Origin of the sequence: Aeromonas sp. 62-46 (assembly GCF_001898585.1) — a bacterium.
Classification (GTDB): Bacteria; Pseudomonadota; Gammaproteobacteria; order Enterobacterales; family Aeromonadaceae; genus Aeromonas; species Aeromonas caviae.
The window spans coordinates 56,970-112,368 of sequence record NZ_MKUI01000014.1 but is presented as its reverse complement, the minus strand read 5'-3'; the positions used below and the strand labels follow the sequence as shown (position 1 = coordinate 112,368).

General features: G+C 61.6%; 54 protein-coding genes and 1 tRNA gene (1 of these 55 running past the window's edge). 23 read left to right on the top strand and 32 right to left on the bottom strand.

Translation table 11 applies throughout. From position 1 onward, the window contains the following. Nucleotides 1–20: 20 nt before the first annotated feature. The 3 genes from BGO64_RS04520 to hpt all read right to left on the bottom strand — a co-directional run bounded on the left by BGO64_RS04520 (nt 21) and on the right by hpt (nt 2,351). Nucleotides 21–794, bottom strand: a complete 774-nt coding sequence (locus BGO64_RS04520; RefSeq protein ID WP_010675577.1) for an ABC transporter permease — start codon at nt 792–794, stop codon at nt 21–23. Then, nucleotides 791–1,708: an ABC transporter ATP-binding protein gene (locus BGO64_RS04515; protein WP_045521939.1), complete on the bottom strand. Its 918-nt coding sequence runs from the start codon at nt 1,706–1,708 to the stop codon at nt 791–793. The genes BGO64_RS04520 and BGO64_RS04515 overlap by 4 nt, the downstream gene beginning before the upstream one ends. Nucleotides 1,709–1,820: 112 nt before the next feature. Then, nucleotides 1,821–2,351: a hypoxanthine phosphoribosyltransferase gene (hpt, locus tag BGO64_RS04510; protein ID WP_010675579.1), complete on the bottom strand. Its 531-nt coding sequence runs from the start codon at nt 2,349–2,351 to the stop codon at nt 1,821–1,823. A 201-nt stretch (nt 2,352–2,552) separates the two neighbouring features. On the opposite strand from hpt, the gene BGO64_RS04505 reads away from it, so the two are divergent. Further along, the gene (locus BGO64_RS04505) at nt 2,553–3,167 is read left to right on the top strand and encodes a TetR/AcrR family transcriptional regulator (protein ID WP_029314803.1); all 615 of its coding nucleotides are present in this window, start codon (nt 2,553–2,555) and stop codon (nt 3,165–3,167) included. A 73-nt stretch (nt 3,168–3,240) separates the two neighbouring features. Here the strand turns inward: BGO64_RS04505 and BGO64_RS04500 are convergent, their stop codons facing one another. Next, nucleotides 3,241–3,852 carry a flavin prenyltransferase UbiX gene (locus BGO64_RS04500; RefSeq protein ID WP_042016310.1) on the bottom strand — a complete coding sequence of 204 codons (612 nt, stop codon included), beginning with the start codon at nt 3,850–3,852 and terminating at the stop codon, nt 3,241–3,243. Continuing rightward, entirely contained in the window at nt 3,849–5,219 is a 1,371-nt protein-coding gene (mpl, locus tag BGO64_RS04495) for a UDP-N-acetylmuramate:L-alanyl-gamma-D-glutamyl-meso-diaminopimelate ligase (RefSeq protein WP_286700252.1), read from the bottom strand. Before mpl ends, BGO64_RS04500 begins: the two co-directional genes overlap by 4 nt. A 264-nt stretch (nt 5,220–5,483) precedes the next feature. Here mpl and ppa point away from each other — a divergent pair, with 264 nt between their 5' ends. Continuing rightward, nucleotides 5,484–6,014: an inorganic diphosphatase gene (gene ppa / locus BGO64_RS04490; protein WP_005335667.1), complete on the top strand. Its 531-nt coding sequence runs from the start codon at nt 5,484–5,486 to the stop codon at nt 6,012–6,014. A 25-nt stretch (nt 6,015–6,039) separates the two neighbouring features. Here the strand turns inward: ppa and BGO64_RS04485 are convergent, their stop codons facing one another. Next, nucleotides 6,040–6,390: a hypothetical protein gene (locus BGO64_RS04485; RefSeq protein WP_201935742.1), complete on the bottom strand. Its 351-nt coding sequence runs from the start codon at nt 6,388–6,390 to the stop codon at nt 6,040–6,042. A gap of 123 nt (nt 6,391–6,513) precedes the next feature. On the opposite strand from BGO64_RS04485, the gene BGO64_RS04480 reads away from it, so the two are divergent. From BGO64_RS04480 to BGO64_RS04435, 10 genes are all read left to right on the top strand, one after another. Further along, nucleotides 6,514–7,392, top strand: a complete 879-nt coding sequence (locus BGO64_RS04480) for a hypothetical protein (protein ID WP_010675584.1) — start codon at nt 6,514–6,516, stop codon at nt 7,390–7,392. A 205-nt stretch (nt 7,393–7,597) separates the two neighbouring features. Next, a complete protein-coding gene (locus tag BGO64_RS04475) occupies nt 7,598–8,140 on the top strand; it encodes a YtfJ family protein (protein ID WP_010675585.1) in 543 nt (180 codons plus the stop codon). Between the two features lie 43 nt (nt 8,141–8,183). After that, nucleotides 8,184–8,474, top strand: a complete 291-nt coding sequence (locus BGO64_RS04470) for a hypothetical protein (RefSeq protein ID WP_080768013.1) — start codon at nt 8,184–8,186, stop codon at nt 8,472–8,474. A gap of 36 nt (nt 8,475–8,510) precedes the next feature. Next, a complete protein-coding gene (locus BGO64_RS04465) occupies nt 8,511–9,131 on the top strand; it encodes a DUF2796 domain-containing protein (protein ID WP_286700251.1) in 621 nt (206 codons plus the stop codon). 4 nt (nt 9,132–9,135) lie between these two features. Beyond that, on the top strand, nt 9,136–9,822 hold the full coding sequence (locus tag BGO64_RS04460) for an ABC transporter ATP-binding protein (protein ID WP_039040841.1): 687 nt from the start codon (nt 9,136–9,138) through the stop codon (nt 9,820–9,822). A 58-nt stretch (nt 9,823–9,880) separates the two neighbouring features. Beyond that, entirely contained in the window at nt 9,881–11,128 is a 1,248-nt protein-coding gene (locus BGO64_RS04455) for an ABC transporter permease (protein ID WP_286700250.1), read from the top strand. A gap of 31 nt (nt 11,129–11,159) precedes the next feature. Then, nucleotides 11,160–11,636, top strand: a complete 477-nt coding sequence (locus tag BGO64_RS04450) for a DUF3299 domain-containing protein (protein WP_010675589.1) — start codon at nt 11,160–11,162, stop codon at nt 11,634–11,636. A 121-nt stretch (nt 11,637–11,757) separates the two neighbouring features. Then, entirely contained in the window at nt 11,758–12,606 is an 849-nt protein-coding gene (locus tag BGO64_RS04445; RefSeq protein WP_286700249.1) for a TIGR03899 family protein, read from the top strand. Nucleotides 12,607–12,842: 236 nt separating this feature from the next. Then, nucleotides 12,843–14,480, top strand: coding sequence for a methyl-accepting chemotaxis protein (locus BGO64_RS04440; RefSeq protein ID WP_286700248.1), 1,638 nt, complete (start codon nt 12,843–12,845; stop codon nt 14,478–14,480). Nucleotides 14,481–15,124: 644 nt separating this feature from the next. Further along, entirely contained in the window at nt 15,125–18,259 is a 3,135-nt protein-coding gene (locus tag BGO64_RS04435) for a P-loop NTPase (RefSeq protein ID WP_286700247.1), read from the top strand. A gap of 239 nt (nt 18,260–18,498) precedes the next feature. Here BGO64_RS04435 and cysC read toward each other — a convergent pair whose 3' ends face one another. The 5 genes from cysC to cysG all read right to left on the bottom strand — a co-directional run bounded on the left by cysC (nt 18,499) and on the right by cysG (nt 24,945). Next, the gene (cysC, locus tag BGO64_RS04430) at nt 18,499–19,092 is read right to left on the bottom strand and encodes an adenylyl-sulfate kinase (protein ID WP_286700246.1); all 594 of its coding nucleotides are present in this window, start codon (nt 19,090–19,092) and stop codon (nt 18,499–18,501) included. Between the two features lie 234 nt (nt 19,093–19,326). Next, nucleotides 19,327–21,051, bottom strand: a complete 1,725-nt coding sequence (locus tag BGO64_RS04425; RefSeq protein WP_286700245.1) for an SLC13 family permease — start codon at nt 21,049–21,051, stop codon at nt 19,327–19,329. Nucleotides 21,052–21,055: 4 nt separating this feature from the next. Next, nucleotides 21,056–22,483 (bottom strand): sulfate adenylyltransferase subunit CysN, encoded by a 1,428-nt coding sequence (gene cysN, locus BGO64_RS04420; RefSeq protein ID WP_042864966.1) that lies wholly within the window; start codon nt 22,481–22,483, stop codon nt 21,056–21,058. A 24-nt stretch (nt 22,484–22,507) separates the two neighbouring features. Continuing rightward, the gene (cysD, locus tag BGO64_RS04415; protein ID WP_045521955.1) at nt 22,508–23,416 is read right to left on the bottom strand and encodes a sulfate adenylyltransferase subunit CysD; all 909 of its coding nucleotides are present in this window, start codon (nt 23,414–23,416) and stop codon (nt 22,508–22,510) included. A gap of 104 nt (nt 23,417–23,520) precedes the next feature. Next, a complete protein-coding gene (gene cysG, locus BGO64_RS04410) occupies nt 23,521–24,945 on the bottom strand; it encodes a siroheme synthase CysG (RefSeq protein WP_048208364.1) in 1,425 nt (474 codons plus the stop codon). Between the two features lie 197 nt (nt 24,946–25,142). On the opposite strand from cysG, the gene BGO64_RS04405 reads away from it, so the two are divergent. Next, nucleotides 25,143–26,066, top strand: coding sequence for an SPFH domain-containing protein (locus tag BGO64_RS04405; protein ID WP_029314806.1), 924 nt, complete (start codon nt 25,143–25,145; stop codon nt 26,064–26,066). After that, on the top strand, nt 26,063–26,518 hold the full coding sequence (locus BGO64_RS04400; protein WP_128342507.1) for an NfeD family protein: 456 nt from the start codon (nt 26,063–26,065) through the stop codon (nt 26,516–26,518). Before BGO64_RS04405 ends, BGO64_RS04400 begins: the two co-directional genes overlap by 4 nt. 80 nt (nt 26,519–26,598) lie before the next feature. Here BGO64_RS04400 and BGO64_RS04395 read toward each other — a convergent pair whose 3' ends face one another. The 3 genes from BGO64_RS04395 to BGO64_RS04385 all read right to left on the bottom strand — a co-directional run bounded on the left by BGO64_RS04395 (nt 26,599) and on the right by BGO64_RS04385 (nt 29,466). Continuing rightward, the gene (locus tag BGO64_RS04395; RefSeq protein WP_010675602.1) at nt 26,599–26,844 is read right to left on the bottom strand and encodes a hypothetical protein; all 246 of its coding nucleotides are present in this window, start codon (nt 26,842–26,844) and stop codon (nt 26,599–26,601) included. 306 nt (nt 26,845–27,150) lie between these two features. After that, complete coding sequence (locus BGO64_RS04390; RefSeq protein ID WP_041213888.1) at nt 27,151–28,200, bottom strand: oxidoreductase; 1,050 nt, start codon at nt 28,198–28,200, stop codon at nt 27,151–27,153. A gap of 102 nt (nt 28,201–28,302) precedes the next feature. Then, a complete protein-coding gene (locus BGO64_RS04385; protein ID WP_029314807.1) occupies nt 28,303–29,466 on the bottom strand; it encodes a multidrug effflux MFS transporter in 1,164 nt (387 codons plus the stop codon). A 234-nt stretch (nt 29,467–29,700) separates the two neighbouring features. Here BGO64_RS04385 and rdgB point away from each other — a divergent pair, with 234 nt between their 5' ends. Together rdgB and hemW are read left to right on the top strand one after the other, a co-directional pair. Next, nucleotides 29,701–30,297 carry an RdgB/HAM1 family non-canonical purine NTP pyrophosphatase gene (gene rdgB, locus BGO64_RS04380; protein ID WP_010675605.1) on the top strand — a complete coding sequence of 199 codons (597 nt, stop codon included), beginning with the start codon at nt 29,701–29,703 and terminating at the stop codon, nt 30,295–30,297. A gap of 132 nt (nt 30,298–30,429) precedes the next feature. Next, a complete protein-coding gene (hemW, locus tag BGO64_RS04375) occupies nt 30,430–31,575 on the top strand; it encodes a radical SAM family heme chaperone HemW (protein ID WP_286700244.1) in 1,146 nt (381 codons plus the stop codon). Between the two features lie 116 nt (nt 31,576–31,691). Here hemW and BGO64_RS04370 read toward each other — a convergent pair whose 3' ends face one another. The 3 genes from BGO64_RS04370 to zntR form a co-directional block, all read right to left on the bottom strand. After that, nucleotides 31,692–31,910, bottom strand: a complete 219-nt coding sequence (locus BGO64_RS04370) for an alternative ribosome-rescue factor A (protein WP_039040829.1) — start codon at nt 31,908–31,910, stop codon at nt 31,692–31,694. 107 nt (nt 31,911–32,017) lie between these two features. Next, a complete protein-coding gene (locus BGO64_RS04365; RefSeq protein ID WP_286700243.1) occupies nt 32,018–32,554 on the bottom strand; it encodes a dihydrofolate reductase family protein in 537 nt (178 codons plus the stop codon). After that, the gene (gene zntR, locus BGO64_RS04360) at nt 32,544–32,981 is read right to left on the bottom strand and encodes a Zn(2+)-responsive transcriptional regulator (protein WP_041213891.1); all 438 of its coding nucleotides are present in this window, start codon (nt 32,979–32,981) and stop codon (nt 32,544–32,546) included. Before zntR ends, BGO64_RS04365 begins: the two co-directional genes overlap by 11 nt. 432 nt (nt 32,982–33,413) lie before the next feature. Here zntR and purH point away from each other — a divergent pair, with 432 nt between their 5' ends. From purH to BGO64_RS04330, 6 genes are all read left to right on the top strand, one after another. Beyond that, nucleotides 33,414–35,006, top strand: coding sequence for a bifunctional phosphoribosylaminoimidazolecarboxamide formyltransferase/IMP cyclohydrolase (gene purH / locus BGO64_RS04355; RefSeq protein ID WP_042016335.1), 1,593 nt, complete (start codon nt 33,414–33,416; stop codon nt 35,004–35,006). Between the two features lie 106 nt (nt 35,007–35,112). Further along, entirely contained in the window at nt 35,113–36,402 is a 1,290-nt protein-coding gene (gene purD, locus BGO64_RS04350; RefSeq protein WP_104452295.1) for a phosphoribosylamine--glycine ligase, read from the top strand. Between the two features lie 405 nt (nt 36,403–36,807). Beyond that, nucleotides 36,808–37,182, top strand: coding sequence for a cytochrome b562 (locus BGO64_RS04345; protein WP_045521970.1), 375 nt, complete (start codon nt 36,808–36,810; stop codon nt 37,180–37,182). Beyond that, nucleotides 37,163–37,717 (top strand): cytochrome b/b6 domain-containing protein, encoded by a 555-nt coding sequence (locus BGO64_RS04340; RefSeq protein ID WP_010675613.1) that lies wholly within the window; start codon nt 37,163–37,165, stop codon nt 37,715–37,717. Before BGO64_RS04345 ends, BGO64_RS04340 begins: the two co-directional genes overlap by 20 nt. 266 nt (nt 37,718–37,983) lie before the next feature. Continuing rightward, nucleotides 37,984–40,560, top strand: a complete 2,577-nt coding sequence (locus BGO64_RS04335) for an alpha amylase C-terminal domain-containing protein (protein ID WP_286700242.1) — start codon at nt 37,984–37,986, stop codon at nt 40,558–40,560. A 147-nt stretch (nt 40,561–40,707) separates the two neighbouring features. Further along, nucleotides 40,708–41,178 carry a tetratricopeptide repeat protein gene (locus BGO64_RS04330; protein WP_286700241.1) on the top strand — a complete coding sequence of 157 codons (471 nt, stop codon included), beginning with the start codon at nt 40,708–40,710 and terminating at the stop codon, nt 41,176–41,178. 47 nt (nt 41,179–41,225) lie between these two features. Here the strand turns inward: BGO64_RS04330 and BGO64_RS04325 are convergent. The 5 genes from BGO64_RS04325 to rpsU form a co-directional block, all read right to left on the bottom strand. Continuing rightward, nucleotides 41,226–41,302: transfer RNA gene (locus BGO64_RS04325), tRNA-Ile, on the bottom strand. Between the two features lie 194 nt (nt 41,303–41,496). Then, entirely contained in the window at nt 41,497–43,392 is a 1,896-nt protein-coding gene (rpoD, locus tag BGO64_RS04320) for an RNA polymerase sigma factor RpoD (RefSeq protein ID WP_263639565.1), read from the bottom strand. Between the two features lie 183 nt (nt 43,393–43,575). Continuing rightward, nucleotides 43,576–45,363 (bottom strand): DNA primase, encoded by a 1,788-nt coding sequence (dnaG, locus tag BGO64_RS04315; protein ID WP_286700240.1) that lies wholly within the window; start codon nt 45,361–45,363, stop codon nt 43,576–43,578. Between the two features lie 89 nt (nt 45,364–45,452). Beyond that, complete coding sequence (locus BGO64_RS04310; RefSeq protein WP_010675618.1) at nt 45,453–45,896, bottom strand: GatB/YqeY domain-containing protein; 444 nt, start codon at nt 45,894–45,896, stop codon at nt 45,453–45,455. Nucleotides 45,897–45,911: 15 nt separating this feature from the next. After that, nucleotides 45,912–46,127 (bottom strand): 30S ribosomal protein S21, encoded by a 216-nt coding sequence (gene rpsU / locus BGO64_RS04305; protein ID WP_005309452.1) that lies wholly within the window; start codon nt 46,125–46,127, stop codon nt 45,912–45,914. 179 nt (nt 46,128–46,306) lie between these two features. Here rpsU and tsaD point away from each other — a divergent pair, with 179 nt between their 5' ends. Continuing rightward, a complete protein-coding gene (gene tsaD / locus BGO64_RS04300) occupies nt 46,307–47,320 on the top strand; it encodes a tRNA (adenosine(37)-N6)-threonylcarbamoyltransferase complex transferase subunit TsaD (RefSeq protein ID WP_041213897.1) in 1,014 nt (337 codons plus the stop codon). 73 nt (nt 47,321–47,393) lie between these two features. Here the strand turns inward: tsaD and rpoS are convergent, their stop codons facing one another. The 10 genes from rpoS to eno form a co-directional block, all read right to left on the bottom strand. Further along, nucleotides 47,394–48,377: an RNA polymerase sigma factor RpoS gene (gene rpoS / locus BGO64_RS04295; protein WP_010675620.1), complete on the bottom strand. Its 984-nt coding sequence runs from the start codon at nt 48,375–48,377 to the stop codon at nt 47,394–47,396. A 46-nt stretch (nt 48,378–48,423) separates the two neighbouring features. After that, entirely contained in the window at nt 48,424–49,494 is a 1,071-nt protein-coding gene (locus BGO64_RS04290) for a LysM peptidoglycan-binding domain-containing protein (protein ID WP_010675621.1), read from the bottom strand. Between the two features lie 9 nt (nt 49,495–49,503). Further along, nucleotides 49,504–50,085 (bottom strand): YqaA family protein, encoded by a 582-nt coding sequence (locus tag BGO64_RS04285; protein WP_010675622.1) that lies wholly within the window; start codon nt 50,083–50,085, stop codon nt 49,504–49,506. After that, on the bottom strand, nt 50,082–50,699 hold the full coding sequence (locus BGO64_RS04280) for a protein-L-isoaspartate(D-aspartate) O-methyltransferase (protein ID WP_010675623.1): 618 nt from the start codon (nt 50,697–50,699) through the stop codon (nt 50,082–50,084). Before BGO64_RS04280 ends, BGO64_RS04285 begins: the two co-directional genes overlap by 4 nt. A gap of 4 nt (nt 50,700–50,703) precedes the next feature. Beyond that, a complete protein-coding gene (surE, locus tag BGO64_RS04275; protein ID WP_286700239.1) occupies nt 50,704–51,465 on the bottom strand; it encodes a 5'/3'-nucleotidase SurE in 762 nt (253 codons plus the stop codon). After that, complete coding sequence (gene truD, locus BGO64_RS04270) at nt 51,446–52,504, bottom strand: tRNA pseudouridine(13) synthase TruD (protein ID WP_286700238.1); 1,059 nt, start codon at nt 52,502–52,504, stop codon at nt 51,446–51,448. The genes surE and truD overlap by 20 nt, the downstream gene beginning before the upstream one ends. Beyond that, nucleotides 52,504–52,980 (bottom strand): 2-C-methyl-D-erythritol 2,4-cyclodiphosphate synthase, encoded by a 477-nt coding sequence (gene ispF, locus BGO64_RS04265; protein ID WP_010675626.1) that lies wholly within the window; start codon nt 52,978–52,980, stop codon nt 52,504–52,506. The genes truD and ispF overlap by 1 nt, the downstream gene beginning before the upstream one ends. A 58-nt stretch (nt 52,981–53,038) precedes the next feature. Further along, nucleotides 53,039–53,770: a 2-C-methyl-D-erythritol 4-phosphate cytidylyltransferase gene (gene ispD, locus BGO64_RS04260; protein ID WP_286700237.1), complete on the bottom strand. Its 732-nt coding sequence runs from the start codon at nt 53,768–53,770 to the stop codon at nt 53,039–53,041. Then, entirely contained in the window at nt 53,763–54,080 is a 318-nt protein-coding gene (gene ftsB, locus BGO64_RS04255) for a cell division protein FtsB (RefSeq protein ID WP_010675628.1), read from the bottom strand. Before ftsB ends, ispD begins: the two co-directional genes overlap by 8 nt. Before the next feature lie 177 nt (nt 54,081–54,257). Then, nucleotides 54,258–55,399, bottom strand: partial view of a phosphopyruvate hydratase gene (eno, locus tag BGO64_RS04250; RefSeq protein WP_043154803.1) — the 3' portion only. Its footprint extends 160 nt past the window's final position; the window shows 1,142 of its 1,302 coding nt (coding positions 161–1,302); its start codon lies off the right edge, out of view; the stop codon is at nt 54,258–54,260.

Genomic DNA, 55,399 nt, shown 5'->3' with positions numbered 1-55,399 from the left:
TTTGCTGGCGGGTGTGCGCCTCAGTGGCGCAGACCGGTGCCGCGGGAGATGAGCCACCAGGCCATCCCGTAGAGTACCAGGATGAAGCCGATGATGATGAGATAGGCGGTGCCGAGGGGCACGTCTGAGATCCCGAGGAAGCCGTAGCGGAACGCGTTCACCATGTAGATGATGGGGTTCACCTGGGAAACCCCCTGCCAGAACGGCGGCAGCAGGGTGATGGAGTAGAAGACACCCCCCAGATAGGTCAGGGGAGTCAGGATGAAGGTCGGGATGATGCTGATGTCATCGAACGACTTCGCGAACACCGCGTTGATGAGCCCCCCCAGGGAGAAGAGGATGGAGGTGAGCAGCACGGTCACGCAGACGCTGAACAGGTGATGGATCTGCAGCGGCACGAAGAACAGCGACACCAGGGTGACGATGAGGCCGACACAGAGGCCGCGCGCCACGCCACCGCCCACATACCCCGCGATGATGATGTAGTTGGGCACCGGCGCCACCAGCAGCTCCTCCACGTTGCGCTGGAACTTGGCGCTGTAGAAGGAGGAGGCGACGTTGGAGTAGGAGTTGGTGATGACCGACATCATGATGAGGCCGGGCACGATGAACTCCATGTAGCTGAAGCCACCCATGTCACCGATGCGCGAGCCGATGAGGTTGCCGAAGATGACGAAGTAGAGGCTCATGGTGATGGCGGGCGGCACCAGGGTCTGGATCCAGATCCGGGTGAAGCGGCTCACTTCCTTGGCCAGAATGCTCTTGAAGGCGATGTAATAGGTCATGGGGTTCATGCTTTGCGACCCTCCTCTACCAGATTGACGAACAGCTCTTCCAGCCGGTTCGCCTTGTTGCGCATGCTGAGCACCTTCACCCCCTGGGCGGAGAGCTGCTCGAACAGGCTGTTGAGGGACTGGCTCTTCTCCAGCTCCACTTCCAGGGTGTTCTCATCCTGCATCCGGCCGTTGAACTCGGGCAGGGCCGGTACGCTGGAGCCCGGTACCAGATCCAGCAGGAAGGTCTCGCGACCCAGCTTGCCGAGCAGGCTCTTCATGCTGGTGTTCTCGATGAGGCGGCCCTTGTCGATGATGCCGATGTTGCGGCACAGCATCTCGGCCTCTTCCAGGTAGTGGGTGGTCAGGATGATGGTTACCCCCTGCTCGTTGAGATCCTTGAGGAAACTCCACATGGAACGGCGGATCTCGATGTCCACCCCGGCGGTCGGCTCATCCAGGATCAGCAGCTTGGGCTCATGCATCAGGGCGCGGGCGATCATCAACCGGCGCTTCATGCCACCGGAGAGAGTGCGGGCCGCCATGTCGCGCTTGTCCCACAGATCGAGCTGACGCAGGTACTTCTCGGCGCGCACCTTGGCCTCGGCCCGCGGCACTCCATAGAAACCGGCCTGGTGAGTCACTATCTGGCTCACCTTCTCGAACTGGCTGAAGTTGAACTCCTGGGGCACCAGGCCGAGCTGGGACTTGGCCAGCTCCAGATCGGTATCGATGTCATGACCGAATACCTTCACCTTGCCGGCACTCTTGTTGACCAGTGAGCTGATCACGCCGATGGTGGTGGATTTGCCCGCCCCGTTGGGACCGAGCAGGGCGAAGAAATCCCCCTGTTTGACGGTGAGATCGATGCCCTTGAGGGCTTCGACGCCCCCCTGATAGGTCTTCTTCAGACCGCTGATTTCCAATGCGTTCATTGCAACCCCTGTGATGGATGAGCCCATCTCGAGACAGAAAAGGCGGCTGTGACGCCGCCTGAAGACAGTCGATGGCGGGCCGGCCAGCCTGCCTTGCTACTTCGGACCCGGCTTACTCTTGCGGTACCACCTTGCCAATGAAAGGCAGGTTACGGTACTTCTGGGCGTAGTCAATGCCACAGCCCACCACGAACTCGTCCGGGATGGAGAAGCCAAGCCAGTCCACCGGCACCTGAACCTCGCGGCGGGACGGTTTGTCCAGCAGGGTGCAGATGGCCAGGGATTTCGGCTCGCGCAGGGAGAGGATCTCGCGCACCTTGTTGAGGGTGTAACCGGTGTCGATGATGTCCTCCACGATCACCACGTCCTTGCCTTTGATGTCGTCATCCAGATCCTTGAGGATGCGCACGTCACGGGTGCTGTGCATACCGGAGCCGTAGCTGGAGGCAGTCATAAAGTCCAGGGTGATGGGCAACTGGCACTGACGGCAGAGATCCGCCAGGAAGACGCAGGAGCCGCGCAGCAGGCCGATCATGACCACTTCCTCGGAGCCCTGGTAACGGGCGGTAATCTCTTCACCCAGCGTGGCGATCCGGGCTGCAACCTCGGCCTCGGGGATCATCACCTCGACAATGTGTTTCATCACATACTCCAATAATGACCAAAGGGTTATTGGCCGTTCATTAACGTCAAAACCGAGGATTCTACCACTCCAACCAGTGGGCGTCAGGCATACGTGATGCTTTTATCGGCTTATTTTAATTGATAGAGTTAGCAAGCCTTCGGGCATTATCGGTGACAATACTATAAACACCATAATCAATAACTATTAGATGAAAAAACTATGGAACCACGCGCAGAAATAAGACGTCGAACCCGGCTTTCGCCGGAGGCTCGCCGTGATCAATTGATGGAGTGTGCCGTCGAGGTATTTTCCCGTCGCGGCATCGGCCGTGCGGGGCATGCCGAGATAGCCGAACAGGCAAAGGTCTCGGTTGCGACCGTTTTTAACTATTTCAATACTCGTGAAGATCTGGTCGACGAAGTGCTGACAGAAATCGAAGCCTTCGTACAGCAGATCCTCGAACAGGCCTACAACGGTCAGGGCTCCGCCAGGGAGAGCATTCACCGCCACGTGAAGCTGTTCGTTGACGCCGCCTATGACAAGCCCGATCACGCCAGCATCTGGCTGGAGTGGAGCTCCTCGGTGCGGGAAGAAGTGTGGCCTCGCTACACCCGGCTGCTGGACAAGGCGCTGGAGCGCATTGCCCCCCACCTGCAACGGGCCATCGACAACGGCGAGATTCAGAGCGTGCTGTCGGCGCAGGATCTGGCCCGCTCCCTGACCGGTTTTGGCTATGTGATGATGCAGATGATCAATCAGCCGCAGCGTCCGAGCCGGGAAGAGGTGACTGATTTCCTGTTCAAGTACGTGACGGCCCCCATCCAGGCCAGCTGACTCGTGCAGATGTTGACAAAGCGGCGCCGGGCTTCACAGCCCGGCGCCGCTTTTTTGTCCGCTCCCCGCCGTATCAGTGGTTTGCATAACCCCAGCGACTGGTCAACTCATGCTCGACACCCAGGTGGTCGAGGATGCGGGCGACCATGAAGTCCACCAGATCCTCGATGCTTTTGGGTTCATGGTAGAACCCTGGCGCCGCCGGCATGATGGTCACGCCAAGACGGGCAAGCTTGAGCATGTTCTCCAGATGGATCGCCGAGAAGGGGCTCTCCCGGGGCACCAGAATCAGCTGGCCCCGCTCCTTGATCACCACGTCCGCCGCGCGCTCCAGCAGGTTGTCCGAGGTGCCGTTGGCAATGGCCGAGACGGTGCCCATGGAGCAGGGGCAGACCACCATCTGTTTGGGGGCCGCCGAGCCGGAGGCCACCGGCGAGAACCACTCCTCCTTGCCGCAGGCGACGATCTGACCCTCTTTGGCACCATATTGGCGACAGAGGTACGCCGACAGCTCCCTGGGGGAGCCCGGCCAATCCTGCTGCTGCTCGGTCTTGAGCACAACCCTGGCCGCCGAGGAGGCGAGCAGGAAGACCCGATAGTCCGCCTGCACCAGGCATTCCAGCAGGCGCAGGGCATAGGGAGCGCCGGAGGCGCCGGTCAGCGCCAGGGTGATGGCCTTGTTCATGATGCGCTCTGCAGCTCCTTGAGGCGGGCGATCAGCTTGTCGTGAATGCCGCCGAACCCGCCGTTGCTCATGATCAGAATATGATCCCCTGAGCGGCTCTCGGCCACCAGGGCGCCAATCAGGGCATCAAGGGCCTCGAATACCCGGGCAGGCCGTGTCATGTGGGCCGTCACCTCTCCCAGATCCCAGCCGATGTTGGGGGGCTGGAAGAAGAACACCTCGTCGGCACCGTCGAAGCAACCGGCCAGCTCCTCCTTGTGAACCCCGAGCTTCATGGTGTTGGAGCGGGGCTCCAGCACCGCCAGGATGCGGGCCTTGCCCACCTTGGCGCGCAGTCCACCCAGGGTGGTCTCGATGGCGGTGGGGTGGTGGGCGAAGTCGTCATAGACGCTGATGCCGGCCACTTCCCCTTTCAGCTCCATGCGCCGCTTGGGGGACTTGAACTGGCAGAGGGCGTTGATCCCGTGCTCCACCATGACACCGGCATGGCGGGCGGCGGCGATGGCCATCAGACCGTTGTTGACGTTGTGCTCGCCGATGCACTCCCAGTGCACCTCCCCCTGTTTCACGCCATCCAGCCACACCTCGAAGGCGGAGCCGTCATCGGCCAGCTTCACCGCCTTCCACTTGGCGTCGTCCTGACCCACCAGCTCCACCTCGCTCCAGCAGCCCATCTCGCGCACGGCGGTAAGGTTGTCATCGCCTTTGGGGAAGAGCACCCGGCCGTTGCTCGGCACGGTGCGCATCAGGTGGTGGAACTGGCGCTGGATGGCGGCGAGATCCGGGAAGATGTCGGCGTGGTCGAACTCCAGGTTGTTCATCACCAGGGTGCGCGGGTGATAGTGGACAAACTTGGATCGCTTGTCGAAGAAGGCGCAGTCATATTCGTCCGCTTCAATCACAAAGAAGGGAGCCGAGCCGAGACGGGCGGAAACCGGGAAGTTGCCCGGCACGCCGCCGATGAGGAAACCGGGTTCCAGCTTGGCATACTCCAGCACCCAGGCCAGCATGCTGGCGGTGGTGGTCTTGCCATGGGTGCCCGCGACGGCCAGCACCCAGCGATCTTTCAGCACGTGCTCCAGCAGCCACTGGGGGCCGGAGATATAGGGCAGATTGCGGTCCAGCACATATTCCACACAGGGGTTGCCACGGCTCATGGCATTGCCGATCACCACCAGATCCGGCGCCGGATCGAGCTGAGAGGGGTCGTAGCCTTCGGTCAGTTCGATGCCCTGTTGCTCGAGCTGGGTGCTCATGGGGGGATAGACGTTGGCGTCAGAGCCGGTCACCCGATAGCCAAGCTGTTTTGCCAACACCGCCAGACCACCCATGAAGGTGCCGCAGATCCCGAGAATGTGAATGTGCATACCGCTGCCTTTTCCAGTAAAGGGAGTGCGCATTCTAGGGTCTGTTGACCCGGTGGCACAAGCCGCGCCCATGGGGAGCGAAGGCATCGGCGCCCGCAGACGACAGAAATCGGGCAAGCGCGGGGAAAAGCTCCCCTCAATCGGGCAAGCGCGGGGAAAAGCTCCCCTCCGCCACGCCACCCGGCCCTTGAAATATGGTCATTTGACGGGACATCGCTATAATGTCGGCCTGCAAACTTGACTCCAACACTCAAAGGAAACGTCATGAGCCTGAACCTGGTACCGGCCGGCAAGAGCCTGCCTGACGACATCTACGTCATCATCGAAATCCCGCAGAACGCCGACCCGATCAAATACGAAGTCGACAAGGACAGCGGCGCCATCTTCGTTGACCGTTTCATGTCCACCCCGATGTTCTACCCGTGCAACTACGGTTACGTGAACGCCACCCTGTCCCTGGACGGGGATCCGGTCGACGTGCTGGTTCCGACTCCCTACCCGCTGCTGGCCGGCTCCGTCATCCGCTGCCGCCCGGTCGGCGTGCTGAAGATGACCGACGAATCTGGCGAAGACGCCAAGATCGTAGCCGTACCCCACTCCAAGCTGACCAAGCAGTACGATCACATCCAGGATGTGAACGATCTGCCCGAGCTGCTGAAAGCCCAGATCCAGCACTTCTTCGAGCGCTACAAAGAGCTGGAAGCAGGCAAGTGGGTCAAGGTGGAAGGTTGGGGCGACAAGGCCGCTGCCGAAGCCGAGATCAAGACCTCTGCCGAGCGTTACGCTGCAAAATAAGCGTATTCCTCGCAAAAAAGGCGCCTTATGGCGCCTTTTTTATTGGTCGTTGCGGGGACGCTCCGGGGGGATCCCCCTGGATATAGAGGTCGCGCCCGTTTTGCCGATAGGGGCGGTAATACTCATCACCGCAGCGATATTCCTGACCGGCACCTCCCACCAGATCGCAGTTGACCGGCAGCACCTCCAGCCACTTGATGGCCTGCTGGAAGCGCAGCCACTCCTGCCATTCATGCTCCCGGGCCAGCTGATCCCGCAGGGCGAAGGTATCCGCGCTGGACAATCCCTGATTGACGATGACCTGCCCCGCCAGCGCCGGCGTGGCCACCAATATCAGCAGAAACCGTGAAACAAGCTTCATGATGATTTCCCCCATGACTTATTTCCTGAATTAAATTTAAAGTCAGATCAGATAATTACCAATATATCTGTCACCAGACCAATCCAAATGCCGGTCACTCACCTAGTTGTTTATTATCAACCCAGGCGGAGGCGCACCATGAAACTGGCACAAGGCTTTCTGTGCAGTCTGCTCTTCGGCACCATGGCGCAGGCCAACGAGATCAACCTGAGCTGGCAGTGGCAATCTGCGGATGGTCAGCAAAAGCACCTGCAATTGACGGCGGATGAGCGCACCTTTTCAGCCAGCCGTCACGAGATGACACAGCTCGACACCGCCCTCAACTTCCCGCTGGAAACACTCTACTCCTACATCAGTCCGCGCCTCTACAACAGCATCAACCAGATCAACCAGCACAGCCCGGAGACGGCCACCAAGTTCCGCAACCTGGAACAGGCCTTTACCCTGCACGACAGCAGCCTCGAATCCGCCCAGTTCTGGCAGGCCTACCGGCAATATCAGGAGGACGCCTTCTACGAGATGCGGGTCCAGCCCTGCGTGCACCCGGCCAACCAGAAGCTGCCCTGTGTGCGCCCCAACTACTCCCAGCTGTTCTATCAGTTCAAGGGAGACCTCAAACCCCTGGCACAGCAGTTTTCGGCCAAGGATCTCGCCACCAGCGTCACCCTGCTGCAGGAGTGGCTGAGCGGCATCCCCACCCCGCCCGAGCAAATGGACCACTTCGCTCCGCCCTTGCAGGCCCTGCAGGACAACAAGGCCGACAGCGACGAGAAGGCGCTGCTCATGGCCAGTTTGCTGGCGGAGCTGGCGCCCCAGTACAGCCTCAGCATCATCTATCCGAACATCAGCATCGGCAGCGTCTCGCCGGCCTGGCTCGCCATCACGGCCGACAGCGGCCTTGAGGGAGACACCCTGGTGATCGGCAATCAGCGCCACGTGCTGCTCACCGGTTCTCCCCTGCTGGCCCAGCAGATGACGATGGCCCAGATTCCCTTGATCAGCGAACCGCTCTACTAGCCTCTTCTGACCATCACTTGCTTTTGATGGATGACATGCCATCCTTGCCGCCGTCATTGGGGGGATGGCGCCCATGTTGACAAGATCACCGTCGCACCCTGCATTATTTAACACTTTTTAAACAGATCCGATCAGTTTAGGATGTTCAGGGTCCCATTCCCTCGACCCAAAAATCGTTATAACATCACAAAGGAGTGTCATCCGGATGAAACATCTCGTGCTTACTCTGGCGCTGCTGCCAACCCTGGTCATGGCCCACAACATCAAGGAATCAACCCAGGTGCCGCTGGTCAACATCAGCGACAAGGGGGAGCTGGTGCTCAAGGAGAAGGAGATCAGCTATCAGCCCTGGCAGAGCAAGGTCCTGACCGGCAAGGTCTTCCTGATCCAGCACATCGCGGGTCGCTCCAGCGCCAAGGAGCTCAATGCCCCCATGATCGAGGCGATCAAGGCGGCCAAGCTACCCCACGACAAGTACCAGACCGTCACCATCATCAACAGCAATGACGCCATCTGGGGCACGTCCGGTTTCGTGAAGAGCAGTGCCGAGGACAGCAAGAAAGAGTTCCCCTGGTCCGCCATGGTGCTGGATGCCAAGGGGATGGCCCGCAACGCCTGGGCGCTCACCCCGGAAAGTTCGGCCATCATACTGCTGGATAAAGAGGGCAAGGTGCTGTTTGCCAAAGATGGCCAGCTCGATGCCGCCGAGATAACCAAGGTGATGGGGCTCATCCAGTCCCATCTCTGAATCAGAGAGAAGGGCGCTGATGGCGCCCTTTCCACAAGGGTCTATGGGTCGTTCCACACTGACAATCTGGGTGTTGCTGCTGGGCTGGTTGTGGATGCAACCGGCGCTGGCACAGCACCCTCTTGAAGCAGCCCTGCCCGATCACGGTCATGCCTGCACCCTCTGCGTCCTGCATCTGGATGGCAAGCTGGCACTGACGCCGACCCCCGTTCTCCCTCCCCTCTCCTCTGGCATCGACCGGTATATCGGCACTCCCCAACCGAGGGCGGCCACCGGCACCACGGGACATCGCCGTATCCGCGCCCCACCGCCCCTTCATTGTTTCTTTTTTTGAACCAATCTTTTCTCTATTTATTCAAAAGGATTAACGATGAAAGCAGTCACCCTGTTGCTGGCCGCTGCCGCCTTCGGCGCCCAGGCCAATCACGACGAACACGAAAGCCACAGCCACGGTGCCCATGAGCACGGTCACGGCCACCTCAACCTGGTACTCGACGGCAACCAGTTGATGATCGAGTTGCAGGCCCCTGCCGCCGATCTGGTGGGCTTCGAGCATGCCGCCAACACCGATGAGGAGAAAGCGCAGTATGCCAAGGCGGTGGCCCGCCTCCAGCAGCCCGACGCCCTCTTCCGTTTCGACCCGGCCGCCGGCTGCAAGCTGACCCAGCAGGAGCTGCAGGCCGCCAAGGAAGATCATGACCATGACCATGACCATGAGCACGAGCACGAGCACGAGCACGAGCACGAGCACGAGCACGAGCACGACAAGGCTGATGGCGCTCACGATGAACACCATCACGACGACGCGAGCCATGCGGACATGGGAGCCATGTACACCTATACCTGCGCTACCCCGGCCAAGCTCACCGGGCTGGAGGCCACCCTGTTCAGCCTCTACCCGAGCCTGGAGAAGCTGAGCGTGCAGGGCATACTGCCCACCGGCCAGACCGCCGCCGAACTGACTCCGTCCGCCAACAAACTGGGCTGGTAACACCATGAAACATGCCGTGGTTGAGATCCGTGATCTGGCCTTTGCCTGGCCGGGTCACGAAGCCGTCCTCGATCTGCCCGCCCTTCGCATCCACGAGGGTGAGCGCGTCTTCATCAAGGGCCCATCGGGTTGTGGCAAGTCCACCCTGCTCGGGTTGCTGGCCGGTATCCAGACCGCCAACCACGGCACCCTGGAGGTGCTGGGCCAGCCCCTGGCCCGGCTTTCCGGCCGCGCCCGTGACCAGTTCCGGGCGGCCAATCTGGGGTACATCTTCCAGCAGTTCAATCTGCTGCCGTTTCTCTCGGTGCAGGACAACGTCACCGCTGCCCTCACCTTTTCACCCGCCAAGCGGGCCCGCCTGACAGGGAGCCCCGAGCAGGAGGCGCGCCGCCTGCTGGCAGAACTGCAACTGCCGGATGAGGCACTCCATCGCCCCGTCCACGCCCTCAGCATCGGCCAGCAGCAGCGAGTCGCCGCCGCCCGCGCCCTGATAGGCTCCCCTCCTCTGGTGATCGCCGACGAGCCCACCTCGGCCCTGGACACCGACAACCGGGCCGCCTTCATCCGGCTGCTGTTCGAGGAGTGCGACAAGCAGGGGTCTACCCTGGTCTTCGTCAGTCACGATCCCTATCTGGAGCCCCTCTTCCCCCGGGTGGAGAACCTGCAACAGCTCAACCGGAGGGCGGCATGACCACACGCCATCATCTCGCAGCCCGTCCGGCCATCTCCCCTTCACTGCGGAGGCTTTCATGCTGAAACTCGCCCTGCAAAGTCTCTGGGCCCGTCGCCTCACCGCCGGGCTCACCCTGCTGGCCGTCGCCATCAGCGTCACCCTGCTGCTCGGGGTGGAGCGGGTGCGCAGTCAGGCACGGGACAGCTTCGCCAACACCGTCTCCGGCACCGATCTCATCGTCGGCGCCCGCTCCGGCCAGGTGAACCTGCTGCTCTATTCGGTGTTTCGCATCGGCAACCCCACCAACAACGTGGGCTGGGACTCCTACCAGGCCATCAAGGCCAGGCCCGGTATCGCCTGGACCATCCCCTTCTCCCTTGGCGACTCCCACAAGGGGTTTCGCGTGCTCGGCACCAACGGGGACTACTTCACCCACCTGAAGTACGGCCAGCAGCAGGCGCTCGTCCTGCGCGAAGGCCGCCCCTTCGAAACACCGTTTGAAGCGGTGCTGGGTGCCCAGGTGGCCGAAAAGCTCGGCTATCACCTGGATCAATCCATCGTCATCGCCCATGGCGCCGGCAACACCTCGTTCAGCCAGCATGACAACATGCCGTTCAAAGTGGTGGGGATCCTAGCCCCCACCGGCACCCCCATCGATCGCACCATTCATGTGCCGCTGGCGGGCATAGAGGCGATCCATCTGGGCTGGGACACCGGTCGTCACAGCAAGAACGTGACCCCGGAACAGGCGATGGCGCTGGATCTCACCCCCAAGACCATCACCGCCTTCATGGTGGGGCTGAGCAACCGGATCCTGGCGTTCCAGTTGCAGCGCAGCGTCAACACCTATCCCAGAGAGCCCCTGATGGCCATCCTGCCGGGAGCCGCTCTGCAGGAGCTCTGGGGGCTGATGAGCGTGGCGGAGACCGCCCTGTCGGTGATCGCGGGCTTCGTGGTGGTGGCGGGCCTCATCGGCATGCTGACCACCCTGCTCGCCGGCCTCAACGAGCGGCGCCGCGAGCTCGCCATTCTGCGCTCCCTGGGGGCGGGCCCTGCCCACCTCTTCCTGCTGCTGGCGCTGGAGGCGATGGCGCTCACCACGGCGGGCATCGCCCTCGGGGTGGCCGCGCTCTATCTCGGTCAGGGGCTTGCTAGCCCCTGGCTGCTCAGCCACTATGGCCTGCAAATGAGCCTGGGTCTGCCGAGCGCCTATGAGTGGCAACTGCTGGGCCTGGTCTGGCTGGCGGGCATGGTGATCGGGCTGCTGCCTGCCGCCCGCGCTTACCGCTACAGCCTGAGCGAAGGCATGAGCATTCGCGTCTGACCCGACGCATCCGACCAAGAGAGAAGAACAGATGATGAAGTGGAAAATAGTGGCGCTGCTGGCCAGCCTGCTGGTACTGCCTGCCATGGCCGCAGATTACAAGACCATCGACTGGGATATCCTCATCCCGGAGGGGGAAAAACTGCTGCCACCGCCCCAGGTCAGCCATGATGGCGACTTCTCCTCGGTGCCGCAGCCGGTGGGGGGCGTCAACAAGAAGCTGGACAATCAGGAGGTGCGGATCCCCGGGTTCGTGGTGCCCCTGGAAGGGGATGCCAAGACCATCACCGCCTTCCTGCTGGTCCCCTACTTCGGTGCCTGCATTCACGTGCCGCCCCCGCCCACCAACCAGGTGATCTACGTGAGCTACCCCAAGGGGGCGCCGGTGGATGACCTCTGGGACGCCATCTGGGTCAAGGGCAAGATGCACACCGTCAGCTCCAGCCACGAGATGGCCACCGCTTCCTACTCCATGGACGCGGTCGAGGTCAGCGTCTACGAAGAGTGAGCCCCTGATGGCCTCCCCCGGGAGGCCATTTTTTTATCCCGTGACGACCCCGGCAAAGGGATTGTTCATGGATCTGGTTGGAGTAACATTCACTACCAGACCTTGCCATCACGGAGCCAGCATGGCTGACCTGCCCCCCAAGAAAGAGAGTTCCATCCTGAGCAGCCAGGAGCAGACCCTGCGCCTGGCCCGCAGCCGCGGCATCGATGGCATGCTCACCCGCAACAGCGACAGCACCTTCGAGCAGCGCGCCACCTTCCGCCAGCTGGCGGAGCAGGCCACCCGCCAGCGCAATCTGGAATCCATCATGGTGATGGCCGCGCGCCACTGCGAAGAGACTGCCGCCGGCGGCGAGATAGACAGCGACTGGCTCACCCGCTTCCTGCAACTGGCCGAAGACATCAGCATGACCCCCATGCAGCAGTTGTGGGGCCGCATCTTCGCCCTGGAAGTGGCGACCCCGGGCCGCTTCTCCATCCGGGCCCTCAACACCCTCAAGGAGATGACCCAGCGCGAAGCCCAGCTGTTCCAGCGCATCTGCGCCCTCTCCTGCCACTACGAGGGCAGCGACGAGCAGCGTCTGCTGCTGGGCATGCACAAGGGGGCCAGCCTGCTCAGTCGCGCCAAGGTCACCCGAATGGGGCTCGGCAAATACCGGGTGCCCTACAGCGCCCTGCTGCTGTTGTGCGATCTCGGGCTGCTGCACCGTGGCGAACTCGAATCCGGCCCCCTGCCCGCCGACGGGGTCGAGCTGGCCTTTGGCAACCAGCGCTGGCGTCTGCGCCAACGCCAGAGCAACCTCACCCTGCTCTATTACCGGCTCACCCCCGTAGGCAACGAGCTTGCCCTGCTGCTGGACGAGCCCCCCCTGGAGGAGTACCTGCAGGATCTGAAGACCCTGCTCTCCACCCATCTGCAGATAGAGACCCAGATACCGGCCCCGGTCAGCGAGCCGGATCTGCCCGTCTGAGGCTGGCGGAGGCCCCGGCCCCGCCTTGCCAAATTGCGAAACCCGCCCCGCCATTGCCAAAACGGCTCCCAAAAAGCGAATCCTGACGGCAGGGGCGGACGCGAGCCCGGGCCATGTTCCCCCCACTACGGGTTTGAGCGCAAAAGAGACATATAGAGCGCAATTTAAGCGTTTTTGGGCACTCTGGTGTACGAATTGCAACCAGACTCTCTTTCCTCTGTCAGGCAGGAAGTACCATGAGAGTCAATCAACCCGTTACCCAGCGTGAGCGCCTCTACCCGTCGCAACAGAACCTGATTTCCACCACGGATCTGGAGAGCCGCATCACCTATGCCAACGACGAGTTCTGCCAGATAGCCGGCTTCACCCTGGAGGAGCTGCAAGGGGCTCCCCACAACCTGGTCCGCCACCCCGACATGCCGCCCCAGGCGTTTGCCGACATGTGGCGCCATCTGCGGGAAGGCAAAAGCTGGATGGGCCCGGTCAAAAACCGCTGCAAGAACGGGGATCATTACTGGGTCAACGCCTTCGTCACCCCCATTCAGGACGCAAGCGGCAAGGTGGTGGAGTACCAGTCTGTGCGCACGGCGCCGGACGACGCGATCAAACAGCGTGCGGAGCGGGTCTATGAAGAGATGCGCCGCGGCAAGACCCCCCGGGCCCTGCGCCTGCCCACCTGCTGCCACACCCTGGGGATCCACCTCTGCCTGATGGCACTGCTGGCCAGTCTGGTCACCCTCGGCTATCAGCACGGCCCGGGCTGGCCACTGCTCATCGGCGCCCTGCCCCTGGTGGTTGCGCTCGTCATCTGCCAGATCCTCTCCCGGCGCCTCGCCCGGCTGGAGACCCTGGCCCGCCACCGTTTCGACAACCCCTTGATGCAACTGCTGTATACCGGCCGGGTCGATCGTCTGGCTGCCGTCGAGCTCGCCATGAAGATGAACCAGGCCGAGTTCAATGCGGTGCTGGCCCGCACCCAGCAGACCTGCCAGCAGATCGTGCAGGCGGCGCAGACGGATCTGAACAATGCCGAGTCCATCACCGGCAACCTGCAGCAACAGCAGGCCCAGACCAACCAGGTGGCGACCGCCATCACCGAGATGACGGCGTCCATTCGCGAGGTCTCCCACAGCTCGAGCGCCTCCTCGGACAGTCTGGACAACACCGCCGTGCTGTTTCGGGAGGGCAATCGCAGCGTGCTCGATACCGTGGCGGCGGTGGAAGGGGTTCACGGCGAGCTGCTCACCTCCCGCGCCGTGATAGAGGCGCTGGCCAGCCAGTGCCGCGCCATCGACGGCATCCTGGACGTCATCAACAACATCGCCAACCAGACCAACCTGCTGGCCCTCAATGCGGCCATCGAGGCGGCCCGGGCGGGCGAGTCCGGTCGCGGCTTCTCGGTGGTGGCGGACGAAATCCGCACCCTGGCCATCAAGACCCAATCCTCCACCGGCGAGATCCAGCAGATGATAAGCCTCTTGCAGGCCAGCGCCGACGATGCCCAGCAGGCCATGGCGCAAGGGGAACAGCTCTCCGCCAGTTGCCGCCTCAAGGCCGCCGCCACCGGCGATATCCTGCAACAGATAAGCGAACGCCTGTTGCAGGTGACCGCAGGCAGCAACCAGATAGCCCAGGCGGTGCAGGAGCAATCCCTGGTCACCCAGGACATCCACCACAGCGTGCTGGACATCAAGCGTCTGGCCGATGACTCCAGCCAGGGCAGCCGCCACGCCGTGCAGGGCATCATTGCGCTCGTGAAGCAGCTCGGGGACCTGGAGCGGCTGGTACGCCAGTTCCAGAAAACCGCCCCGGCGAGCCAAAGCCGCTACGAAGTGGCTGCCACCCGTGCCGTTCCGGTGCGCCAAGCCAGATAACCACTACACAAACCATCACCGCAGCAAAACCCTATGGACCAGCAGGCCCATAGGTTTTTTTAATGCCCGCCAACAAGAGACGACACTGCTGCTTCAACGTCCGATTTTCCTCTGTGTTGATGGGCCGCTGCGGTTAAGCGGTTATATCACCGTGCGTTATTTATTAATTTATTGATCTTGCTCAGAAAGCTACAATCTCCCCCTTCCTTACCAAGTTCCGTTCGGTAACATAGCCGCTTGGAGGCCTCTCATTAGAGTCAACCATGAGCTAGGCCAATGCATTCGCTGTCTTTCTAAACAGTGGCAATGGTTACGCAAATAGAGGACGTCAAGCGAACACGTTCAGCTTCAAAGACTCTCATGCAATCAATTGATTTAAAATGTCATTTCTCATATTCCCTATCAGAGCGAAATGGAGTTAGATGGAAGGCGGTATTAATGTGTTAGTACCGTATCCTCCATCTAATCACTGTTCGGCGTCATAGGTATCTGCCAAACCCCAATGAATCAATGAAAGCTCGCTTGAACCGTCTCACTGCGCCTGTCGTCTGGCCCAATCATCGCGTGTTGCCTAGATACGACTGAAGTAGCGTTAATCAAACTTGTACCAAATAGACACCAATATCCAATCGCGGGGGACGTCGATGTCACTTGATTTACTCACAAAAGAGGAGCTGCTCACCGCCGCCCTCGCTACGAAGCGTCCTGTGGCGTTTCTTGTTGGATCGCCTCTTTCGCTGAAGGACGGTATCGGGGTGCCGGGCGTCACCGAAATCCTCGATTTTGTTCGAGCTGAGATTCGTGACCGAGTTGCCTTTGCCCTACCGCGTTTTGAGACTGCGCTGGCTGGCAAAACGGGTGGTGACGCTTACCAAGAGGCGATGAAGTGGCTCGGCAAGAACGCAGGACAAGATGCCATCAACGACGTTATCCAGACCGCTGTCCTAAAAGCCCGAAAGGCTGGAGTCGGCGAACCACCGAAGGGAACGGACGGACAGCCAGACGAATGGAGTATTCCTTTGGGCACGGCGAGCCTCGGTGAGATGGTGGCTAGAGCAAACGAGCGCTTCCTTGGTCCTATTCTGACCACCAACTTCGATCCGCTCATATCCTTGGCAGTTCGGAACGCTGGCGGCCGATCTGGTCGGCGCGTTCTGGCTGTTGACGGAACCTTAGCTGGTGCTGCCGAGGATGAGCTCGGCATGTGCACTGTCGTTCATCTACATGGCTACTGGCGCGACTCAGACACGCTACATACTCAGGCGCAACTAACCAACCCTCGACAAAAGCTGACAAAATCCCTGCAACGCCTCCTCCAAAGACGCACGCTCATCGTCGCTGCCTACGGTGGTTGGGATGACGTCTTCACCCAGGCGCTCATCGAACTCATGAACGACGAGCAGGCACCGCTTGATGTTATCTGGTGCTTCTATGAGTCCGACGTCGACAAGGTGAAGGCCAAATACGGGAAGCTGCTCGCTGCCGTCGAACCCGCCACCGTCATGAATCGTTTCCGGGCATTCGGAGGCATCGATTGCCACAGCATCTTCGGTGAAATCCTTTCGACGTTACGGGGCATGACGCCAGCTGTCGCAGTTCCCTCGGTCGTTTCGCCGCTAGCCGGATGGGAACTCGTAGATGCCGCTTACCTGAGAATATTGCCACCGCTCAGACCTGAAGAGGTCGTCCGATACTTCGACGGCGCGACACCCACTTGGCGGCACGCGACTTGCGCAGACATTCCTAGCCGGGCCGCAGTCGCAGAAATCGGACGCCGCCTCGCGGAAGCCCGGAGTTCCAAAGCCGCCTGTTCGCTTCAACTCATTCGTGCCGCCGGAGGCGAAGGCAAGACCACGCTTCTCCTGCAATCGGCTGCCGCAGCGGCGAAGGACGGTGGGTGGAATGTCCTGTGGCGCACGACTCCTCGTGTCGGCCTGCCCCCTGAGCACATCCACACTTTGGATCCGACCAAACACTGGCTCGTCGTCGCCGATGATGCTGAAAATCTAATTCATGACCTCAGCGAAGCATCCCGCCTCCTCCACGAAGCGGGACGCTCCCATGTCCACTTCCTCCTCGCCTCCCGCGACACCGACTGGCGCCACTTCCACGGTGACCGCCAGTCTTGGGGCACATTGCTGAAGCAGCATCCCGACATCCTTCTTCGTGAATTGCGGGACGGCGACGCGAACATTCTGATTGAAGCGTGGCGAAAATATGGCAACGACGGATTGCGCGAGCTCGCAACCCTTTCGAGTCCCGAGCGGCAGATTGCCGCACTCCTTGCCGCTGTTCATGGAGCCGCTGGCGCCCGTGACGAAGGCTCATTCTTTGGTGGATTGCTCGCCGTGCGTTTCGGGCCAGTCGGTTTGAGGAATCACGTTGTCGCCTTGCTTAGCCGATTGAGGGAAGTTCAGATTGCGAACAGCAACCGCAGCTTGTTCGACGCACTCCTTTACGTCGCTGCGTGTCACGCGGTCGGTATCCCTGGCATTGATGAAAATGTTCTCGCTGACTTGCTTGGTGTTGAGCGGGATTGGGTTCAGACGCTTGTCGTCATTCCACTCGGCGAAGAAGCCGCCGCCGTCCGAAGTGCGGGCCATGTGCTGACCCGACATACCAAGGTGGCCGCCACCATTTTGGTAGCCGCAGAACAAGATATCGGCGTGGATATTGCGGAGGTTTGGCGTGCCATTGTCAGGCAGACTGTGCAAACGAGCAAGGACGGTGGAGTCAGTCGTCAAACACACGCCAAGATTGTTCACGCGGGCCCACGGCTACAACGCGAACTACCGCAGCAGTTCACCGAGCAACGCCGAAAGGAAATAGCCGTCGCGGCGGCGAAGGCGCGTACCACAGCGGAGCCTGACCGGCTTTGCGCTCTTGTTGACCTCGGCAAGATCTACCGAAATGCGGGCGACCGTCCGGCTGCCGTGGAGATGTTCCGGCAAAACATCGGCTCCCTCTCGTCCAAGGTCGATTTTCAGTCCGATGTGCGAGGCTATTGGTATGAGTGGGGCGTGGCTGAAGGCTCAGCCGGGAACGATGCCACACGCCGCGCCGCTGATGCATGGCTACAGGGCTTGTCACTCGCGGATCACCTAAAGACAGCGCCAATCACCACCGAGCAAGCCAAGTTGAGTTGTGCGGGCCTCGGTGTCGCCTTCGGCAAGCTCTCGAAACCTCTGCCCGACTGTCCGTTTGCCCGCGCCCGGCGTGCCGCTGCGTATCTTGGCCGGCTCACAACCTCTGACTCCAAAGCCCTCGGCTACTTCGAAAAGTATGACCGCGAGGCCGACAAGATCGGCACGCCTCATCCGAAGAACTTCGAAGAAGCTGTCGTTTGGCTGACAACCGCTGTCGTCCAAGCAGGTCGCGAACTACAAGACCCGTTCCTGAAGGCCCTGCTCAGGCCTGAGCAAGTCTCCTTCAACATGCTCCGCGAATTCCTCAACCCCGCCCCGCCGCCTAGACCGCGCGCTAAGCCATACGTACCGACACCTGCTCCACAAGCCCGATCAATCGCTGAGGCGGGGCACGTACTGGCGCAGCTTTCTAGTAGTTTTGAGGATCGAGTCAAAGCTGGCATTGAACGAGTGCTAACGCAAGCATGGGAAGCTGTCCCGATCGCTACAGCGGAAGAGGACCGTCTTAGCACCGCCAAGCGAAAGGCTACCGACATTATCAAACGCCTCTCTCCCGCGATCAGAAAACAGGTTGGCTCCCACTTTCATGCCGGGAATTGGGAAACCCTGAAATCACGCGACCCGCAAGGGTGACCTTTTGATTAGCCACTGGCCCACATCGCCTATGACGCCGAACACTGCGCTCAACACCGACGCCCTACATATCGCTTCGCGGTATTCCGTGCGCCGATTAACTCAACGTTAGGTCATGGTGGCGACTGTACCACCTAAAATGGTGTCCGTGATGGTTAGACCACTACATAGTTGGTAGACAATAAACAAGGGGGCAAACGCCCCCCTTGTTTATCAACACTCAACGCAGACAATCGACCTTAATCGATTAACCCCCGCTGCCGCAGAGCCGTCAGCAGCTCATCCACCAAGGCTTCCACCGGCTTGCCGGCGTTCAGCAGATGGACCTCGGGTTGCTCCGGGGCCTCGTAGGCGGAGTCGATGCCGGTAAAGTTGCGGATCTCCCCTGCCCGCGCCTTCTTGTAGAGCCCCTTGGGGTCGCGCTCTTCACAGACTGCGAGCGGCGCATCCACAAACACCTCGACGAACTCCCCTTCACCCAGGAGATTGCGCACCAGTTGTCGCTCGGCACGGAACGGCGAGATAAAGGCGGTGAGGACGATAAGTCCCGCATCCACCATCAGTTTTGCCACTTCGCCGACCCGGCGGATATTCTCCTGGCGGGCGGCGTCATCGAAGCCGAGATCCCCGCACAGGCCGTGGCGCACATTGTCCCCATCCAGCAGATAGGTGTGCTTGCCCGAGGCGGCCAGCGCCTGCTCCAGCGCCCCCGCCAGGGTGGACTTGCCCGCCCCGGAGAGCCCGGTAAACCAGATCACCAGCGGCTTTTGCCCCTTCTGCTCGGCCCGGCTCTGTTTGTCGACGGCATGCTGATGCCACACGATATTGCTCATCCAACACTCCTTGATTGGCGCTCACACCTCAATACTGACACTGTCCGCTACCGCGGGGAGCCGCCTCGCGATGAGGCGGCAAGGTGCTGATGCCCTGAGATTGCGCATGCAACCCCCCCTGATTGGCGCTCACGCCTGGATGCCAGTGCCCTGGCACTCCCCTGCATCATAAGCAGACTTGATAAAAGCTGCGTTAACATAAGCAGCCCTTAACACATCCCCCGGTATCAGACCTTAAAACGGAAACAGCAGGGGCACCATGACGATCACCCCGAGGCTGTAGGCCAGGGAGACCGGCAGGGCCAGCTTGAGATAATCCGGCATCTTGTAGTTGCCCGCCGCATAGACCATCAGGTTGGTCTGGTAGCCGTAGGGCAGGATAAAGCTGGAGCTCGCCCCGAACAGCACCGCCAGAATGAACGGCATGGTGGAGACATCCATGCTGAGCGCCAGCTGGAATCCCATGGGGAAGGCCAGCGCCGCCGCCGCGTTGTTGCTCATCAACTCCGTCAGCACCAGAGTAAACAGATAGATCCCCACGAAGGCGATAAAGGGACTGGCCCCGTTGAACTCCCCCATCAGCCAGTCGGCGATGAGCTTGGCCAGGCCGCTCTTCTCCAGCTGATCGGCGATGGCGAGCGCCCCGCCCACCACCAGCCAGATATCCAGCGGAAAGCGGCGGCGGATCTCGTCCAGGGTCAGGATGCGGGAGAAGAGCAGCACCACCAGCATCACCAGCAGCCCCTTGAAGAGCGGCACCAGATCGAACACCGACAGGGTCAGCACCCCGAGGAACCCCGCCACCACGGCGGCGCTGCGTGTGGCATCGAGCCGGGTGGAGGCCTCCAGCCCGCTCACTACCACGAACTCCCGGGAGAGGGACTTGTTGCCAGCAAACTTGGGGCCGGGGGCCAGCAGCAGGGTATCCCCTGCGTGCAGTTCAATCTGGCCGAGGCCGCCGGTGAGCTGGGTCTCGCCCCGGCGCACCGCCAGCACCACCGCATCGAAGTGGGTACGAAACTCCGCATCCTTGATGGTCTGCCCCACCAGGCGCGAGCTGTGGCTGACGATCACCTCCACCAGGTGCTGGCCGTTGAGACGGTGCTGGCCGTAGAGATCCAGCCCCTTGAGCTCCTGCAACACGCCGACGCTCTCCACGTCGCCGCAGAACAGCAGCATGTCCCCCTCGTGCAGCTCGTGTTCCGGCTGCACCGGGCAGATCACCTGGCTGCCCCGGATGATCTCGGCAAGATAGAGGCTTTTCAGGCTGCGCAGGCCGTTCTCCTTGACGCTGCGCCCGGCCATCGGCGAGCCGGGGCCCACCTTGGCTTCGAGAAAATAGCCGGATTCCCGGCTCATCTCGGTGTCCTGCTCCGGCAGATGGCGGGCAAACAGCAGCACGGCGATGAGGCCAGTCAGCAGGGTCCCCGCCCCCACCATGAAGAAGTCGAACATGCCGAGCGGCTTGGCCCCCATCTTGATGAGGAAGCTGTTGACGATGAGGTTGGTGGAGGTGCCGATCAGGGTCAGCACGCCGCCAAAGGTCGCCGCGAAGCACATGGGCAACAGCAGCCGGGAGGGCGCATGGTTGGGGTTGCGCTTGACCGCCCCCAGCATGGACGCCACCACGGCGGTGTTGTTGACGAACGCCGACAGGAAGGCGGTGGAAAACCACACCTTCACCAGCACCTTGTTGAAGGAGCCGGTGCCCACCAGGTTGGCAAACCAGCTCATGACCCGGGTCTTCTCCACCGCGAGCGACACCAGCAGCAACAGCACCAGGGTCAGCAGGGCGCTGTTGGTGTAGCCCGCCACCACGGCGTTGATGTCCGCCAGGCCGCTCAGATAGGTGATGAGCACGGCGCCCGAGAAGAGCAGCGCCGGCCGGAGTTTGCCCTGGATCAGCAGGGCGACGAGGGCAGCCAGCAGACCCAGCACCAGGGATTGTTGCCAGGTCATGGGCTTACTCCTTGCCGGAATCGTTGCTGATGGTCAGCGCCTGCCAGTGGGGGAAGTGCTTGCGCACCAGGGCGTTGAGCTCCACTTCGAACTCGCTGTACTGCCCTGCCATCACCTTGGCCGCCAGCCCTTCCACTATCATGCCGGCACCGACGGTGACGTTGGTCAGCCGGTCGATGAGGATGAAGCTGCCGGTGTCGCGGATCTCCTTGTAGGGGTCGAACGCCACCGGGTCGGTCAGGCTGAATTCGCACAGGCCGATCTCGTTGAGCTTGAGCTCGGAGGCGGGCAGCTCGTCGAGCTTGTTGATCTCGATGCGGTGGCGGATGGCCTCCACCTGGCCACGGCTCTTCTTGGTGGCCAGCTTGACGTCATAGACCCGGCCCGGTTGCAGGGACTCTTCCCCCATCCAGACGATGTGAGCCAGCACGTTCTGGGTCACCTGGGGCTTTTTCGCCGCATCCACCAGCAGGTCGCCCCGGCTGATGTCGATTTCGTCCGCGAAGGTGACCGTGATGGCCTGACCCGGCAGGGCGTACTCCAGATCCCCGTCGAAGGTGACGATGCGAGTGACCGTGCTCTCTTTGCCCGACGGCAACACCGCCAGCTTGTCGCCCACCCGCAGGATGCCGGAGGCGAGCGTGCCCGCGAAGCCGCGAAAATCGAGGTTGGGGCGGTTCACGTACTGCACCGGCAGGCGCACCGGGTGGCGCTCCAGCTCGCGCTCCACTTCGGCAGACTCCAGCAAGGAGAGCAGGGTCTCGCCCTGATACCAGGCCAGCTTGTCGCTCGGGTTCACCACGTTGTCACCGTCCAGGGCCGAGACCGGCACGATGTGGATGGTGTCGACGCTGAGTTTCTTGGCGAATTCGCGGTAATCGGCGCTGATGCGATCGAACACCTCCTGGCTGAACTCCACCAGGTCCATCTTGTTCACTGCCACCACGAACTGCTTGATGCCGAGCAGGCTCGCGATAAAGCTGTGGCGGCGGGTCTGATCCAGCACCCCTTTGCGGGCGTCGATCAGGATGATGGCCAGATCGCAGGTGGAGGCGCCGGTGGCCATGTTGCGGGTGTACTGCTCATGGCCCGGGGTGTCCGAGATGATGAATTTGCGCTTGGCGGTGGAGAAATAGCGGTAGGCCACGTCGATGGTGATGCCCTGCTCGCGCTCCGCCTGCAGGCCGTCCACCAGCAGGGCCAGGTCCAGCTTCTCGCCGGTGGTGCCGAGCTTCTGGCTGTCGGACTCCAGCGCTTTGAGCTGATCTTCATAGATCTGCTGGGAGTCGTGCAGCAGGCGGCCGATGAGGGTGCTCTTGCCGTCGTCCACGCTGCCGCAGGTGAGAAAACGCAGCAGGCTCTTGTGCTGCTGGGCGTGCAGGTAGGCTTCAATGCCCTGTTCGCTGATAGCGGTCTGAATGTGGTTGTTCATGTTGCGATTCCTTAGAACATTTTTTTAGAAATAGCCCTGACGCTTCTTCTGCTCCATGGAGCCGGCCTGATCGTGGTCGATGAGCCGCCCTTGCCGCTCGCTCGAGGTGGTGATCAGCATCTCTTCGATGATCTCCGGCAAGGTGGTGGCATTGGATTCGATGGCCCCGGTCAGCGGGTAGCAGCCGAGGGTACGGAAGCGCACCAGCTCCTGCTTCACTTCGTCTTCCGGGCCGATGGGCATGCGATCGTCATCCACCATGATCTTGATGCCGCCGCGATCCACCACGGGGCGCATGGCCGCGAAGTAGAGCGGGACTATGTCGATGTTCTCGAGATAGATGTATTGCCAGATGTCCAGCTCGGTCCAGTTGGAGAGCGGGAAGACACGGATGCTCTCCCCCTTGTTGACCTGGCTGTTGTAGACGCGCCACAGCTCCGGGCGCTGGTTCTTCGGATCCCAGCGGTGGGACTTGTCACGGAAGGAGTAGACCCGCTCCTTGGCACGGGATTTCTCCTCGTCGCGACGGGCACCACCGAAGGCGGCGTCGAAGCCGTATTTGTTGAGCGCCTGCTTGAGCCCCTCGGTCTTCATGATGTCGGTGTGCTTGCTGCTGCCGTGCACGAAGGGGTTGATGTCCATGGCCAGACCGTCCGGGTTCTTGTGGACGATGAGATCCAGCCCGAACTTTTTGGCGGTCTCGTCCCGGAACTTGATCATCTCCTTGAACTTCCAGTTGGTGTCCACGTGGAGCATGGGGAAGGGGATCTTGCCCGGGTAGAAGGCCTTGCGGGCCAGGTGCAGCATGACGGAGGAGTCCTTGCCGATGGAGTACATCATCACCGGGTTTTCAAATTCGGCGGCCACCTCGCGGATGATATGGATGCTCTCGGCTTCCAGCTGTTGCAAGTGGGTAAGTCTTTCACGGTCCATGTCTGGGTCCTCGGTTCATTGCTATCGCACCTGCTCGGGGCGCGGTGTTGGTTCAGTTCGGTGCCGCCTTGGCCGCACCGTCAAATCGATTCGGGTCTCGCCTCTCAGGCCAGGCTCACCAGCTTGAGCTCGTGGCCGCTTTCTGCCTCCTGCCCTTGCCCCTGTTCGCCAAACCAGGCGAGTTGCTGGCGCAGTGCCACCACTTCACCGATGACGATGAGGGAGGGGCTCACCGCCTGCTGGGCCAGTTCGGCCAGATCCGCCAAGGTGCCGGTCAGCACCCGCTGACGGGCGGTGGTGCCCCGCTCGATGATGGCGATAGGGGTGGCGGCGCGTCGGCCATGGCTCACCAGTTGCTGCTGGATATGCTCGGAGCGCATCAGCCCCATGTAGATGACCAGGGTCTGGTTGGTGGCCGCAAGCTGCTGCCAGTCGGGCTCCTTGCCCTCCTTCTGGCAGTGGCCGGTGATGAAGACGGCACTCTGGGCATGGTCGCGGTGGGTGAGCGGAATGCCCGCATAGGCGGTGGCACCGGCGGCGGCGGTGATGCCGGGCACCACGGAGAAGGGGATGCCCTCCTCGGCCAGCACTTCCAGCTCCTCGCCACCACGGCCGAACATGAAGGGATCGCCCCCTTTGAGGCGCACCACCCGGTTGCCCGCTTTGGCATATTCCACCAGCAGGCGGTTGGTCTCTTCCTGGGGCACGCTGTGGGCACCCGCCTTCTTGCCGACCGACACCAGGGTGGCGTCGCGGCGCACCAGGTCCAGGATCTCGGGGGAGACCAGCTGGTCATAGAGCACCACTTCGGCCTGCTGGATCTGTTGCAGCGCCTTGAGGGTCAGCAGGCCAGGATCTCCCGGGCCCGCCCCTACCAGCACCACTTCTCCCACTTCGGTACGGGCTTTGTCCAGTCCCTCGTTCAGCCACTGCTCGGCACCCTGCCAATCGGCTTTCTCAATCAGACCGGCCAGGGTGTTGGAGGCAAAGGCGCGCTCCCAGAAGCGGCGGCGATCGGAGAGGGAGGCCAGCACCTGCTTGGCCCGGCGGCGCACCCGGCCGGAGAGCTCCGCCAGACCGCCAAGATGGCGGGGCAGCAGGCTCTCGAGCCGCTCGCGCAACAGGCGCACCAGCACGGGGGCCTTGCCGCCGCTGGAGACGGCCACCACGATGGGGCTGCGATCGATGATGGAGGGGAAGATAAAGCTAGAGCGCTCGGGGTCATCCACCAGGTTGACGAACAGACCGCGCTCGGTGGCGCTCTGGTAGACCAGGGCGTTGACCTCGAGATCGTCGGTCGCGGCCACCACCAGGATCTGCCCTGCCAGGTGGGCCGGGTCGAAACGCGCCGCCACATGGGTGAAGCGACCGGCAAATTCATGGAACTCGGGCTCGAGCGCGGGAGAGACCAGGGTGATCCGGGCACCTGCCGCCAGCAGCAGGCGCGCCTTGCGCAGGGCAACCTCGCCCCCGCCCACCAGCAGTACCGGGCGGCCTTCCAACCTGGCAAACATAGGTAAATAATCCATCAGGGCCCGCTCCTCGGCATCGCGACATCTGGGGCGACTATAGGCAGGAGCGCTTATCCCTCAAAATAATAAAAAATGCTCTTTAATGCGTTTTGGTAATTAGTAAAGCCGTGTGGCGGCAATAGAGAAGCGAATCTGCTTGTGGTGGATGGCACCAGACCCTAGGCTAGTGAAAGTGTTTCATAAGGAGCTTAATCATGAATGAGTCATTGATTGTATTGGGGATCTTCATATTCCTGGTACTCGCCACCCTGAGTGCCGGCATCAAGATAGTGCCCCAGGGTTACAACTGGACCGTGGAGCGCTTCGGCCGCTACACCCGCACCCTCTCCCCGGGCCTCAACCTGCTGATCCCCTACATCGACCGCATCGGCCACAAGATCATCATGATGGAGCAGGTGCTGGACATCCCGGCCCAGGAGGTGATCTCCCGGGACAACGCCAACGTCACCATCGACGCCATCAGCTTCGTGCAGGTAGTGGATGCCCGCAAGGCGGGCTACGAGGTCAACGATCTCACCAGTGCCATCCGCAATCTCACCATGACCAACATGCGGACCGTGCTCGGCGCCATGGAGCTGGACGAAATGCTCTCCCAGCGCGACACCATCAACGAGAAGCTGCTGCGCACCATGGATGCCGCCACCGCCCCCTGGGGCATCAAGGTGACCCGGATCGAGATCAAGGATGTGCGCCCGCCCCTCGCCCTGGTGGAAGCCATGAACGCCCAGATGAAGGCCGAGCGCCAGAAGCGGGCCGAGGTGCTGGAGGCCGAAGGGGTGCGCCAGTCCAAGATCTTGAAGGCCGAGGGGGAGAAGCAGTCCCAGATCCTGAAAGCCGAGGGTGAGCGTCAGGCCGCCTTCCTCGCCGCCGAAGCGCGGGAGCGGGCCGCCGAGGCGGAAGCCAAGGCGACCCACATGGTCTCCCAGGCGATCGCCGAGGGCGACATGCAGGCCATCAACTACTTCGTGGCCCAGAAATACACCGAGGCCCTGGCCCGCATCGGTGAAGGCCCCAACAGCAAGATCATCATGATGCCCCTGGAAGCGGGCAGCCTGATAGGCTCGGTGGCGGGCATGGCCGAGCTGTTCAACAAAGACGGCAAGGCGGGCAAATCATGACAGCCCTGTTCGAGGGGCTGACCCACTGGCACTGGCTGGGGCTCGGCTTCGTGCTGCTGGCCATCGAGGTGATGGGGTCGGTGGGCTTTCTGCTCTGGACCGGCATCGCCGCCCTGGAGGTGGGACTCTTGCTGCTGGTCTGGCCCTTCGGCTGGCAGGTGCAGTTGCTGCTCTTCGCCCTGCAATCCCTGCTCACCACCTGGGCCTGGTGGCGCTGGCAGCATCGCCGGGATCGCTCCGGGCTGGATGCCGCCGCTCCCATCAACGAGCGGATGCAAAGCTACATGGGCCGCGAGCTGACCCTGCTGGACGAGGTCAGCCAGGGGATGAGCCGGGTGCATCTGGACGACACCGTCTGGACGGTGCGCTGCAACGCGCCGCTGCCGGCCGGCAGCCGGGTCAAGGTGGTGGGGGCCGACTCCCACATCCTGCTGGTGGAACCCCTCGGCTGACCGGGCAGCGCCCTGCCATGGCCATAAAAAAACGGGCCCGGCGCGAGTGCGCCGGGCCCGTTTTTCAATGAGGTGCTGGCTTAGTTGGCCTTGGCATCGCTCACGGCAGCTTCAGCCTTGGTGGCCACGTCAGCGGCAGCCTTCTCGACAGTAGCGGAAGCTTCGGAAGCAGCCTTCTCGACGGTAGCAGACGCTTCGCTAGCGGCTTTCTCGACAGTGGCAGCAACGTCTGCGGCCGGGGTCGCAGCCGGAGCGGCAGCTTCTTCTTTCTGACCACAGGCGGTCAACATCAGACCCAGGATACCGGCTACCAGTACTTTGTTCATGTGCATACCCTCAAAAAAAGATGGAGAGATGGTGCAGGGACCATCACTGTACGCCCCGGCTCCTGTCGGCACACCGGCCGCTGGAGCCCGAAGGCGCGCGAAATATATCCCCATATGCGGCCGATGAAAACGCGTATCACAATGATATTTTCTCGTTGGCATGATAAGAAACACTGCTGCAACGACAAATATTAATATAAAACACCCACTCACCACCAAATTCGCACAACAAATCGCCAATTACCTGGCAATTGCCAGTCAGCCATTGTCTTTCTGTCAGGCTCTCGGCGCTGCCGGATAACGCCGTCAGTCAGACAGCTTCTGACAAGGCAGGCGCCGCCCCTGCTGGTCGCTCTCCCGGGCCAGGTCCAGCAAGGCCATCACCGCCAGAGCCTCGTCGGCCGGCACCGGGTTCTCCCCTTCTCCCCGGATGGCGGCGCAGACGCCGCGATAGTAGGCGCCGTAGTCCCCCGCCTCGCCAGCCACGGTCTGCTGCACGAGCTGACCGTCCCGGATCTGGCTGAGCTGGCCGGGGGCGGGATCCACGCCCCAGTCCGCCGCCGGAGGCCGCTTGCCCTCCTTGAGCTGCTCCTCCTGCACGTCCATGCCGAACTTGATGAAGGAGCCCTGACTGCCGTGCACCACGAAGCGGGGCATCACGGCCGACACCAGACAACTGCCGTGCAGAATGACCCGCATCTCGCCATAACCCAGCACCACATGGAAGTAGTCGTCCGCCAGGGCCCCGGGGCGCTGCTTGCCCAGATCCGCCTGCAACCAGTCCGGCTGACCGAACAGCTGGAGCGACTGATCGAGGATATGAGGGCCGAGATCGAACCAGAGACCGGAGCCCGGGCCGCCCGCCTCGCGCCAGCGCTGGCGCACCTCGGGGCGATAACGGTCGAAGTGGGATTCGAACTGGGCGACTTGCCCCAGCGCCCCCTCCGCCAGCAGACGGCGCACCGTGAGGAAGTCCCCGTCCCAGCGTCGGTTGTGGAAGATGCTGAGCAGCCGCTGCTGCTTCTCCGCCAACTCGACCAGCGCCTTCGCTTCGGCCAGATCCAGGGCGAACGGCTTGTCGATCACCACGTGCTTGCCCGCCAGCAGGGCCTCGCGAGCGATGGGGGCGTGGGTGTCGTTGGGGGTGGCGATCACCACCAGATCGAGGCTGTCATCGGCCAGCACCTGCTCCAGGGTGCCGACCCGGGTGCCGGGCAACGCGGCCTGTACCTTGGCGGCATCCCGGCTCACCACCCAGCGCAGGGTCAGGCCCGGGGTCGTGGCCAGGAAGGGGGCGTGAAAGGTCTGTCCTGCGAAGCCGTATCCCACCAGGGCGGCGTTGATTGTGTGGCTCATCCGGTTTTCTCCACGGGTCTGTGATCATGCGAGGCAGGCGGGTCGCCTGAAAAAGAGAAGGGGGCTCAAGGCCCCCTGAGTGTGCTCATCAGAGCACAGGATTTATTGCAAACACAAGCGCCGGCCCTGGCGGGTCATCAGCATCACCAGCGGGGGCAGCAGCAGCCACATGTGCAGGGCCAGCTGGCTCAGGGGATCCGGCATCAGCCAACCGGTGATCCCCACCAGGGCGCCGGAGCCGCTCATCTGGAACAGGCCGAGCAGGGCGGCCGCAGTCCCGGCGCAGTGGCCGAAGGGGGCCAGCGCCATACCCGCGGCGGCGCCCAGGATCATCGCAAAGCCGATGCTGGAGAGGAACACCGGGCCCATCATGGCCAGCGGGTGCGGGATGTGCATGGCCAGGGTCAGGGTGATGGCGGAGAGCAGCACCACCAGCAGGCCGATGCGCAGGGTCCGTCTTGGCCCTACCCGGGCGATGAAGCGCGGGGCCAGGAAGCAGGCCAGGATGTTGAGGGCCGCATTGGCGGTAAACCAGTAGCTGAAGCCACTCATGTCCAGCCCCAGGGTTACCATCAGTTGTACCGGCGCCGCCGTCACGTAGGCGAGGATCACCGCCATCGCCAGCATGCACAGCGCCGCGTTGAACAGGAAGCTCGGGGAGCGCAGCACCGGGCTGTAGCGGGACCAACTGATGAGCGGGCCAGCACTGCTGGTCTCCTCAGGGCGGGTTTCCGGCATCCGCCACAGCAGCCAGCTGCCGACCACGACGGCGTAACCCGCCATGAACCAGAAGTTCGCCGACCAGCCCGCCTTGGCGGTGAGCCAGCCACCCAGCAGGGGCGCCAGTGCGGGGATGAAGCAGATGGCACCGTTCAGATAGGAGATCATCTGACCGCTCTTCTTGGGGCCATAGCTGTCACGGACCACCGAGAAGGCGGCCACCGAGGTGGCGCAGGCCCCGAAGCCTTGCAGCACTCGCGCCAGCATCAGCTCGCCGAGGCTCGCGGCAAAGCCGGCTGCCAGGGCACTCAGGCCATAGAGCAGCACGCCCCCCAGGGCAATGGGTTTGCGCCCGTAGCGATCGGCCAGCGGCCCCACCAGCAGTTGCCCCAGCCCCATGCTGAACAGGAACCAGGTGATGGTGCCCTGCATCAGGGTCACTTCGGCCCCCAGCTGCTCGGCCATCTGGGGGATGGCAGGCAGATAGATGTCGATGGCCAGCGGGCTGAACAACACCAGGAGTACAAGCAAAAGAATCAATGGCATCAGTCACCTCAAGCCCTAGGAATATCGATTGGGCCGCGAGTCTACTGACTCAGAGTAATGAATTGAAATGGTATTTAATCACTTCGGTTATTCCCTGCTGGAAACATGTATCTCTTCTACCTCTCAGGGGGTGGAACCAGGATCCCCCGTTGGCACCGGATCCCGGGCAATTGGCGCTTTTACTAAACCCCTCCCCCGCATAGAATGCGCAGATTATTTTTGCGGAGGTGTGTGATGAACAAGCTTGTCCTGGCAACAGGGAACCAGAAAAAGGTGAAGGAATTGGCCGCCATGCTGGCCGATATGAAGATCCAGGTGATCCCGCAGAGCGAGTTTGCAGTCTCCGATGCCGACGAGACCGGCACCACCTTCGTCGAGAATGCCATCATCAAGGCCCGCCACGCCGCCCGCGTCACCGGCCTGCCCGCCGTGGCCGACGACTCCGGCCTGGAAGTGGATCTGCTGCACGGCCGCCCCGGCGTCTACTCCGCCCGTTTTGCCGGTGCCGGTGCCAGCGACAAGGAGAACATCGACAAGCTGCTGGCCGAGCTCAAGGGCGCGCCGGATTACCTGAAAAGCGCCCGCTTCTGGTGCGTGCTGGTCTACATGCGCCACGCCGACGATCCCACCCCCATTATCTGCCAGGCCAGCTGGGAAGGGATGATCATCGACGAGCCGCGCGGCCAGCACGGCTTTGGCTACGACCCGGTGTTCTTCGTCCCCGATCACGACTGCACCTCGGCCCAGATGCCGGCGGAGCTCAAGAACCAGCTCAGCCACCGTGGCCAGGCGCTGGCCAAGCTCAAAGCGGCCCTGGCGGCGGTCAACTAAAGCGCTGTCTCCCGCCGCGTTGTCATCTACAATGGGGGCCGTCGGCCCCCGTTTCGTTCGCGGCGCCCCGCCCGTTGTCACCGACAACCAGGGCCACCCGACCCCTTTTGATTGTTGAATACTGGAAATCTCATGCTGCAACTGCCGCCCCTCTCCCTCTATATCCACGTGCCCTGGTGCGTCCAGAAGTGCCCCTACTGCGACTTCAACTCCCACGCCCAGAAGGGGGAACTGCCCCACCTCGAGTACGTGGCGGCCCTGCTGGAGGATCTGGAGCAGGATCTGCACTGGGCCCAGGGGCGCCCCCTCTCCTCCATCTTTATCGGTGGCGGCACGCCGAGCCTGCTCTCCGTCGACGCCATGCAGGCGCTGCTGGACGGGGTGCGCGCACGCATCGCCCTCGCCCCGGACTGCGAGATCACCATGGAGGCCAACCCGGGCACGGTGGAGGCGGACAAGTTCGCCGGCTTCCAGCGGGCCGGTATCAACCGCATCTCCATCGGGGTACAGAGCTTCCAGCAGGAGAAATTGACCCGGCTCGGCCGCATCCACGGCCCCGAGGAGGCGCGCAAGGCCGCCGAACTGGCCCACGCCATCGCGCTTCCCACTTTCAACCTGGATCTGATGCACGGCCTGCCGGATCAGAGCCTGGACGATGCGCTCTATGACCTGCAGCAGGCCATCGACTGCGCGCCGCCGCACCTCTCCTGGTATCAGCTCACCATAGAGCCGAACACGGCATTCGCCTCCAAACCCCCCACATTGCCGGAAGATGACACCCTGTGGGACATCTACGAGCAGGGCCACGCCATGCTGACCGCCAAGGGCTATCAGCAGTACGAGATCTCGGCCTATGCCAAAGAGGGGTATCAATGCCGCCACAACCTCAACTACTGGCGCTTTGGCGACTATCTGGGGATCGGCTGCGGCGCCCACGGCAAGGTGACGGATCTTGCCAACCAGCAGATCCTGCGCACCGCCAAGGTGAAGCATCCGAAAGGTTATCTGGATCCGAGCCGCCCCTATCTGGACAGCCAATGGCAGGTGAGCGCGGACGATCTGCCGCTCGAGTACTTCATGAATCGGTTCAGATTGTTTGAACCCGCCCCCAAGGCGGAGTTCGAGGCCTTCACGGGGCTACCGCTGGAGCGGGTAGAGACCATGCTCGCCATCGCCCGGACCAAGGAGCTGATCGAGGATCTTGGCGACAGCTGGCAGCTCACCCCCCTCGGGCATCGCTATCTCAACGTGCTGCTCGAACTCTTTATGGACGAGTGAGCACGGGTTCACTCTCTTGCGTCAAGACCGCAAGTCAGCACCAGCGAATAGAACAACAATCAGGGCGCCATTGGCGCCCTGATTGTGTTAACTGATGCCTTGCGGCAGAAACCCGCTCAACAGCAGACGCTAACCATCCGCTGTTGGCCGGGCTCCCACCGCTTGCCGTGCTTGGCCTTGCGCTGATAGCTGCCCTTGCCCTTCTTGCTCGGCTCGACCCGGGCCTGGAACAGGGGGGAGGTCACCAGTGCCTTGAGGTGGTTGTCCTGAATGATGCCGCGCTGATGTTCGCAGGCGGGTTCGGCGGTGACACAGGTCACCTTCTTCTTGGCCATATGGGCTCCTTGATGGGGTTGTCGTGTTTGCCTGTCGTCCCTGTCTGGAAGGGCAGGTGGCGAAAAACGCGCCGATTGTGCACCTCTTGCCTCCCCCGTGCAAGCTGTCAGGCGGGGTGATAGACGACCCGCACCAGGCCGCTTGGCAGCACGGCGCTCGACACCGGTCTCAGCGCGCCGGGCAGGGATCCTGCAAAGAGCGGCACCCCGCCCCCCAGGGTGACCGGTACCCAGAACAGGGTCAGCTCGTCCACCAGGGCACCCTGCAGACCCTGCCTCACCAGCTCCCCGCCATCCAGATAGAGGTGACGGCTTCCCCCCTGCCACAACTCGTCCAGCACCTGCGCCAGCGCCCCCTGCCTGAACGCGACCCGAGGACGGGGGTCGGCGGGCCTGTGGGTCAGTACCACCAGCGGCTTGTCCCCGTAGGGCCACTCGGGAAAGGCGCTCACGATATCGTAGGTGTTGCGCCCCATCAGCAGGGTGTCCGCGCTCGCCATCAGGGCGCTGTAGCCGGTCTCCTCCGGCCCGTCACCACCATAGGGGGCCAGCCATGCCAGATCGCCCCCCTCCCCGGCGATGAAACCGTCGAGGGAGAGGGCGAGAAAGGCGGAGACCCGGGGCCGGCGCAGCTCAGTGCTCATGGTCGTGGTGCTCGTGGCGGGAAGGGGCGCCGGACTCCAGGGTCTCGAGGATGGCGCAGTGCTCCGCCGAGCGCGGGCCGCCGCAGCAGATGTCGGAGAGGGCCTTCAGGTTCTCGCGAAAACGGGTCAGCTCCAGGAGTTTCTGCTCCACCTGTTCGAGCTTGGTGTCGGCCACCGCCTTCACCTCCTGGCAGGTGACCTTGGCCTTGTTGGTGTCCAGGGTGAGCAGCTCGCCGATGTCCGCGAGGGAAAAGCCCACCGACTTGGCGCGGATGATGAACTCCAGCCGCCGCCTGTCCTGCTCCCCGTAGAGGCGATAACCGGATTCGTTGCGAATGCCCGGCGAGATGAGGCCGTTCTTCTCGTAAAAGCGCAGGGTGTCGGCCTTCACCCCACACGCCTTGGCCAGTTCACCGATCCGATACATGGTCCTCTCCCCCCGCATGACATTCCCGACATGGTACTCAATATAAACCGGCCTCCACTATCACCTCTTTGCCCGGCGATTGCCAGTCAAAGGCAGGAAAGCAGCAGCTAACCCCTCACTTGCCGGCCATTTATCCCCAAAACACTGAAAAGACAAACGTTTCACAAAAATTCACCAGAAAACGTTTAACGCCGCATCCCACAAGGGTTTGTCTCTTTAAAAAATCCACCACAGGTCACATTTTTTGTGTAGAATACGCGCCCACAAGAGAGCGTCGCGTCAAGCGGGCATTTCCTAAAACGCTTTTGCCAACGGCCGCCCCGGGCGAGAGTGGTTTGCGAAATCCCCCACTTCCATTTATTTGGGGACTCTCTGTGTGTTGAGCCTCGCCTCCCATGGAACGGTCCCCGTTATGCTGAGGACGATAGTGTGATGGAACAAGCTCGACCCATTCGCCGTGCACTGCTGAGTGTGTCTGACAAGACTGGCATCCTGGAATTTGCCAAGGCACTCGACGCGCGTGGTGTGGCCCTGCTCTCCACCGGTGGTACCGCCAAGCTGCTGGCCGATGCGGGCCTGCCGGTGACCGAGGTGTCCGACTACACCGGATTCCCCGAGATGATGGACGGCCGGGTCAAGACCCTGCATCCCAAGGTACACGGCGGTATTCTCGGCCGTCGCGACCGGGATGACGCCATCATGGCCGAGCACGCTATCTCCCCCATCGACATGGTCGTCGTCAACCTCTATCCCTTCGCCGCCACCGTGGCCAAGCCCGGCTGCACCCTGGAAGACGCCGTCGAGAACATCGACATCGGCGGCCCGACCATGGTCCGCTCCGCTGCCAAGAACCACAAGGACGTCACCATCGTCGTCAAGGCCTCCGACTATGACCGCGTCATCGCCGAGATGGATGGCAACGGCAACAGCCTGACCCTCTCCACCCGCTTCGATCTGGCCATCGCCGCCTTCGAGCACACCGCCGCCTACGATGGCATGATCGCCAACTACTTCGGCACCCTGGTGCCCTCCTACGGCGAAAACAAGGAAGGCGACGAAGAGTCCCGCTTCCCCCGCACCTTCAACAGCCAGTTCATCAAGAAGCAGGACATGCGCTACGGCGAGAACAGCCACCAGGCTGCCGCCTTCTACGCCGAAGAGCAGGCCGCGCCGGGCTCGGTGGCAAGCGCCATCCAGCTGCAGGGCAAGGCCCTCTCCTACAACAACATTGCCGACACCGATGCGGCGCTGGAGTGCGTGAAGGAGTTCAGCGAACCGGCCTGCGTCATCGTCAAGCATGCCAACCCCTGCGGCGTCGCCATCGGTGACGACCTGCTGGCAGCCTACGATCGCGCCTACCAGACCGACCCCACCTCGGCCTTTGGCGGCATCATCGCCTTCAACCGCGAACTGGACGGCGAGACCGCCGCGGCCATCGTCGCCCGCCAGTTCGTGGAAGTGATCATCGCCCCCAGCATCAGCCAGGCAGCCCGCGAGGCGGTCGCCGCCAAGCAGAACGTGCGCCTGCTGGAGTGCGGCCAGTGGACTGCCCCGGCGCAAGGCTTTGACTTCAAGCGCGTCAACGGCGGCCTGCTGGTGCAGGAGCGCGATCTGGGCATGGTGACGCTGGGGGATCTGACCGTGGTCAGCCAGCGTCAGCCCACCGAGGCCGAGCTGCAGGATCTGCTGTTCTGCTGGAAGGTCGCCAAGTTCGTCAAATCCAACGCCATCGTCTACGCCAAGAACGGCCAGACCATCGGCGTGGGCGCCGGCCAGATGAGCCGCGTCTACTCTGCCAAGATCGCCGGCATCAAGGCCGAGGATGAAGGGCTGACCGTGGCGGGCTCCGTCATGGCCTCCGACGCCTTCTTCCCGTTCCGCGACGGCATCGATGCCGCCGCTGCCGCGGGCATCTCCTGCGTCATCCAGCCAGGTGGCTCGATGCGCGACCAGGAGGTGATCGACGCCGCCAACGAACACGGCATGTGCATGGTGTTCACCAACATGCGTCATTTCCGTCACTGACAGCCCAGGGCCGCCGATGGCGGCCCTGCCTCTTTAGCACCGGATCCTTTCCACTGGCAGGTTGCCACCGCAGCGCCAGTGAACTCAGACAGAAGCGAGCGAGACGATGAAAGTACTGATCATTGGCAACGGCGGCCGTGAACACGCCCTGGCCTGGAAGGCCAAACACTCCCCCCTGGTGACCCAGGTCTTCGTGGCACCGGGCAATGCGGGCACCCAGCTTGAGCCGGGCATCGAGAACGTCGCCATCCAGGCCACCGACATCGAGGGCCTGCTGGCCTTCGCCAAGGCGAACCAGATCGGTCTCACCATCGTCGGACCGGAAGCCCCCCTGGTGAAAGGGGTGGTCGATGCCTTCCGCGCCGCCGATCAGACCATCTTCGGCCCGACCGCCGCCGCCGCCCAGCTCGAAGGCTCCAAGGCCTTCACCAAGGACTTCCTGGCCCGCCACGCCATCCCCACCGCCGATTACCAGAACTTCACCGAGGTGGAGCCGGCGCTGGCCTATCTGCGCGAGAAGGGCGCCCCCATCGTCATCAAGGCCGACGGTCTGGCCGCCGGCAAAGGGGTGATCGTCGCCATGACCCTCGACGAGGCGGAAGCGGCGGTGCGTGACATGCTCTCCGGCAATGCCTTCGGCGATGCCGGCGCCCGGGTGGTGATCGAGGAGTTCCTGGACGGGGAAGAGGCAAGCTTCATCGTCATGGTGGACGGCGAGCACGTGCTGCCCATGGCCACCAGCCAGGATCACAAGCGCGCCTTCGATGGCGACACCGGCCCCAACACCGGCGGCATGGGGGCTTACTCCCCGGCGCCCGTGGTGACCGACGAAGTGCACCAACGCGTGATGGAGCGGGTGATCATGCCGACCGTGCGCGGCATGGCGGCCGAGGGCAACGTCTACACCGGCTTCCTCTACGCCGGCCTGATGATCGATGCCGAGGGCAACCCCAAGGTGATCGAGTTCAACTGCCGCTTCGGCGACCCCGAAACCCAGCCCATCATGCTGCGGATGCAGTCCGATCTGGTGGATCTCTGCCTCGCCGCCTGTGCCGGCCAGCTGGATCAGAAGGAAGCCGTCTATGACCCCCGTGCCGCCATCGGCGTGGTGCTGGCAGCGGGTGGCTATCCCGGCGACTACGGCAGCAACCACCCCATCAGCGGCCTGCCGGTGGACGAAGTGGCAGGGGAGAAGGTGTTCCATGCAGGCACCCGCCTGGAAGGGCACACCAGCCTGACCCAGGGTGGCCGCGTGCTGTGCGCCACCGCCCTCGGCCACACGGTGCAGGAAGCCCAGCAGCGGGCCTATGCCCTGGCTGGTCGCATCCAGTGGGACGGCATCTTCTATCGCAAGGACATCGGCTGGCGTGCCATCGAGCGCGAGCAGGCCGAATAAGGGCCGGATCCCGATCACTCAAAGGGCCTGCGGGCCCTTTTTTTGTTGCACGGTGTCTGTGCGAGCAGTGGAATCGTCCATGGGTGGTGGCTTTCAAAAACAAAAACACCTGAAAAACTCACCTGACTTTAAAAAACCGATGTGTGATAAATAATGGCAGCATGATTCACTGCCTGCGGGCCCCTTCCCGGACCAGATGCGCGCCCTTGTATCCCTGCCGGAGGCGAGATCCGGTGGCCGTTCTCTTTCGGCTACATTCCCACAGCAATCCCCTGCACAATTCGTCACAATTGGTCGCACTTTCTTCATACAATGATCGCCCTTTCATGGCATCATGATGCGTGAAACCGCACTCAAATGAGTGCTATAACAACCTGCAATCTCGTCGTTTCATAAGGAAATCCCATGCTGAAAACTGTGCGTCCCCTGCTGCTGCCCCTGATGTTTGGCCTGATGGCCCTGCCTGCCATGGCCGGCGATCTGGAGCAGCCGATGAAGAAGATCGGCTTCAACTACAAGCAGGCCGTCAAGGCCGACGACGCGGCCACCATGGAGAAATACATCAAGGAGATGAAGGCCCAGCTGGACGTCGCCAAGGGCAAGAACATGCCCGCCGCCAAGAAGGAGAAGTTCCTGGAAGGCATGACCGAAGTGCAGACCGAGCTGGATGCCAGCCTGGCAGCCCTCAAGGCCGGTGACGAAGCCAAGGCGCGCGAGCACCTGGCCAAGGTCAACGACCTGAAGAAGGAGTACCACAACTATGCCAAGCAAAAAGGCTGATCCCTTCCACTGGGATGCTCTGGTGCGCCTCACCCACTGGGGTGTGGCGGCCATCTGTATCGGCAACCTCTGGCTCAACGAGGCGGGCGAGGAGTGGCACGAGCGGATGGGATACGCCGTCATGGTGCTCATCGGCATACGCCTGCTGTGGGGGCTCACCTTCGCTCGCGGCCACGCCCGCCTGCGCGCCCTCATCCCGAGCCGGGAGGATTTTCGCCATCAGGCCGACGCCCTGCGCGAACGGACCCCGCCCACCCCGGGCCATCACGGCAGCGGCAAGCTGGCGGTCTGGGCACTCTGGCTGCTGGTACTCGCCACCGCAGGGACCGGCTGGTTCCAGAACACCGAGACCGGCTTCGATCTGGGGGCGGACGACTGGCACGAGTGGTGCACCTGGGCACTGCAGGGCATGATCGCCCTGCACCTGTGCGCCATCGCCTACACCTCCTGGCGCCAGCGCAGCAACCTGGTCACCCGCATGCTGCCAGGGCGTCGTGCCCGGGCCAGTGCCGGGCAGCAGGAACCCAACGTCTGAACGTTCACGGGGCCCTGCGGGGCCCTTGTTCATCCCCTTCGCTACCCGCTTGACGGGATCTCGCACCGATCTGCTCCCCTCTGCATCCTCCTGCTGCCACCGAATGGCATGAAAGCATTTTCATTCACATTTCTTAATTAATTCAGCTTGTTCGATTTTCAACCACATCGATTTCATGAATGCTACGGAGCTGAACGAGGTTGTTTGTTGTCCGTTCGACTACACGACAGTGATACGTCAATAACAAGATCGAAGGGAAAATCGTCATGCACAACACACTGTTTCGAACCGCCCTGCTGGCGGCGGCACTCGGCTCTTTCAGCCACACTGCCAGCGCCGAAGGAGTCATGGTTCACCTGTTCCAATGGAAGTTCAACGACATCGCCAACGAGTGCGAGACCGTGCTCGGGCCCAAGGGGTTCGGTGGCGTCCAGATCACCCCACCCGCCGAGCACAAGCAGGGCAGCCAGGTCTGGTGGACCGTCTATCAACCGGTCAGCTTCAAGAATTTCAACAGCTTCGGCGGTAGCGAGGCAGAGCTCAGGAGCATGATCGCCCGCTGCAACGCGGCCGGGGTCAAGGTCTATGCCGACGCCGTCTTCAACCAGCTGGCATCGGGTTCGGGCACCGCCACCGGCGGCGGCAGCTACAACTCGGGGCAATACCAATATCCCCAGTTCGGCTACAACGACTTCCACCACAGCGGCGACATCACCAACTACGGCGACAGCAACAACGTCTGGAACGGCGCCCTCTACGGCATGCCGGACCTCAATACCGGCTCATCCTACGTCCAGGATCAGATCGCCACCTACATGAAGACCCTGCTCGGCTGGGGCGTGGCGGGCTTTCGCATCGATGCGGCCAAGCACATGGCGCCGGCCGATGTGAAGGCCATCCTCGACAAGGCGGGCAGCCCCAGGGCCTACCTGGAGGTGATCGGCGCAGGCGGGGAGTCCCCCGACATTCAGCCGGGCCGCTACACCTATATCGACACCGTCACCGACTTCAAATACGGCACCGATCTCGCCGCCAACTTCAACGGCCAGATCAAGAACCTCAAGACCCTGGGCGAGAGCTGGGGCCTGCTCCCCTCCAACAAGGCCTTCGTCTTCGTGGTCAACCACGACCGCGAACGCGGCCACGGCGGTGGCGGCATGCTCACCTTCATGAGCGGTGCCCGCTACGATCTGGCCAACACCTTCATGATGGCCTGGCCCTATGGCTGGAAGCAGGTGATGTCGGGCTATCGCTTTGAAAACATGGGCACCTATGAAACCGACAAGGGGGCGCCGGGCAGCACGCCCTGCACGGACAGCCAGTGGAACTGCGAACAGCGCCGACCGACCATCATGAACATGGCCCTGTTCCACAACCGGACCGAAGGCCAGCCCGTCAGCAACTGGTGGGACAACGGCAACAACCAGATAGCCTTCAGCCGCGGTGACAAGGGCTTCGTCGCCATCAACAACGAGAGCGGCAGCCTGGTGGCCTCGGTGCAGACCGGCCTGCCGGCCGGCGAGTACTGCAACCTCCTGGGGGGCAATGACTACTGCAGCGGCGGTTATGTCACCGTCGATGGCAGCGGCAAGGCCAGCCTGAACGTCCCCGGCATGAAGGCGGCCGCCATCATCGCCGGTTGCACCAAGGCCAGCCCCTGCGGCGGTTCCGTCCTGCCGGGCAACAAGTTCAGCAGCATGAACCTGCGCGGTACCCACAACGCCTGGGGCAACACCCCCATGACCGTCGATGCCAACCGTGTCTGGTCCGCCACCCTCACCCTGACCGGCAACGGTGACGCCACCGGTGCCCAGCGCTTCAAGTTCGACGTCTTCGGCAACTGGGCCGAGAACTACGGCGACAACGAAGGGGATGGCATAGCCGACAAGGGCAGCAGCAAGGATATCCTGGTCAGCGGGGCGGGCAGCTACCGCATCACCCTGAACGAAAGTGATCTGCGCTACACGGTCACCCCCCTCACCAGCAACCAGGCGCCGGTCGCCGCCCTCTCTCCCAAGACCCTCAGCGTCAAGGCGGGTGAGAGCGTGGTGTTCGATGCCTCCGCCTCCCGCGACGACGGGGGCGTGGTGAGCTACAGCTGGTCCAGCGGGGGCACCGCCGCCACGGAGACGGTCAGGTTCGATACCCCGGGTACCCATACCGTGACGGTCACCGTGACCGATGCGGAAGGGTTGACCGCCAGTGCCAGCGCCACCGTGACCGTCACCGACGACAACGGCACCTACGCCAGCGTATTGCCCACCCTGAACTTCCGCGGCACCCCCAATGCCTGGGGATCCCTTGCCATGACGCTGATCGCCGACAATCAGTGGGAAGCCCTGGTCACCTTCGACGGTCAGACCAACCAGCGCTTCAAATTCGACGTCAAGGGGGACTGGACCCAGAACTACGGCGACACCAACAAGGACGGCGTGGCCGAACTGAACGGCAGTGACATCCTCACCCCGGTCATCGGCCAGTACCGGGTACGTTTCAACGATCAGACACTGCAATACAGCCTGACTCCGGTGAGCGTCACCTATGCCAAGAATGTCGCCAGCCTCAACATTCGCGGCACCACCAACAACTGGGGCACCACCCCCATGTCCCTGGTCGGGGATCACCTCTGGCAGGCCAGCGTCACCTTCACCGGCAGCGGTGATGGGAACGGTGGCCAGCGCTTCAAGTTCGACGTCAAGGGGGACTGGACCCAGAACTACGGCGACACCAACAAGGATGGCGTGGCCGAGCTGGCCGGGGCAGACATCACCACGGCAGTGGTCGGTGCCTATGTGGTGCGCTTCAACGACCAGACCCTGGCCTACAGCCTGAGCGCCCAGTAAGGCTGGACACACGCTAGGGCCATTTTGCCCCGGCGCCGAACCAGGCCTCCCGCCATCGGCGGGAGGCCTTTTTCATGGCCCCATGACCCGTTCCCCGCCAGCCTGTCGGCAGGCATACTGCTCCTTCATCCCCATGCAGGAGCACATATGAAACAGTTGAACACCCTCAAGGCCGAGGGACGGATCGAGGAAGCCCGCCAGCACGGTCTGCTGCAACTCATCGCGCACCCGGCCCATGCCGAGCTGCATTACGAAGTGGCCGGACTGCACGACATGCTGGGGCGAGAGGCCCAGGCCATTCCGCTCTATCAGAAGGCAGTGTCGCTGGGGCTTGGCGAGGCGTCGCTGCGCGGGGCCCTGCTTGGACTTGGCAGCTCCTATCGCACCACGGGCCGTCATGCCGAGGCGCTGGCCACCTTTGACGAGGCCTTGGTCCGCTTCCCCGATGCCGTGGAGTTCAAGGTGTTTCGCGCCATGACCTGCTACAACCTGGGGCGCAGCAAGGAGGGGATGGAGACGCTGCTGGGGATCCTCGCGACCACCACCACGGATCCCGCCTTGCTTCCCTACCGGCGCGCGATGGCACTCTATGCCGAGGATCTGGACAGACGCTGGTGAACGCCAGAAACGACAAAGCCGCTCAAAAGAGCGGCTTTTTCTGAAAATGGTGGCCCCTGGGGGACTTGAACCCACGACCAATCGATTATGAGTCGACTGCTCTGACCAACTGAGCTAAGGGGCCATTGATGCTGGTTAGCGGCGTGGATTATAGGGGATGGCGGATACCCCGTCCATAGTCAGATCAACCACTTGGCGAGATTTCATCCATATTCAAGCGGTTCCATGACCCCTCTTCACGCCCATGCCAGCACGGATAAAACAAAGCCCCGCATGGCGGGGCTTTTTGTTGCTATGTCAGGCTGACAGAACCCGGGACTACTCGTCCAGGAAGCTGCGCAGCACTTCCGAGCGGCTCGGATGGCGCAGTTTGCGCAGGGCCTTGGCTTCGATCTGACGGATACGCTCACGAGTGACGTCGAACTGCTTGCCCACTTCCTCGAGGGTGTGGTCGGTGTTCATGTCGATACCGAAGCGCATGCGCAGTACCTTGGCTTCCCGTGCGGTCAGCCCGGCCAGCACTTCGCGGGTCGCGTTGCGCAGGCTCTCGCTGGTGGCCGCATCCGCTGGCAGAGCCAGGGTGGTATCTTCGATGAAGTCGCCCAAGTGGGAGTCTTCATCATCACCGATGGGCGTCTCCATGGAGATGGGCTCCTTGGCGATTTTCAGTACCTTGCGGATCTTGTCTTCCGGCATGCCCATGCGCATGGCCAGCTCTTCCGGGTTCGGTTCACGACCCATCTCCTGCAGCATCTGGCGGGAGATACGGTTGAGCTTGTTGATGGTCTCGATCATGTGCACCGGGATACGGATGGTACGGGCCTGATCCGCGATGGAGCGGGTAATGGCCTGACGGATCCACCAGGTGGCATAGGTCGAGAACTTGTAGCCGCGACGATATTCGAACTTGTCGACCGCCTTCATCAGACCGATGTTGCCCTCCTGGATCAGATCCAGGAACTGCAGACCGCGGTTGGTGTACTTCTTGGCGATGGAGATAACCAGACGCAAGTTGGCCTCAACCATCTCTTTCTTCGCACGGCGGGCTTTGGCCTCACCAATGCTCATGCGGCGGTTGATGTCCTTGATCTGGGCGATGGACAGACCGGTCTCTTCTTCGATCTGCTGCAGCTTGCCGATGGAACGCAGTACTTCTTCGTCCATCTCGAGCAGGCGGGGAGACCACGCCTTGCCGGCCTGCTTCTGGTATTCGAACCAGGCAGTTTCGCACTCGTTGTTGGTGAAGGCCGCGACGAAGGTCTTCTTCGGCATCTTGGCCTGCTCAACGCAGAGCTTCATGATGATGCGTTCCTGCACGCGGACACGCTCCATCATCTCCCGCATGTTGTTGACCAGGCGATCGAACTGCTTGGGCATCAGGCGGAATTGACGGAAGACATCGGCCAGCTGGGCGATGGCATTCTGGGTGTCGTCGTGGGCACGGCCATTCTGCTGAATGGAGAGACGAGTCACCTCGTACTGGGCACGCAGTTCGCCGAATTTCTCGCGAGCGACTTCCGGATCCGGGCCACCGTCGCCATCATCGTCGGAGTTGTCACCGTCTTCGTCTTCGTCTTCGTCCTCATCTTCGTCTTCGTCGGCGAGGTCGTCCTCGCTGAGCTCGGAGCCGATATGAGTGGCGGTCGGTGCCACGTCATCCACTTCGTTCGGATCGATGAAGCCGGAGATGATGTCGGACAGGCGAAGCTGCTCGGCTTCGTACTTGTCGTACTGTTCGAGCAGATAGGTGATGGCTTCAGGGTACTCGGCGACGGAGCTTTGTACCTGGTTGATACCGTCTTCAATCCGCTTGGCGATGTCGATCTCGCCTTCGCGGGTCAGCAGTTCGACGGTACCCATTTCCCGCATGTACATGCGGACGGGATCGGTCGTGCGACCAATCTCAGATTCAACAGATGCCAGAGCCTGGGCCGCTGCTTCGGCAGCGTCCTCATCGGCGGTACCACCTTCAGCCATGATAAGGTCATCGGCATCCGGAGCGTTTTCAACCACTTGAATGCCCATATCGTTGATCATCTGGATGATGTCTTCGATCTGGTCTGAATCGACAATGTCTTGCGGGAGGTGATCGTTCACCTCGGCATAGGTCAGGTAGCCCTGTTCTTTACCTTTGGCAACGAGGAGTTTAAGCTGAGACTGCGGGGTTTGCTCCATAGAACTCATCCGGTTGGTGTTGCTAGGTTGCGCGTACAGTGCGCTGCTGCGCAAATAGCCAATTCTAATAGAAAACCGCCAGACATGCTATGTCTGGTTGCGGCGTCGGTCATGAGAAACCCCTGCCCGCAGTGTTGTCGGGGCCAGGTGGTTATAAAGTGTTTGCTTTCAATCCCGTCGATTCGGGCAACGCTATTCATATTGGGACTGCTCACTCAAATATCAAGCCCCACTCTCATTTCTTTTCTCAATCTGCACCTCTCTGATCAGCATCATCAGCTCCTGAGTTTCCTCAGAGCTTAGCCCTTCCTGCACCACCTTGGCCTGCAATTCTTCGATCCGTTGCTTCAGGAAAAGGTTGATGAAACCGACAAAGGTATCCTGTAATTCTCCCAGAATATCGGGCTCCTGGTCGAGCTTTACCTCTTCAAACAGGTCATGCATCGCCAGCTGGGCAAGTATTTCTCCCTCTTTTGTGCCGCGCCAATGCTCCAGCAGGATACCCGTTGTCACTCCCGGCTGGATCAGGATCTGCTGGTGCAGTTGCAGCAGGAAAGGGATCCCCTGCAGGCGCAGCCCGGCCAACTCGGGCATGGCCGGCAGCTCGGCGGTGATCGCCGGATACTGCACCATCAGGGCCAGAGCCCTGCGGATCGGCGTCAGTTTGGTCGCCTTGGGTTTGTTGACTTCCACCTTGGGCTGGCTGTTGCGGGCAAACAGCTCGGCAATCCGCTGCTTGTTTTCTCCCCAACGCATCATGCTGGAAAGTCGGGTAATCAACCCCTCGCGAGTGAAACCTTCCGGTACCCGACGAATCAGCTCGGCGGCCTTGTTGGCCACTTCAAACTTGCCTGCCTCACCGGAAAGAGCCGCATCGCGCCCGAGGCGTTCGAACATGAAATCCGCAAACGACTGGGCCTTGTCGAGCAGCGCTTCGAACCCCTCCTTGCCGATCTGGCGTACCAGCGAGTCGGGATCCTCGCCATCCGGCAAAAAGACGAACTTGAGTTCACGGCCGTCCTGCAGGTGGGAGAGCGCGTTGTCCAGCGCCCGCCAGGCCGCTTCCCGACCGGCGTTGTCGCCGTCGTAGCAACAGACCACCTCTGCCGTGGTACGGAACAGGGTGTGGATGTGATCGCTGGTGGTCGCAGTCCCCAGTGCCGCCACCGCATAGTCGATGTCGTACTGGCCGAGCGCCACCACATCCATGTAACCTTCTACCACCAGGATCCGGCGCGGATCCTTGTGTGCCTGCTTGACCTCATAAAGGCCGAACAGCTCTCGCCCCTTGTGGAAGATGGGGGTTTCCGGGGAGTTCAAGTACTTGGGCGTGCCATCCCCTAGCACTCGGCCACCGAAGCCGATGACCCGGCCGCGTTTGTCCCGGATCGGAAACATGATGCGATCGCGGAAACGATCGTAGCTGCCCGGGCCGTTGTCACGGGGGATCAGCATACCGCCCGAAATCAGCAGTTGTTCGTGATCCCGACTGGCGCCAAAGCGGCGACGCACCTGATCCCAGTCCCCAGGGGCATAACCGATGTTGAAGCGCTTGACCACCTCGCCAGTCAGGCCCCGGCCTTTCAGATACTCCACCGCCTGAGGCGCGTTCTTGAGATTACTCTCGTAGAAGCGCGCAATCTGGTTCATCAGCTCGAACAGATCCTTACTGACGGCAGGTTGGCTATGGCTTGATCCACCCGCCGTTTGCTCACGGGGGACCTGCATACCGTGCAGGCTTGCCAGCTCTTCGATGGCATCGGGGAATTCCAGGCCGTCGTACTCCATGACAAAGCCGATGGCATTGCCGTGGGCACCACAACCGAAACAGTGATAGAACTGCTTCTCCTGGCTGACGGTAAAGGAGGGGCTTTTTTCGTTATGAAAAGGGCAGCAAGCCTGGTAGTTCTTACCGGCTTTCTTCAACCGCACACGGGAGTCGATCAACTCGACTATGTCCGTGCGTACGAGCAGATCATCGATAAAGGATTGCGGGATCCTGCCAGCCATAACCGTCCTGTTTCATTGCATAGGAAATAAAAAAGCCGCGCATTCCAATGGGAAGCACGGCTTCTTCGACCAAACAAGAGAGTTGCCTGTTACGCCAAGCGGGTTTTCACCTGAGCACTGACGGCGCCGACATCGGCACGCCCCTGAATTTTTGGCTTCAAGACAGCCATGACTTTACCCATGTCAGCCATGACGGCAGCACCACTTTCAGTGATGGCTTGCTCGATCAGTGCGGCAATTTCGTCTGCGGTCAGCTGTTGTGGCAGGAACTCCTGCAGCACAACGATCTCGGCGGACTCTTTGTCGGCGAGATCCTGGCGACCGGCAGCTTCAAACTGGCTGATGGAATCGCGACGCTGTTTGACCATTTTGGTCACGACAGCGAGGATCTCTTCATCGTTGAGCTCGACACGGGTATCGACTTCACGCTGCTTGATTTCTGCCATCAACAAGCGGATAGCACCCAACCGAGGCTTGTCTTTGGCAAGCATGGCGAGCTTTTGCTGATCCTTGAGTTGATCCTTCAGAGACACGGCATGATCCCTTGATTAGTACAGGCGGATACGACGTGCGTTTTCGCGGGACAGCTTCTTGGCGTGACGCTTGACAGCGGACGCTTTGGCGCGCTTGCGAATGGTAGTCGGCTTCTCGTAGAACTCACGGCTACGAACTTCGGACAGGATACCGGCCTTTTCGCAAGAACGCTTGAAGCGACGCAGAGCAACGTCAAACGGCTCATTTTCACGGACTTTGATTACTGGCATGTGCCTTTCACCTCAGTGATAAATTGTTAGCTGACCTTCAATCGATCAGCATGTCTTAAAATGGTGCGAAATTATACTCTGGACAGGGAATGAAAGTAAACCCGCAGAGATCGCTCTGGTTTAAAAAACCCGCGAAGGTTACCATAGCCGTCTCATTTTAGCAGTGAAATTTTTTAGCAATGCGTGTATTGGGCATAGAGACATCCTGTGACGAAACCGGGATCGCGATCTTCGATGATCAAAAAGGGATCCTTTCCCACCAGTTGTACAGCCAGGTCAAGCTGCATGCGGACTACGGCGGCGTCGTTCCCGAGCTCGCCAGCCGGGACCATGTACGCAAGACGATCCCCTTGATCCAGGCCGCCTTGAAAGAGGCTGGACTTGGCAAGGATGACATCGATGGCATCGCCTATACCGCGGGGCCAGGTCTGGTTGGTGCCATCCTGGTCGGGGCGACCATAGGCCGCTCGTTGGCCATGGCATGGGACAAGCCGGCCATCGCCGTACACCACATGGAAGGCCACCTGCTGGCCCCCATGCTGGAAGAGAAGGCCCCCGAGTTCCCCTTCGTGGCGCTCTTGGTTTCCGGCGGCCACTCCATGCTGGTCCGGGTCGACGGTATCGGCAGCTATCAGCTGCTGGGCGAATCGATCGACGATGCCGCCGGTGAGGCGTTCGACAAGACCGCCAAGCTGATGGGTCTGGACTACCCCGGTGGTCCGCTGCTCTCCCGGCTGGCAGAAAAGGGCACCACTGGACGCTTTACCTTCCCGCGTCCCATGACCGACCGTCCCGGGCTCGACATGAGCTTCTCCGGCCTCAAGACCTTTGCCGCCAATACCATAGCAGCAAATGGCGACGACGAGCAGACCCGTGCCGACATCGCCCGGGCGTTTGAGGATGCGGTGGTCGACACCCTGGCCATCAAGTGCCGCCGTGCCCTGAAAGAGACCGGTCTCAATCGTCTGGTCGTGGCAGGCGGCGTCAGTGCCAACCGTCATCTGCGCGCCCAGCTGGCCGAGCTGATGGAGAGCCTCAAAGGTGAAGTCTTCTACCCGCGCACCGAATACTGCACCGACAACGGCGCCATGATCGCCTATGCCGGCATGCAACGCCTGAAGGCGGGAGTCTTCGAACCCCTCGTCGTCAAGGCCGTGCCGCGCTGGCCGCTGGACACTCTGGATCCGGTGTGATCCGGAAGATCCACGACAAAAAGAAAGGGGCCTGCGGCCCCTTTTTCATCTTGATGACGGTATTCATACCCGTTTAGTTGGTACGGAACAGCGCCTCAATGGAAAGCCCCTGCCCCAGCAGGATCTCCCGCAGACGGCGCAACCCTTCCACCTGGATCTGACGCACCCGCTCACGGGTCAAACCAATCTCGGCGCCCACGTCTTCCAGGGTGGCTGGTTCATAGCCGAGCAGGCCGAAACGGCGGGCCAGCACTTCACGCTGCTTGGGATTCAGCTCCTCCAGCCAGTGCACTATGCTGCTGCGCATGTCATCTTCCTGGGACTCCAGCTCGGGTCCCATGCCGCGCTCGTCGGAAAGTACATCCAGCAGCGCCTTGTCGCGATCGCCACCGATGGGAGTATCCACCGAGGTGATCTTCTCGTTGAGCTTGAGCATGCGATTCACATCGTCCACAGAGCGATCCAGTGCAGAGGCGATATCCTCGGCGGTCGGCTCATGGTCGAGACGATGAGAAAGCTCGCGCGCAGTGCGCAGATAGACGTTCAGCTCCTTGACCACATGGATGGGCAGACGAATGGTGCGGGTCTGGTTCATGATGGCCCGCTCTATGGTCTGGCGGATCCACCAGGTGGCATAGGTGGAGAAACGGAAGCCTCGCTCGGGGTCGAACTTCTCGACGGCGCGGATAAGGCCGAGGTTGCCCTCTTCGATGAGATCCAGCAGCACCAGGCCGCGGTTGTTGTAGCGCCGGGCAATCTTGACCACCAGGCGCAGGTTGGATTCGATCATGCGCTTGCGCGCCGCTTTGTCGCCACGCAGGGCACGACGGGCGTAGTAGACTTCCTCTTCGGCCGTGAGCAAAGGGGAGAAGCCTATCTCCCCCAGATAGAGCTGGGTGGCGTCCATTACCTTGTTCAGCTCGGGCGCCATCAGTTCATCGGAAATGGTCTCTTCGGCTTCGGCCGCCACTTCCTGAACCTCTTCTTCCTCCTGAACCTCCAGCTCCTCGTCGAACTCTAACTCTGCATCCTGCATTACCAGTTGTTCTTGGCTCATGATATCTCTCCCTGACCTACACCAGAGTAAGACTCAGCTCTCTGAGTTAACGCTTTGGCAAATAGCCCATCGGGTTGATCGACTTGCCTTTGTACCGGATTTCAAAGTGCAAGCGCACATCCGGCGCATCCGTGCTACCCATATTGGCGATAACCGCTCCGCCCTTCACGGTGTCTCCCTCCTTGACCCTCAACTCATCGTTGTGAGCGTAGGCGGAGAGGTAGTCATCGTTGTGCTTGAGAATTATCAGCTTGCCATAACCTCGCAGTGCACTGCCCGCATAGACCACTTTGCCGCTGCTCGCAGCGTAAATGGGTTGGCCCTTCTGGCCGGAAATGTCGATGCCCTTGTTGCCTTGTTCCGCAACGGAGAAGCCTTCAACGATCCGCCCTTTGGTCGGCCAATGCCAGGAGAGTGTTGACGAGGAACTGACGGTTTTTTGTTCTTTCGCCTGAGCGTATGCTGTTGACGAGGCAGGAGCAATCGTTTTCTGAGCAATAAATGGTGTGGTCGTACCTGCCGGAGCCGTGGCCAGGGGTTTGGGCCCCGTGCTGGTCACCACCGGTGTGGTTGCTGCCACCATCTGACCACCCGAGGAACCCGCGCCCCCCACATTGAGCACCTGGCCCACGTGCAATGCATAAGGAGCCTGGAGGTTGTTGCGCTGGGCCAAGGCCTGGTTGGATAGACCGAACTGGCGACCGATGCTGCTCAAGGTATCGCCACGGCGCACCTCGTAACTGCCAGACCCCGTCACGCTGCCACGACTGACAGGGCTGCCGACGGTTGCCACCGCCATGGGGGCGGAAGCGCCATCGAGCCTGAGCTGCTGGCCGGGATAAATGTTATAGGGGGGAGTGATGCCATTGATGCTGATAAGCGAAGCCACATCCATGCCAGAACGAAATGCAATGGAGTAGAGAGTGTCTCCTTTGACCACGGTGTACCCGTTGCCTGCAATGCCGGGCTTGGTCATACCTTGACGCACGGGGATGGTCGAAGCGACCTGATCATTGCCCAGGCTGTGCACCGGAGCCGCAGTCTTGCTGGAGGAACAGGCAAGCAGCAGCCATGACAACACGACGACACCGCTACCTTGCCAAACACGCGAACACATAGTGGATCCTTAACGACTAAACCAGAAATAGGCCGCAACGGCCAAACCAATACAGAGCCAGCCCAGCACATCCACATAGTGCATCAGCTTGCGCTCCATCTTCTCGCCGCCCCAGCGCATCAGACCGGCAACCAGGAAGAAGCGCATGCCACGACCGATCAGCGAGGTCAGGATGAAAGGCAACAGTGCCATGTGGAGCAAGCCAGCCGTGACGGTAAACACCTTGTAGGGGATCGGCGTGAAGCTGGCAATAAAAATAACCCAGATGCCCCACTGCGCGAACCACTGCTCGGCCAGGGCAATCTTGTCCTCATAGCCAACCGAGGTCACCAGCGGCTGCACCACAGGCTCCCACAGGGCATAGCCGAGCAGATAACCAAACAGGGCGCCCAACACCGAAAAGAGGGTAGCCAGCGCGGCATAGTGCCAGGCACGATGAGGTTTGCCGAGCGCCATGGGCGCCAGCATCACATCCACCGGAATGGGCCAGAAGATGGATTCAATAAAGGCGGTGATGGCCAGATACCAGGGGGCATACTTGTGGCGTGCCCACTGCATCACCAGAACATAAAGGCGGGAAAACAACTTCACTCGACATCTCCGTCAATCAGGGGAACGAAACGTACCGGCTCCAGAATCCGGCTGGTGAGCTGGGAGCCCGATCGCTCGATGAGCTGCAGGGTCTGCTGGCCATCACCCACCGGCAACACCAGACGACCACCGTCAGCCAGCTGATCGGTCAGGGCCTTGGGGACCTCACTGGCCGCCGCCGTCACCAGAATGGCGTCGAAAGGGCCCTTGTTGGGCCAACCTAGCCACCCATTGCCGTGCTTGGCCGACACATTGTGCAGATCGAGCTGGCGCAATCTGCGCCTGGCCTGAAACTGCAGCGACTTGATCCGCTCCATGGTGTAGACATGCTCCACCAGGTGGGCCAGTACCGCCGTCTGGTAGCCCGATCCCGTCCCGATCTCCAGCACATGGGCCGGATCGTTCTGGATCAGCAGCTCGGTCATGCGCGCCACGATGTAAGGCTGGGAGATGGTCTGCCCATGGCCGATGGGCAGGGCCGTATTGTCCCAGGCCTTGTGGGCCATGGCCTCGTCCACAAACAGCTGGCGCGGCACCTTCGCAATCGCCGCCAATACGCGGAAATCGCGGACATCCTGGGCAATCAGTTGATTCAACAGGCGCTGTACTATCACAACGTCATCCCTGCAGATCCAGCCACGCGCCCAGGGTCGACAGACTGCCGTAGGCAGTCATATCGATGGTCAGGGGAGTGATGGAGACATAACCCTGCTCGATGGCGGCAAAGTCCGTTCCCTCTCCCGCATCCTGCTGGTTGCCGGGGGGACCAATCCAGTAGAGCGGCTGACCACGGGGATCCTCGGTGCGGATCACCGACTCCGCCCGGTGGCGATTGCCAAGGCGGGTCACCCTGATCCCCTTGATCTGCTCGAGCGGCAGGTCCGGCACATTCACGTTGAGGATCTGATCCGCAGGCAACGGATGCACCATCAGCCCCCGCACCAGCTGGGCGGCGTAGTGGGCTGCACTGGCGAAATGAGTCTTGCCCACCAGCGATACGGCGATGGAGGGGAAACCAAGATGACGCCCTTCCGTCGCGGCCGCCACCGTCCCCGAGTAGATGACGTCATCCCCCAGGTTGGCCCCGTGATTGATACCGGCCACCACCATGTCGGGCTCAGGGCGCAGCAGTTCGTTAACCGCCAGATGAACGCAGTCGGTCGGCGTCCCCTTGACCGCATAACTCTTGATGCCGTGAAAACTGGACGCATCGAGGCGGGTGACCCGCAGCGGTACTTCCAGCGTCAGGGAGTGGCTGGCACCGCTGCGGTTGCGATCCGGTGCCACCACCACGACCTCGCCACAGGCACGCAACGCCTCGCTGAGGGCGCGAATGCCCTCGGCGTGTACCCCATCGTCATTACTGACCAGAATTCGCATCGGTTGAGTTCCTGAAACCGTGATCGGCCTCTTCGGCCAGCATTAACTCTCGTACCACGCTGGTGGCAAAGGCACCGGCAGGCAGGAAGAACGACAGGGTCAGCACCTCGTCCTCCCGTTGCCAGCTCATCTGCTCCGGCTTGAGCAGCAGCGGGCGCCTGTCCTGATCCAGCCCGGCTTTCTCCAGTCCTTCGCACCAGTCACCATAAGGAGCCAGCACTTCTTGCTCGAACTCGGCAGCAGCGCCCTGGCTCGCCAGACGGCCACGGCCCCACTGGGGGGCGGTCAGCTGCACGTCTCCGGAGGCAAGGCGAGCCTCCAGCTCGGGAGTCACGCTCTCTTCGCTGAAGATGGAGTGGCTGCCCTTGAGCATCACGCAGTCGCCTGCCAGCAGCTGATGGGCCAGTCCCTGCTCGATGCGGGCGCTGACGATGGCATTGAACAGCATGCTGCGGGCGGCGGACAGATAGAGGGATCGCTTGTTGCGATCCTTGATCCGTTTGCCGGCGAACATCGCCTTGGCGGCCTCCAGGTTGTTGCCACCTCGGCCGAAACGCTGCTCGCCGTAGTAGTTGGGCACCCCCTGGGTTGCTATCGCCTGCAGACGGGATTCCAGCCCGTCGGCCTGCTCCAGCCCGGTGAGACGCAGGGTGAAGTGGTTGCCCTTGAGATAGCCGACCCGCAGCTTCTTGTTGTGGCGCTTCACCTCAAGGATCCGGATGCTGTCGTTCTCGATGACCGAGAGATCCGGCTCGCCCTTGCCCGGCAGATGGATGCCGAACCACTGTTCGGTCACCGCATGGCGATCTTTCAGACCAGCCCAGGTCACCGCATTGCGGGCAACCCCGGCCGCATCGGCCAGCAGGCCAGCCACCCAGGCGGTATTCTCGCCGGTTTTGCGTACCCGGACGAAGATGTGTTCCCCCTCACCGCAAGGTTCAAACCCGAGATCTTCATTGACCACGAAGTCGGCGGCCTCGGCCTTGAGGATGCCGCGAGCAGTGGGCGTCCCGTGCAGATAGGCAAGTTGTTCAAGCATCATTGTTTCACCAGCAAGACGACGGCTTCGGTGGCGATCCCTTCCTTGCGCCCCGTGAATCCGAGTTGTTCGGTGGTGGTCGCCTTGACGTTCACCCGGTTCAAATCACATTGCAGATCCGCGGCCAGCACGGCGCACATGGCGTCGATATGGGGGGCCATCTTGGGGGCCTGGGCGATGATAGTCACATCCAGGTTGCCGATGGCATAACCTGCGAGCTGCACGCGGGCAAAGACATCCCGCAGCAGGATGCGGCTGTCGATGCCCTTGAATTCGGCGGCGGTATCGGGGAAGTGGCGGCCGATGTCGCCGGCGCCGATGGCCCCCAGCAGGGCATCGCTCACCGCATGCAGCACCACGTCACCATCGGAGTGGGCCAGCAGGCCCTGTTCATAGGGCACTGCCACCCCGCCCAGCATGCAGGGACCAACCCCGCCAAACTTGTGAACATCAAAACCATGTCCGATCCGCATCATGCCTGCGCCCTCCTCAATACACGGAAATCTGTCTCATCAAAACCATGTCCGGTGCGGATCATGCCTGCTCCTCTGGGGATGAATCGGGTCGTGCCGACCGGCACGCACGTTGTTGCTGTAAATAGAGCCCGGCCAGGGAGAGATCTTCCGGCCGGGTCACCTTGATGTTGTCGGCCCGCCCTTCCACCATGCGCACGGGGAAACCGGCGCGCTCCATGGCGGAGGCTTCATCGGTGATGGCGGCGCCGAGCGCCAGCCCCTCCTCCAGCGCCCGCTTGAGGGGGCGGACCAAAAACATCTGGGGCGTCAGGGCATGCCAGAGCTGCTCGCGATCCACGGTGGCGAGGATATTGCCGGCCGCATCGGTGCGCTTCATGGTATCGCGCACCCGGCTGCCGAGGATGGCACCGCCAGAGGCAATGGCCGCAGCAATGAGCGCATCGAGATCCTCGTGGGTCAGACAGGGCCGGGCGGCGTCATGCACCAGTGCCCACTCCCCTTCTGCCACGTGCAATGCATTGAGCACGGAGAAGGCGCGCTCGCTTCCCCCTTCCACTCGCAGCACCCGCGGGTCAGTGGCCACGGTCAAGGTCTCAAACCAGCTGTCGTGGGGCGCCAGCGCCACGATCACACGGGCGATGGCGGGATGGGAGAGCAGACGCTCCAGGGTGTGCTCCAGAATGCATTTCCCTGCCAGGGACAGGTACTGCTTGGGGCAACTGGCCCCCATGCGACTGCCAATACCGGCAGCCGGGACGATGGCGGTCAGGCCGCTCAGGCTATCAGTCATCGTAGGGGGCACCATCAGGCTCCGTCACCTGATCCTTTTCTTTGGGAATGATTCGGTAGAAGGTCTCGCCCTGCTTGATGTAGCCAAGATCGTTGCGCGACAACTCCTCGATGGCCTCAAGGCCAGAGGTAAGATCGTCGATTTCCCGGTAAATCAGACTGTTGCGATCCTTGAGTACCAGGTTGTCCTGTTGCTGCCGCTCGATGGCGGTGGAGAGTTCCCGATAGTCGGAGAGGCCGTTTTTCCCCAGCCAGAGGTCATATTGCAGCCCTCCCAACAGGAGGAGCAGGATAAGAGTGAGTAGCCGCATGCACTGAGTCTCCTTCAAGCGGCCTAGTTTCCCATATTCGCAGGCAAGACAAAAGAAAGCCTGTGTGCCGGATGGGTTGGTCGGAATAAAAAATGCAGGTCGCACACGCCCATAAGCGCAGAACGAAAAAGCCCCGCCAGATGGCGGGGCTTTGTGAAGCATGAACGCAGGCGAAAATTAAGCCTGGTTCTTCACTTCTTTCAGACCACGGAACGGAGCCTTGGCACCCAGGGCTTCTTCGATACGGATCAGCTGGTTGTACTTGGCAACACGGTCAGAACGGCTCATGGAGCCGGTCTTGATCTGGCCAGCAGCGGTACCCACAGCCAGGTCGGCGATGGTCGCGTCTTCGGTCTCACCGGAGCGGTGGGAGATGACGGCAGTGTAGCCAGCGTCTTTGGCCATCTTGATGGCAGCCAGAGTTTCGGTCAGGGAACCGATCTGGTTGAACTTGATCAGGATGGAGTTGGCGATGCCATTGTCGATACCGCGCTTCAGGATCTTGGTGTTGGTTACGAACAGGTCGTCACCCACGATCTGGATTTTCTTGCCCAGTTCGGCGGTCTGGTAGGCGAAGCCTTCCCAGTCGGATTCGTCCAGGCCATCTTCGATGGAGACGATCGGGAACTTGGTGGTCAGGTCAGCCAGGAAGTCGGAGAAACCGTTGGAGGTGAAGATACGACCTTCGCCCTTCAGGTTGTACTCTTTCTTCTCTGCGTCGTAGAACTCGGACGCAGCGCAGTCCATGGCCAGGGTGATGTCGGTGCCCAGTTTGTAACCGGCAGCGGCAACGGCTTCAGCGATCACTTCCAACGCTTCGGCGTTGGATTTCAGGTTCGGAGCGAAACCACCTTCGTCACCGACTGCAGTGTTGTAGCCCTTGGACTTCAGCACTTTGGCCAGGTTGTGGAACACTTCTGCGCCCATGCGAACGGCTTCTTTCAGGGTCTTGGCGCCAACCGGCTGGATCATGAACTCCTGGATGTCGACGTTGTTGTCGGCGTGCTCACCACCGTTGATGATGTTCATCATGGGCAGCGGCATGGAGTAGACACCCGGGGTGCCATTCAGCTCGGCGATGTGGGCGTACAGCGGCATGCCTTTGGCAGCAGCGGCAGCTTTGGCGTTGGCCAGGGAAACAGCCAGGATGGCGTTGGCGCCGAACTTGGATTTGTTCTCGGTACCGTCGAGGTCGATCATGATCTGGTCGACAGTGGCCTGGTCCTTGGCATCTTTACCCAGCAGAGCCTGAGCGATCGGGCCGTTGACGGCTTCGATGGCTTTCAGCACGCCTTTACCCAGGAAACGGCTCTTGTCGC

What these genes read in the sequence shown, in the direction of transcription:
- BGO64_RS04520 (WP_010675577.1), bottom strand. Translation starts at nt 794, where the DNA reads ATGAACCCCATGACCTATTACATCGCCTTCAAGAGCATTCTGGCCAAG.
- BGO64_RS04515 (WP_045521939.1), bottom strand. Translation starts at nt 1,708, where the DNA reads ATGAACGCATTGGAAATCAGCGGTCTGAAGAAGACCTATCAGGGGGGC.
- hpt (WP_010675579.1), bottom strand. Translation starts at nt 2,351, where the DNA reads ATGAAACACATTGTCGAGGTGATGATCCCCGAGGCCGAGGTTGCAGCC.
- BGO64_RS04505 (WP_029314803.1), top strand. Translation starts at nt 2,553, where the DNA reads ATGGAACCACGCGCAGAAATAAGACGTCGAACCCGGCTTTCGCCGGAG.
- BGO64_RS04500 (WP_042016310.1), bottom strand. Translation starts at nt 3,852, where the DNA reads ATGAACAAGGCCATCACCCTGGCGCTGACCGGCGCCTCCGGCGCTCCC.
- mpl (WP_286700252.1), bottom strand. Translation starts at nt 5,219, where the DNA reads ATGCACATTCACATTCTCGGGATCTGCGGCACCTTCATGGGTGGTCTG.
- ppa (WP_005335667.1), top strand. Translation starts at nt 5,484, where the DNA reads ATGAGCCTGAACCTGGTACCGGCCGGCAAGAGCCTGCCTGACGACATC.
- BGO64_RS04485 (WP_201935742.1), bottom strand. Translation starts at nt 6,390, where the DNA reads ATGGGGGAAATCATCATGAAGCTTGTTTCACGGTTTCTGCTGATATTG.
- BGO64_RS04480 (WP_010675584.1), top strand. Translation starts at nt 6,514, where the DNA reads ATGAAACTGGCACAAGGCTTTCTGTGCAGTCTGCTCTTCGGCACCATG.
- BGO64_RS04475 (WP_010675585.1), top strand. Translation starts at nt 7,598, where the DNA reads ATGAAACATCTCGTGCTTACTCTGGCGCTGCTGCCAACCCTGGTCATG.
- BGO64_RS04470 (WP_080768013.1), top strand. Translation starts at nt 8,184, where the DNA reads ATGGGTCGTTCCACACTGACAATCTGGGTGTTGCTGCTGGGCTGGTTG.
- BGO64_RS04465 (WP_286700251.1), top strand. Translation starts at nt 8,511, where the DNA reads ATGAAAGCAGTCACCCTGTTGCTGGCCGCTGCCGCCTTCGGCGCCCAG.
- BGO64_RS04460 (WP_039040841.1), top strand. Translation starts at nt 9,136, where the DNA reads ATGAAACATGCCGTGGTTGAGATCCGTGATCTGGCCTTTGCCTGGCCG.
- BGO64_RS04455 (WP_286700250.1), top strand. Translation starts at nt 9,881, where the DNA reads ATGCTGAAACTCGCCCTGCAAAGTCTCTGGGCCCGTCGCCTCACCGCC.
- BGO64_RS04450 (WP_010675589.1), top strand. Translation starts at nt 11,160, where the DNA reads ATGATGAAGTGGAAAATAGTGGCGCTGCTGGCCAGCCTGCTGGTACTG.
- BGO64_RS04445 (WP_286700249.1), top strand. Translation starts at nt 11,758, where the DNA reads ATGGCTGACCTGCCCCCCAAGAAAGAGAGTTCCATCCTGAGCAGCCAG.
- BGO64_RS04440 (WP_286700248.1), top strand. Translation starts at nt 12,843, where the DNA reads ATGAGAGTCAATCAACCCGTTACCCAGCGTGAGCGCCTCTACCCGTCG.
- BGO64_RS04435 (WP_286700247.1), top strand. Translation starts at nt 15,125, where the DNA reads ATGTCACTTGATTTACTCACAAAAGAGGAGCTGCTCACCGCCGCCCTC.
- cysC (WP_286700246.1), bottom strand. Translation starts at nt 19,092, where the DNA reads ATGAGCAATATCGTGTGGCATCAGCATGCCGTCGACAAACAGAGCCGG.
- BGO64_RS04425 (WP_286700245.1), bottom strand. Translation starts at nt 21,051, where the DNA reads ATGACCTGGCAACAATCCCTGGTGCTGGGTCTGCTGGCTGCCCTCGTC.
- cysN (WP_042864966.1), bottom strand. Translation starts at nt 22,483, where the DNA reads ATGAACAACCACATTCAGACCGCTATCAGCGAACAGGGCATTGAAGCC.
- cysD (WP_045521955.1), bottom strand. Translation starts at nt 23,416, where the DNA reads ATGGACCGTGAAAGACTTACCCACTTGCAACAGCTGGAAGCCGAGAGC.
- cysG (WP_048208364.1), bottom strand. Translation starts at nt 24,945, where the DNA reads ATGGATTATTTACCTATGTTTGCCAGGTTGGAAGGCCGCCCGGTACTG.
- BGO64_RS04405 (WP_029314806.1), top strand. Translation starts at nt 25,143, where the DNA reads ATGAATGAGTCATTGATTGTATTGGGGATCTTCATATTCCTGGTACTC.
- BGO64_RS04400 (WP_128342507.1), top strand. Translation starts at nt 26,063, where the DNA reads ATGACAGCCCTGTTCGAGGGGCTGACCCACTGGCACTGGCTGGGGCTC.
- BGO64_RS04395 (WP_010675602.1), bottom strand. Translation starts at nt 26,844, where the DNA reads ATGAACAAAGTACTGGTAGCCGGTATCCTGGGTCTGATGTTGACCGCC.
- BGO64_RS04390 (WP_041213888.1), bottom strand. Translation starts at nt 28,200, where the DNA reads ATGAGCCACACAATCAACGCCGCCCTGGTGGGATACGGCTTCGCAGGA.
- BGO64_RS04385 (WP_029314807.1), bottom strand. Translation starts at nt 29,466, where the DNA reads ATGCCATTGATTCTTTTGCTTGTACTCCTGGTGTTGTTCAGCCCGCTG.
- rdgB (WP_010675605.1), top strand. Translation starts at nt 29,701, where the DNA reads ATGAACAAGCTTGTCCTGGCAACAGGGAACCAGAAAAAGGTGAAGGAA.
- hemW (WP_286700244.1), top strand. Translation starts at nt 30,430, where the DNA reads ATGCTGCAACTGCCGCCCCTCTCCCTCTATATCCACGTGCCCTGGTGC.
- BGO64_RS04370 (WP_039040829.1), bottom strand. Translation starts at nt 31,910, where the DNA reads ATGGCCAAGAAGAAGGTGACCTGTGTCACCGCCGAACCCGCCTGCGAA.
- BGO64_RS04365 (WP_286700243.1), bottom strand. Translation starts at nt 32,554, where the DNA reads ATGAGCACTGAGCTGCGCCGGCCCCGGGTCTCCGCCTTTCTCGCCCTC.
- zntR (WP_041213891.1), bottom strand. Translation starts at nt 32,981, where the DNA reads ATGTATCGGATCGGTGAACTGGCCAAGGCGTGTGGGGTGAAGGCCGAC.
- purH (WP_042016335.1), top strand. Translation starts at nt 33,414, where the DNA reads ATGGAACAAGCTCGACCCATTCGCCGTGCACTGCTGAGTGTGTCTGAC.
- purD (WP_104452295.1), top strand. Translation starts at nt 35,113, where the DNA reads ATGAAAGTACTGATCATTGGCAACGGCGGCCGTGAACACGCCCTGGCC.
- BGO64_RS04345 (WP_045521970.1), top strand. Translation starts at nt 36,808, where the DNA reads ATGCTGAAAACTGTGCGTCCCCTGCTGCTGCCCCTGATGTTTGGCCTG.
- BGO64_RS04340 (WP_010675613.1), top strand. Translation starts at nt 37,163, where the DNA reads ATGCCAAGCAAAAAGGCTGATCCCTTCCACTGGGATGCTCTGGTGCGC.
- BGO64_RS04335 (WP_286700242.1), top strand. Translation starts at nt 37,984, where the DNA reads ATGCACAACACACTGTTTCGAACCGCCCTGCTGGCGGCGGCACTCGGC.
- BGO64_RS04330 (WP_286700241.1), top strand. Translation starts at nt 40,708, where the DNA reads ATGAAACAGTTGAACACCCTCAAGGCCGAGGGACGGATCGAGGAAGCC.
- dnaG (WP_286700240.1), bottom strand. Translation starts at nt 45,363, where the DNA reads ATGGCTGGCAGGATCCCGCAATCCTTTATCGATGATCTGCTCGTACGC.
- rpsU (WP_005309452.1), bottom strand. Translation starts at nt 46,127, where the DNA reads ATGCCAGTAATCAAAGTCCGTGAAAATGAGCCGTTTGACGTTGCTCTG.
- tsaD (WP_041213897.1), top strand. Translation starts at nt 46,307, where the DNA reads ATGCGTGTATTGGGCATAGAGACATCCTGTGACGAAACCGGGATCGCG.
- rpoS (WP_010675620.1), bottom strand. Translation starts at nt 48,377, where the DNA reads ATGAGCCAAGAACAACTGGTAATGCAGGATGCAGAGTTAGAGTTCGAC.
- BGO64_RS04290 (WP_010675621.1), bottom strand. Translation starts at nt 49,494, where the DNA reads ATGTGTTCGCGTGTTTGGCAAGGTAGCGGTGTCGTCGTGTTGTCATGG.
- surE (WP_286700239.1), bottom strand. Translation starts at nt 51,465, where the DNA reads ATGCGAATTCTGGTCAGTAATGACGATGGGGTACACGCCGAGGGCATT.
- truD (WP_286700238.1), bottom strand. Translation starts at nt 52,504, where the DNA reads ATGCTTGAACAACTTGCCTATCTGCACGGGACGCCCACTGCTCGCGGC.
- ispF (WP_010675626.1), bottom strand. Translation starts at nt 52,980, where the DNA reads ATGATGCGGATCGGACATGGTTTTGATGTTCACAAGTTTGGCGGGGTT.
- ispD (WP_286700237.1), bottom strand. Translation starts at nt 53,770, where the DNA reads ATGACTGATAGCCTGAGCGGCCTGACCGCCATCGTCCCGGCTGCCGGT.
- ftsB (WP_010675628.1), bottom strand. Translation starts at nt 54,080, where the DNA reads ATGCGGCTACTCACTCTTATCCTGCTCCTCCTGTTGGGAGGGCTGCAA.